51 protein-coding genes, 1 other RNA gene and 1 riboswitch (1 of these 53 running past the window's edge) are annotated in these 57,458 nt (G+C 59.2%); of the genes, 26 read left to right on the forward strand and 26 right to left on the reverse strand.

Annotation, left to right across the window (positions count from 1 at the left end):
• Both CFB10_RS06875 and recQ read left to right on the forward strand, forming a co-directional pair.
• A partial coding sequence (locus tag CFB10_RS06875; RefSeq protein ID WP_020009112.1) for an IS3 family transposase occupies window positions 1-248 on the forward strand: 248 nt, incomplete at its 5' end.
• A gap of 228 nt (window positions 249-476) precedes the next feature.
• Window positions 477-2,285, forward strand: coding sequence for a DNA helicase RecQ (recQ, locus tag CFB10_RS06880; protein WP_020011302.1), 1,809 nt, complete (start codon window positions 477-479; stop codon window positions 2,283-2,285).
• 58 nt (window positions 2,286-2,343) lie between these two features.
• On the opposite strand, the gene CFB10_RS06885 is transcribed toward recQ, so the two are convergent.
• On the reverse strand, window positions 2,344-3,576 hold the full coding sequence (locus CFB10_RS06885) for an ROK family transcriptional regulator (RefSeq protein ID WP_020011301.1): 1,233 nt from the start codon (window positions 3,574-3,576) through the stop codon (window positions 2,344-2,346).
• Between the two features lie 263 nt (window positions 3,577-3,839).
• Here CFB10_RS06885 and CFB10_RS06890 point away from each other — a divergent pair, with 263 nt between their 5' ends.
• The 8 genes from CFB10_RS06890 to nrdF all read left to right on the forward strand — a co-directional run bounded on the left by CFB10_RS06890 (window position 3,840) and on the right by nrdF (window position 12,046).
• Complete coding sequence (locus CFB10_RS06890) at window positions 3,840-4,862, forward strand: sugar ABC transporter substrate-binding protein (RefSeq protein ID WP_003507133.1); 1,023 nt, start codon at window positions 3,840-3,842, stop codon at window positions 4,860-4,862.
• 228 nt (window positions 4,863-5,090) lie between these two features.
• Window positions 5,091-6,173: an ABC transporter permease gene (locus tag CFB10_RS06895; protein WP_020011300.1), complete on the forward strand. Its 1,083-nt coding sequence runs from the start codon at window positions 5,091-5,093 to the stop codon at window positions 6,171-6,173.
• Window positions 6,173-6,955: an ATP-binding cassette domain-containing protein gene (locus CFB10_RS06900; protein WP_003507135.1), complete on the forward strand. Its 783-nt coding sequence runs from the start codon at window positions 6,173-6,175 to the stop codon at window positions 6,953-6,955. Before CFB10_RS06895 ends, CFB10_RS06900 begins: the two co-directional genes overlap by 1 nt.
• Window positions 6,952-7,581 (forward strand): nucleoside triphosphate hydrolase, encoded by a 630-nt coding sequence (locus tag CFB10_RS06905; RefSeq protein WP_020011299.1) that lies wholly within the window; start codon window positions 6,952-6,954, stop codon window positions 7,579-7,581. Before CFB10_RS06900 ends, CFB10_RS06905 begins: the two co-directional genes overlap by 4 nt.
• Before the next feature lie 133 nt (window positions 7,582-7,714).
• A riboswitch (cobalamin riboswitch) is annotated at window positions 7,715-7,939 on the forward strand.
• 309 nt (window positions 7,940-8,248) lie between these two features.
• Window positions 8,249-8,470 carry a glutaredoxin-like protein NrdH gene (gene nrdH, locus CFB10_RS06910; protein ID WP_020011298.1) on the forward strand — a complete coding sequence of 74 codons (222 nt, stop codon included), beginning with the start codon at window positions 8,249-8,251 and terminating at the stop codon, window positions 8,468-8,470.
• A 12-nt stretch (window positions 8,471-8,482) separates the two neighbouring features.
• Entirely contained in the window at window positions 8,483-8,881 is a 399-nt protein-coding gene (gene nrdI, locus CFB10_RS06915) for a class Ib ribonucleoside-diphosphate reductase assembly flavoprotein NrdI (protein WP_020011297.1), read from the forward strand.
• Between the two features lie 11 nt (window positions 8,882-8,892).
• A complete protein-coding gene (gene nrdE / locus CFB10_RS06920; protein ID WP_020011296.1) occupies window positions 8,893-11,055 on the forward strand; it encodes a class 1b ribonucleoside-diphosphate reductase subunit alpha in 2,163 nt (720 codons plus the stop codon).
• 16 nt (window positions 11,056-11,071) lie between these two features.
• A complete protein-coding gene (gene nrdF / locus CFB10_RS06925; protein WP_003492917.1) occupies window positions 11,072-12,046 on the forward strand; it encodes a class 1b ribonucleoside-diphosphate reductase subunit beta in 975 nt (324 codons plus the stop codon).
• A gap of 30 nt (window positions 12,047-12,076) precedes the next feature.
• Here the strand turns inward: nrdF and CFB10_RS06930 are convergent, their stop codons facing one another.
• Window positions 12,077-13,180 (reverse strand): alpha/beta hydrolase, encoded by a 1,104-nt coding sequence (locus CFB10_RS06930; RefSeq protein WP_020011295.1) that lies wholly within the window; start codon window positions 13,178-13,180, stop codon window positions 12,077-12,079.
• A gap of 152 nt (window positions 13,181-13,332) precedes the next feature.
• Between CFB10_RS06930 and recF the strand changes: the two genes are divergently transcribed.
• The 3 genes from recF to CFB10_RS06945 are packed head-to-tail and all read left to right on the forward strand — an operon-like array spanning window position 13,333 to window position 15,723.
• Window positions 13,333-14,460, forward strand: a complete 1,128-nt coding sequence (gene recF, locus CFB10_RS06935; protein WP_020011294.1) for a DNA replication/repair protein RecF — start codon at window positions 13,333-13,335, stop codon at window positions 14,458-14,460.
• A 22-nt stretch (window positions 14,461-14,482) separates the two neighbouring features.
• The gene (locus tag CFB10_RS06940; protein ID WP_020011293.1) at window positions 14,483-15,250 is read left to right on the forward strand and encodes a molybdopterin-synthase adenylyltransferase MoeB; all 768 of its coding nucleotides are present in this window, start codon (window positions 14,483-14,485) and stop codon (window positions 15,248-15,250) included.
• Complete coding sequence (locus CFB10_RS06945) at window positions 15,247-15,723, forward strand: GNAT family N-acetyltransferase (RefSeq protein WP_020011292.1); 477 nt, start codon at window positions 15,247-15,249, stop codon at window positions 15,721-15,723. Before CFB10_RS06940 ends, CFB10_RS06945 begins: the two co-directional genes overlap by 4 nt.
• Window positions 15,724-15,788: 65 nt before the next feature.
• Here CFB10_RS06945 and CFB10_RS06950 read toward each other — a convergent pair whose 3' ends face one another.
• Together CFB10_RS06950 and CFB10_RS06955 are read right to left on the reverse strand one after the other, a co-directional pair.
• Window positions 15,789-16,478, reverse strand: a complete 690-nt coding sequence (locus CFB10_RS06950; protein ID WP_020011291.1) for a hypothetical protein — start codon at window positions 16,476-16,478, stop codon at window positions 15,789-15,791.
• Between the two features lie 45 nt (window positions 16,479-16,523).
• Window positions 16,524-17,528, reverse strand: coding sequence for a D-glycerate dehydrogenase (locus CFB10_RS06955; protein WP_020011290.1), 1,005 nt, complete (start codon window positions 17,526-17,528; stop codon window positions 16,524-16,526).
• 180 nt (window positions 17,529-17,708) lie between these two features.
• On the opposite strand from CFB10_RS06955, the gene CFB10_RS06960 reads away from it, so the two are divergent.
• Entirely contained in the window at window positions 17,709-18,242 is a 534-nt protein-coding gene (locus tag CFB10_RS06960) for an SH3 domain-containing protein (protein ID WP_026363850.1), read from the forward strand.
• Here CFB10_RS06960 and CFB10_RS06965 read toward each other — a convergent pair.
• On the reverse strand, window positions 18,235-19,227 hold the full coding sequence (locus tag CFB10_RS06965; RefSeq protein ID WP_020011289.1) for an adenosine kinase: 993 nt from the start codon (window positions 19,225-19,227) through the stop codon (window positions 18,235-18,237). The genes CFB10_RS06960 and CFB10_RS06965 overlap by 8 nt on opposite strands.
• Before the next feature lie 480 nt (window positions 19,228-19,707).
• Between CFB10_RS06965 and CFB10_RS06970 the strand changes: the two genes are divergently transcribed.
• Complete coding sequence (locus CFB10_RS06970) at window positions 19,708-20,652, forward strand: AEC family transporter (protein ID WP_020011288.1); 945 nt, start codon at window positions 19,708-19,710, stop codon at window positions 20,650-20,652.
• A gap of 17 nt (window positions 20,653-20,669) precedes the next feature.
• Here the strand turns inward: CFB10_RS06970 and CFB10_RS06975 are convergent, their stop codons facing one another.
• The 9 genes from CFB10_RS06975 to rimP form a co-directional block, all read right to left on the reverse strand.
• Window positions 20,670-21,686: a class I SAM-dependent methyltransferase gene (locus CFB10_RS06975; RefSeq protein WP_020011287.1), complete on the reverse strand. Its 1,017-nt coding sequence runs from the start codon at window positions 21,684-21,686 to the stop codon at window positions 20,670-20,672.
• Between the two features lie 75 nt (window positions 21,687-21,761).
• A complete protein-coding gene (gene pnp, locus CFB10_RS06980; protein ID WP_020011286.1) occupies window positions 21,762-23,909 on the reverse strand; it encodes a polyribonucleotide nucleotidyltransferase in 2,148 nt (715 codons plus the stop codon).
• 279 nt (window positions 23,910-24,188) lie between these two features.
• Window positions 24,189-24,458 carry a 30S ribosomal protein S15 gene (gene rpsO, locus CFB10_RS06985; RefSeq protein WP_003492949.1) on the reverse strand — a complete coding sequence of 90 codons (270 nt, stop codon included), beginning with the start codon at window positions 24,456-24,458 and terminating at the stop codon, window positions 24,189-24,191.
• Window positions 24,459-24,621: 163 nt separating this feature from the next.
• On the reverse strand, window positions 24,622-25,569 hold the full coding sequence (truB, locus tag CFB10_RS06990; RefSeq protein ID WP_020011285.1) for a tRNA pseudouridine(55) synthase TruB: 948 nt from the start codon (window positions 25,567-25,569) through the stop codon (window positions 24,622-24,624).
• A gap of 3 nt (window positions 25,570-25,572) precedes the next feature.
• Window positions 25,573-25,989, reverse strand: coding sequence for a 30S ribosome-binding factor RbfA (rbfA, locus tag CFB10_RS06995; RefSeq protein WP_003507167.1), 417 nt, complete (start codon window positions 25,987-25,989; stop codon window positions 25,573-25,575).
• A gap of 75 nt (window positions 25,990-26,064) precedes the next feature.
• On the reverse strand, window positions 26,065-28,809 hold the full coding sequence (gene infB, locus CFB10_RS07000; protein WP_020011284.1) for a translation initiation factor IF-2: 2,745 nt from the start codon (window positions 28,807-28,809) through the stop codon (window positions 26,065-26,067).
• Between the two features lie 102 nt (window positions 28,810-28,911).
• Window positions 28,912-29,613, reverse strand: coding sequence for an RNA-binding protein (locus CFB10_RS07005; RefSeq protein WP_020011283.1), 702 nt, complete (start codon window positions 29,611-29,613; stop codon window positions 28,912-28,914).
• Complete coding sequence (gene nusA / locus CFB10_RS07010) at window positions 29,610-31,226, reverse strand: transcription termination factor NusA (RefSeq protein ID WP_020011282.1); 1,617 nt, start codon at window positions 31,224-31,226, stop codon at window positions 29,610-29,612. Before nusA ends, CFB10_RS07005 begins: the two co-directional genes overlap by 4 nt.
• 64 nt (window positions 31,227-31,290) lie before the next feature.
• Complete coding sequence (gene rimP / locus CFB10_RS07015) at window positions 31,291-31,887, reverse strand: ribosome maturation factor RimP (RefSeq protein WP_026363849.1); 597 nt, start codon at window positions 31,885-31,887, stop codon at window positions 31,291-31,293.
• Between the two features lie 287 nt (window positions 31,888-32,174).
• Here rimP and CFB10_RS07020 point away from each other — a divergent pair, with 287 nt between their 5' ends.
• Window positions 32,175-33,803: an MFS transporter gene (locus CFB10_RS07020; protein ID WP_026372516.1), complete on the forward strand. Its 1,629-nt coding sequence runs from the start codon at window positions 32,175-32,177 to the stop codon at window positions 33,801-33,803.
• A gap of 183 nt (window positions 33,804-33,986) precedes the next feature.
• Here CFB10_RS07020 and CFB10_RS07025 read toward each other — a convergent pair whose 3' ends face one another.
• On the reverse strand, window positions 33,987-35,252 hold the full coding sequence (locus CFB10_RS07025) for a lytic murein transglycosylase (protein WP_020011278.1): 1,266 nt from the start codon (window positions 35,250-35,252) through the stop codon (window positions 33,987-33,989).
• A gap of 35 nt (window positions 35,253-35,287) precedes the next feature.
• Window positions 35,288-35,893, reverse strand: coding sequence for a recombination mediator RecR (gene recR, locus CFB10_RS07030; protein ID WP_003507177.1), 606 nt, complete (start codon window positions 35,891-35,893; stop codon window positions 35,288-35,290).
• A 58-nt stretch (window positions 35,894-35,951) separates the two neighbouring features.
• Here recR and CFB10_RS07035 point away from each other — a divergent pair, with 58 nt between their 5' ends.
• The gene (locus tag CFB10_RS07035; RefSeq protein ID WP_020011277.1) at window positions 35,952-36,566 is read left to right on the forward strand and encodes an MOSC domain-containing protein; all 615 of its coding nucleotides are present in this window, start codon (window positions 35,952-35,954) and stop codon (window positions 36,564-36,566) included.
• 66 nt (window positions 36,567-36,632) lie between these two features.
• Here CFB10_RS07035 and CFB10_RS07040 read toward each other — a convergent pair whose 3' ends face one another.
• The 3 genes from CFB10_RS07040 to ffs form a co-directional block, all read right to left on the reverse strand.
• Complete coding sequence (locus CFB10_RS07040; RefSeq protein WP_003507179.1) at window positions 36,633-36,956, reverse strand: YbaB/EbfC family nucleoid-associated protein; 324 nt, start codon at window positions 36,954-36,956, stop codon at window positions 36,633-36,635.
• Between the two features lie 24 nt (window positions 36,957-36,980).
• Window positions 36,981-38,858: a DNA polymerase III subunit gamma/tau gene (locus tag CFB10_RS07045; protein WP_020011276.1), complete on the reverse strand. Its 1,878-nt coding sequence runs from the start codon at window positions 38,856-38,858 to the stop codon at window positions 36,981-36,983.
• Between the two features lie 79 nt (window positions 38,859-38,937).
• An RNA gene (gene ffs / locus CFB10_RS07050) (signal recognition particle sRNA small type) lies at window positions 38,938-39,034 on the reverse strand.
• 65 nt (window positions 39,035-39,099) lie between these two features.
• Here ffs and CFB10_RS07055 point away from each other — a divergent pair.
• Complete coding sequence (locus CFB10_RS07055; RefSeq protein WP_020011275.1) at window positions 39,100-39,528, forward strand: HIT domain-containing protein; 429 nt, start codon at window positions 39,100-39,102, stop codon at window positions 39,526-39,528.
• A complete protein-coding gene (nudC, locus tag CFB10_RS07060; RefSeq protein WP_020011274.1) occupies window positions 39,528-40,490 on the forward strand; it encodes an NAD(+) diphosphatase in 963 nt (320 codons plus the stop codon). Before CFB10_RS07055 ends, nudC begins: the two co-directional genes overlap by 1 nt.
• Window positions 40,491-40,505: 15 nt before the next feature.
• Here the strand turns inward: nudC and CFB10_RS07065 are convergent, their stop codons facing one another.
• Complete coding sequence (locus CFB10_RS07065; protein WP_020011273.1) at window positions 40,506-41,369, reverse strand: prephenate dehydratase; 864 nt, start codon at window positions 41,367-41,369, stop codon at window positions 40,506-40,508.
• A gap of 11 nt (window positions 41,370-41,380) precedes the next feature.
• Window positions 41,381-42,136: a 3-deoxy-manno-octulosonate cytidylyltransferase gene (locus tag CFB10_RS07070; RefSeq protein WP_020011272.1), complete on the reverse strand. Its 756-nt coding sequence runs from the start codon at window positions 42,134-42,136 to the stop codon at window positions 41,381-41,383.
• Between the two features lie 149 nt (window positions 42,137-42,285).
• Here CFB10_RS07070 and CFB10_RS07075 point away from each other — a divergent pair, with 149 nt between their 5' ends.
• Window positions 42,286-42,861: a cytochrome c family protein gene (locus tag CFB10_RS07075; RefSeq protein ID WP_026363846.1), complete on the forward strand. Its 576-nt coding sequence runs from the start codon at window positions 42,286-42,288 to the stop codon at window positions 42,859-42,861.
• Between the two features lie 96 nt (window positions 42,862-42,957).
• Here CFB10_RS07075 and CFB10_RS07080 read toward each other — a convergent pair whose 3' ends face one another.
• The 3 genes from CFB10_RS07080 to CFB10_RS07090 all read right to left on the reverse strand — a co-directional run bounded on the left by CFB10_RS07080 (window position 42,958) and on the right by CFB10_RS07090 (window position 46,875).
• Entirely contained in the window at window positions 42,958-43,686 is a 729-nt protein-coding gene (locus CFB10_RS07080; RefSeq protein WP_020011270.1) for a sugar transferase, read from the reverse strand.
• Between the two features lie 289 nt (window positions 43,687-43,975).
• On the reverse strand, window positions 43,976-46,270 hold the full coding sequence (locus tag CFB10_RS07085) for a transglycosylase domain-containing protein (protein WP_020011269.1): 2,295 nt from the start codon (window positions 46,268-46,270) through the stop codon (window positions 43,976-43,978).
• A gap of 146 nt (window positions 46,271-46,416) precedes the next feature.
• On the reverse strand, window positions 46,417-46,875 hold the full coding sequence (locus tag CFB10_RS07090) for a YbaK/EbsC family protein (RefSeq protein WP_020011268.1): 459 nt from the start codon (window positions 46,873-46,875) through the stop codon (window positions 46,417-46,419).
• A gap of 477 nt (window positions 46,876-47,352) precedes the next feature.
• Between CFB10_RS07090 and CFB10_RS07100 the strand changes: the two genes are divergently transcribed.
• Complete coding sequence (locus CFB10_RS07100) at window positions 47,353-47,562, forward strand: cold-shock protein (RefSeq protein WP_003492998.1); 210 nt, start codon at window positions 47,353-47,355, stop codon at window positions 47,560-47,562.
• Window positions 47,563-47,962: 400 nt separating this feature from the next.
• On the opposite strand, the gene CFB10_RS07105 is transcribed toward CFB10_RS07100, so the two are convergent.
• Window positions 47,963-49,354: a dipeptidase gene (locus CFB10_RS07105; protein WP_020011266.1), complete on the reverse strand. Its 1,392-nt coding sequence runs from the start codon at window positions 49,352-49,354 to the stop codon at window positions 47,963-47,965.
• Window positions 49,355-49,517: 163 nt separating this feature from the next.
• Window positions 49,518-49,952, reverse strand: a complete 435-nt coding sequence (locus CFB10_RS07110; RefSeq protein ID WP_026363845.1) for a MarR family winged helix-turn-helix transcriptional regulator — start codon at window positions 49,950-49,952, stop codon at window positions 49,518-49,520.
• A 415-nt stretch (window positions 49,953-50,367) separates the two neighbouring features.
• Here CFB10_RS07110 and polA point away from each other — a divergent pair, with 415 nt between their 5' ends.
• The 5 genes from polA to CFB10_RS07140 form a co-directional block, all read left to right on the forward strand.
• A complete protein-coding gene (gene polA / locus CFB10_RS07115) occupies window positions 50,368-53,361 on the forward strand; it encodes a DNA polymerase I (protein ID WP_020011264.1) in 2,994 nt (997 codons plus the stop codon).
• Window positions 53,362-53,627: 266 nt separating this feature from the next.
• The gene (gene rpmF, locus CFB10_RS07120; protein ID WP_003507205.1) at window positions 53,628-53,813 is read left to right on the forward strand and encodes a 50S ribosomal protein L32; all 186 of its coding nucleotides are present in this window, start codon (window positions 53,628-53,630) and stop codon (window positions 53,811-53,813) included.
• 187 nt (window positions 53,814-54,000) lie between these two features.
• A complete protein-coding gene (locus CFB10_RS07125; protein ID WP_020011263.1) occupies window positions 54,001-55,803 on the forward strand; it encodes a sensor histidine kinase in 1,803 nt (600 codons plus the stop codon).
• Window positions 55,800-57,146, forward strand: a complete 1,347-nt coding sequence (locus tag CFB10_RS07130; RefSeq protein WP_026363843.1) for a sigma-54 dependent transcriptional regulator — start codon at window positions 55,800-55,802, stop codon at window positions 57,144-57,146. Before CFB10_RS07125 ends, CFB10_RS07130 begins: the two co-directional genes overlap by 4 nt.
• A gap of 197 nt (window positions 57,147-57,343) precedes the next feature.
• On the forward strand, window positions 57,344-57,458 hold the beginning of the coding sequence (locus tag CFB10_RS07140; RefSeq protein WP_026363842.1) for a tripartite tricarboxylate transporter substrate-binding protein. Its footprint extends 869 nt past the window's final position; only the first 115 of its 984 coding nucleotides appear in the window; it begins with the start codon at window positions 57,344-57,346; its stop codon lies off the right edge, out of view.

The following is a 57,458-nucleotide window of genomic DNA, read 5'->3' on the forward strand; positions in this document are numbered from 1 at the left end:
CGTTCCTCAGGCACCACAATCTGGTTCACTCGATGAGCCGACGCGGCAACTGCCATGACAATGCGGTGGCCGAGAGCTTCTTCAATCTTCTGAAGCGAGAGCGGATACGGCGCAAAGTCTACCGTTCACGCGATGAAGCACGCCAGGACGTGTTCGACTACATCGAAATGTTCTACAACCCGAAACGCAAACACGTCAGGAACGGGATGCTGTCGCCCGTCGAGTTCGAGAAGCAGCAGAAAATCTAACCCGAGGGTGTCTACGAAACTCGGGGCTATTCACTCCGAGATAACGCGGAGCCCTTTTTGCGTCTGAAACATAAAATCGGAACCGCATCCCTGTCAGGTACAAAACGGGATTGCGGGTCATAAAATCAATCCCGCCACTCACTTCCATGACCAATTCCATCTTCGGGATTGCCATAGACCCCAAAACGGTGATGATGCCCCGTCATTCCTGTTCGGATAAAAGCTGCCGTGACCGCTGATCCCTTGCATATACTCAAGACCGTCTATGGCTACGATGCGTTTCGCGGGCGGCAGGCCGAAATCATCCGGCATGTGGTGGCGGGCAATAATGCTTTCGTTCTGATGCCGACAGGTGGCGGGAAGTCGCTTTGTTACCAGATCCCAGCGCTTGCGCGCGAAGGCATGGGGCTGATCGTCTCGCCGCTCATCGCGCTGATGGTAGATCAGGTCGCTGCCCTGCGTCAGGCAGGCGTGCGGGCCGAGGCTCTCAATTCCGATCTTTCTCCGGAAGAGCGGCGTGCGCTTTGGCGGGATATGCGGGCAGGCAAAGTGGATATTCTTTATGCCGCACCGGAAACCCTTCTCAAACCGGATGTCCTGGACGCTCTCCAGCCCATTGCCCTGTCGTTAATCGCTATCGACGAAGCCCATTGTCTGTCTCAATGGGGGCATGATTTCCGGCCACCCTACCGCCAGCTTGATACGTTGATCGAGCGTTTTCCCGACACGCCACGCATGGCGCTGACAGCAACGGCCGATGGGCCTACGCGCACCGAAATTCTCGGTCACCTGGGAATCGAAGAGGATGACGCCTTCATCGCAGGTTTCGATAGGCCCAATATCCGCTATGCGATCATGGAAAAGGATAATCCACGCGCGCAGCTGAAGCGCTTTTTGAAGGACCGCGACAGTGAAAGCGGGATCGTCTATTGCCTTTCAAAACGGAAGGTGGACGAAACGGCCGCGTGGCTGCGGGAGGAGGGGCGCGATGCACTGCCCTATCACGCTGGGATGGACAAGGCTGCCCGCGAGGAGAACCAGACCCGATTCCAGCACGGCGAGGCGGTCATCATTGTCGCGACCGTCGCTTTTGGCATGGGCATAGACAAGCCCGATGTGCGCTTCGTGGTTCATATTGATCTGCCCGGCAGCATCGAGGCCTATTATCAGGAAACGGGCCGAGCAGGCCGCGATGGTCTGACGTCGGACGTACTCATGCTCTACGGTTACGAAGACATCGCCCTGCGCAACCGCTTTATCGAAGAGTCGGATGCCGCGGACCAGCGCAAATATATGGAGCGCCAGAAGCTTGACGCGCTGCTCGGCCTTGCGGAAACCGCGAGCTGCCGCAGGCAGGTTCTGCTGTCCTATTTCGGCGACCGGTGTGAGCCCTGCGGCAATTGCGATACCTGCGCCGAGCCGCCCGACCTGTTTGACGGGGCCATAGCCGCACAGAAGCTTCTGTCCTGCATTTATCGCACGGGTGAACGTTTTGGCCAGGCTTATGTCATCCGCGTGTTGCTGGGTGTCGAGGATGAGCGGATTTCCCGCTTCGGACATGATCGCATCACGACATACGGTATAGGCAAGGAACATGATAATCGCACTTGGCGCGCCATTCTGCGTCAACTGGTTGCGTTACGCATGATTGAAGTGGATCTGTCCGGGCATGGTGGACTGTCCATTTCCCAGGACGGACGGCGTTTCCTGCGCGAAAAACCTGCGTTGATGCTGAGGATACCATCTGCTCCGCGTTCCGCCCGACAACAGACGTCCCGCAACGCGGTATCGGCGATTTTGCCTGAATCCGATCGCGGTCTTTTTGAGGCACTGCGTGCGAAGCGCATGGAAATTGCCCGTGCGCAGAACGTTCCGCCCTACGTGATTTTCCACGATAAGACCCTGATAGAACTTGCCACGGCAAAACCGGTCTCGGCGAAGGAAATGGCTGGGATTCCCGGCGTCGGAGACACCAAGCTGGAGCGCTACGGGCATGCCTTTCTGGCGGCGATCATGCAGCACGCCGCTGGCGAGTGATCACCAGAAACAGAATGAAGAGCCGGGTAAGCAAAAATCGATGGCCCCCGGCAAAGGCTCAGCCGGTCGTGTCCTTGAACAGAACGTTCTGATCGATGAGGTAGCGCGAAAACAGCGGCAGGCTCGCGCCGCCGATTGCCCGCGCCTGGCTACCCACGGCACCTTCGATGATATCAGGCAGCGTCACACCCTGCAGATCGTGGTGTTTAAGGGCAAGGCGGGTGGCGGCGACGATCCTTGTTCTGACCCAATCGGGAAAACCGCCGTCGATGATAACGCTCGAAAAATCGATGATGGAGGCGGCGGCAATGACGGCCTGCGCCAGCGCTGCGGCAGTTTTTCGGATCCAGCTTTCCAGTGGTTCGCCGAAATCGATCCACTCGTCTGGAGAAAACCAGAGGGGACGCGGATCGATGCCCCTGTCCCGCAGCATGTTTTCCAGAACGAAGATCGACGCGATTTTCAGAAGCTGGACGGTATTGCCGTCCTGCCCCTGCACTGGCAGCGGGCCGATCGCGCCGGCCGTTCCCGTCTTTCCGGAAAACAGCGCCGAATTCAGAACGACGCCGCCGCCGATAAAGGAACCGATGAAGACGTAGAGGAAATCCGGATAATGCTGGCCTGTTCCAAAAACCAGTTCAGCGCCACAGGCACTGGTCGCGTCGTTTTGCAGAAAAACGGGATAGCTGACGCTTTCGGCAATTTCCGACCGGATATCCACGCCCCGCCATCGCTCCATTTCAACCTGCGGAGCGCCCACTTCCTGCGCCCAGTTCCACAATTCGAATGGCGCGGCGATGCCGACGCCGGCAATTTTCTCTCGCTCGGCCGGCGAAAGCTTCGATTCAAGCTCCGTTATGCCGTCGATTACAAATGGCAATATCCATTCCGGCATGGGATAGGGATAGGTTCTGCGCAGCTTGAGCCGGATGCGGCCAACAAAATCCATCAGCACAAGATCGACGCTGCGCCGGCCGATCTTCACACCAAAAGAAAAGACGGCGTCAGGATTAAGCCGCATCGGCGTCGAAGGCTGGCCGACTTTGCCGCGCAGTCTTTCACCACGAATGAGAAGTCCGTCCTTCTCTAGCGACCGCATGATGACGGAGACGGTCTGTGCCGAAAGTCCGCAAAGTCTTGATATTTCGGCTTTTGACAGTCCGCCGTGGCGGCGAACGAGGGACAGCACGAGCCGCTCATTATAGGCGCGCACCCCGATCTGGTTGGCGCCGCTGCTTATATCCATGGTGGTGGGCGGCGCCGGCGGCGCCGTCTCGACAGATTGTCTCATATGTCATCCTCCCGCCCGCAATATCCGTCGCGACCGATACAGCAGGCTTTATGGCAATCTTGCTATCGCAACGTTAAACGACGCGGCGATATTCCTCCCTGCCGCCTATTAGAATGCCATAGAGAATTAATAATTCAATCGGATTTATTTATTGACAGCCGTTTCCTTTGGTGGTTCCATCTGGGTCAACGATCATTGTTCTCGGAGGAGACGGGATCGTCGGGTAACCGTCACGGTGCTCAAATATCCATTGGGAGGATCTCATGAAGACCACTGTTTCCGCTCTTCTGGGCGCGCTTGCGCTTGGCGTTTCTTTCGCGTCCGTTGCGTCTGCAGCCGATACTTCGGTTTGCCTCATCACCAAAACCGATACCAATCCCTTTTTCGTCAAGATGAAAGAAGGCGCGACCGCCAAGGCCAAAGAGCTCGGCGTGACGCTGAAATCCTATGCCGGCAAGATCGACGGCGATTCCGAAAGCCAGGTCGCCGCCATCGAGACCTGCATTGCCGATGGCGCCAAGGGTATCCTGATCACCGCATCGGACACCAAGGGTATCGTTCCGGCCGTGCAGAAGGCGCGTGATGCCGGTCTTCTGGTCATCGCCCTCGATACACCGCTCGAACCCGTTGATGCCGCCGATTCCACCTTCGCCACCGACAATCTTCTCGCTGGTGAACTGATCGGCAAATGGGCCGCCGGCAGCCTCGGCGACAAGGCCAAGGATGCGAAAATCGCCTTCCTCAACCTCACCCCCTCCCAGCCGACGGTTGATGTGCTGCGCAACCAGGGCTTCATGAAGGGCTTTGGCATCGACGTGAAGGACATCAACAAGATCGGCGACGAGAGCGATCCGCGTATCGTCGGTCACGATGTCACCAATGGTAACGAAGAAGGCGGCCGTGCAGCGATGGAAAATCTGCTGCAGAAGGACCCCACCATCAACGTCGTCCACACCATCAACGAGCCCGCAGCTGCCGGCGCTTATGAGGCGCTGAAGGCGGTCGGCCGCGAAAAGGATGTTCTGATCGTATCCGTCGACGGTGGTTGCCCGGGCGTCAAGAACGTGGCGGAAGGCGTGATCGGCGCGACCTCGCAGCAATATCCGCTGCTGATGGCGGCGCTCGGCGTCGAAGCCGTCAAGAAGTTTGCCGATACGGGCGAAAAGCCGAAGCCGACCGAAGGCAAGAACTTCGTCGATACCGGCGTGACGCTGGTAACCGACAAGCCGGTCAAGGGCCTCGACTCGATCGATACGAAGGAAGGTCTCAACAAGTGCTGGGGATGATGCCTCAATGTTGAAACCCGCGGGGGCATTCGTGCCCCCGCCCTTGGACCAGAATGAATATCAGGCACGATCCGGGGGATCGGACAAAGGAATAAACGAGCGCGTTGCGCGCCCCTGCGGGGATGACACAGGCCGCTTCACAACACTTTGAAATCTACGCATCATTCTCTTTGGAGATAGACCCAGGTGTCAGGGCTGATGCGATAGAGCGATCGGGAGGAAAATCCAATGAGCGATCAGCCGGTGCGGGCTCAGCCGCATAATGAATTTGAAAAGGTGCTTTCGGGAAGTTCGACGCAGGTCGCCGCTTTCGATACGCACGACAAGAGTGTGCTGGAAAAATTCCAGCATTTTCTCCATTCCAGCCCGGCGGCCGTACCGCTTATCGTCCTGGTGCTGTCGCTGATTATTTTCGGCCTGCTCCTAGGCGGCAAGTTTTTCTCCGCCTTCTCGCTGACCCTCATCCTGCAGCAGGTTGCGATCGTCGGCATCGTTGGCGCCGCGCAATCGCTTGTCATCCTGACGGCGGGCATCGACCTTTCGGTCGGCGCGATCATGGTTCTGTCCTCCGTCGTCATGGGGCAGTTTACCTTCCGTTACGGTCTTCCGGCAGAGCTTTCCATTCTCTGTGGTCTCGCCGTCGGCGCATTTTGTGGCTTCATCAACGGCGTGCTGGTTTCGCGCATGCGCCTGCCGCCTTTCATCGTCACGCTTGGCATGTGGCAGATTGTGCTTGCGACCAACTTCCTCTATTCCGCGAATGAGACGATCCGCGCCCAGGACATTGCCCAGCAGGCGCCGATCCTGCAGTTCTTCGGTGCCAATATCCGTTTCGGCAACGCGGTCTTCACCTATGGCGTCATTGCCATGGTTCTGCTCGTTGCCCTGCTCTGGTATGTGCTGAACCGCACCGCCTGGGGCCGCCATCTTTATGCCGTGGGTGACGATCCGGATGCCGCAGAACTCGCCGGCGTCAACGTCAAGCGTATGCTGACCACCGTTTATACCCTGTCCGGCCTCATCTGCGCCTTTGCCGGCTGGGCCCTCATTGGCCGTATCGGCTCGGTTTCGCCGACCGCCGGCCAGTTCGCCAATATCGAATCCATCACCGCGGTGGTTATCGGCGGCCTGTCATTGTTCGGCGGACGCGGCTCCATCATGGGCATGATTTTCGGTGCGCTGATCGTCGGCGTCTTTTCACTCGGTCTCCGGCTTATCGGCACAGACCCGCAATGGACCTATCTGTTGATCGGCGTCCTCATCATCTTGGCTGTCGCAATCGACCAGTGGATCAGAAAGGTAGCAGGCTGATGGCAAAAGAACCCATTCTCACAGCACGCAATCTCGTCAAACGCTACGGTCGTGTGACTGCACTCGACAATGCCGATTTCGATCTTTATCCGGGCGAAATCCTTGCCGTCATCGGTGATAACGGCGCCGGCAAATCCTCTCTCATCAAGGCGATTTCCGGTGCGGTGACACCCGATGAAGGCGAGATCAGGCTGGAAGGCAAGCCGGTGCAGTTCCGCTCGCCGATCGAGGCGCGCAAGGCGGGCATCGAAACCGTCTATCAGAACCTTGCGCTGTCTCCGGCATTGTCCATAGCTGACAATATGTTTCTCGGCCGTGAAATCCGCAAGCCCGGCATTCAGGGCAGCCTGTTCCGGGCGCTCGACCGCCCGGCCATGGAAAAATTCGCCCGCGAAAAACTGTCGGAACTCGGCTTGATGACGATCCAGAACATCAATCAGGCGGTGGAAACCCTCTCCGGCGGTCAGCGCCAGGGCGTGGCGGTGGCGCGTGCGGCAGCCTTTGGCTCCAAGGTCGTCATCCTCGACGAACCGACGGCGGCACTCGGCGTCAAGGAAAGCCGTCGCGTTCTCGAGCTTATTCTGGATGTGCGCTCCCGCGGTCTGCCGATTGTCCTGATCTCGCATAACATGCCGCATGTTTTCGAGGTTGCGGATCGCATCCATATCCACCGGCTCGGCAAGCGCCTGTGCGTCATCAATCCGAAGGACTATTCCATGTCGGATGCCGTCGCCTTCATGACCGGCGCCAAGGAAGCGCCGAAGGAAACGCTTGCCGCATGACGCTGAAGCTTGAGACGATCGTCGAAGACGTTCTTCGGCGGGCAGAGGGTCAATCCCGTTTCATCATAGCGATTGCCGGTCCCCCTGGGGCCGGCAAATCCACGCTTGCGGATGCTCTTTTTGAGGCCTTGCGGGCGCGAGGCGAAACGGCCGCCGTCCTGCCCATGGATGGCTTCCATATGGATAACGGCATTCTTGAGGAACGGGGATTGCTGCCGCGAAAAGGCGCACCTGAAACTTTCGATGTGCGCGGCTTCCTGGATATCGTCTCCGCCGTCCGCAAGGGCGGGCAGGAGGTGCTTGTTCCGGTTTTCGACCGCTCCCGGGAAATTGCCATTGCGTCCGCCCGGGCGATTGCGCCGGAAACGCGCTTTGTCCTTGCCGAAGGCAATTATCTGCTGCTGAACGAAGCGCCCTGGACAAGCCTTTCCGAGAGCTTTGACCTCACCATCTTCGTGGGTCCGTCCTTCGCCGTGCTGGAAGAGAGGCTGCGGAACAGATGGCAGGGTTATGGTCTCGATGCGGCCGAGATCCATGCCAAGCTTTTCGAAAACGATCTTCCCAACGGAAAAAGGGTGATCGAAAACGCGCGTCCAGCCGATATTCATATCGATATCTGGGAATAGATTAACGCTTTCCAGTTCTTTACCGGCAAAGCGCGTTTGCCGTTAAGCCTTTGTTGACCATGTGTTGAATCTTTTTGATCCACAGGGCGGGGCTTTTGTGTGTCTATTCATTGACGCGAAAATTTCCTCATATACTATATGTGGTGTTCAAGGTTCTTCCGATTCGCAAGGGTTGGGAGCTAAGACGGGAATTCGGTGCGTAACGCCATCATGGCGGAACAAGGCCGAAACTGCCCCCGCAACTGTAAGCGGCGAGCATCGTTCCGATTTGGGTCACTGGAGCCAAAAGCTCCGGGAAGGCCGGAATAGATGTTGTGACCCGCAAGTCAGGAGACCTGCCTTGAGCGCAAACGTCCACGGGCGGGGTGTCCGGAGGAAGGTGTTGACGCAAATGATTTGCGTGCGCCCTTTTCTGCCCCCTCCAGAACAAGCTTCGGGGTGAAGTCATGCCAGTGCATTTCTTTAAGTTGCTGCGCTCGTCGGCGTAGAGAGTGATTTTGTGCGGCTTGCAACATTTTGGGAAAACCGGTCCCCGGTTTCCATCCGAAAATGCGAAGAGTTGCCTGGGCTACGCGCCTCACCTGAATGACAGATCCACCGCCACCCGATTGCGGTTGCAATCGGCAATGTTGAGCCGTGTCCGAAATCGGCTTCGAGAGAGGAAATTATGACCGTCACCGTTTACAGCAAGCCCGCCTGCGTCCAGTGCACCGCCACCTATCGTGCGCTCGACCGCATCGGTGTCCCCTATGAGATCATCGATATCTCCGAAGATGCGGATGCGCTCGATCACGTCCGGGGTCTCGGTTACATGCAGGTTCCCGTGGTCGTCGCCGGCGAACGCCATTGGGCGGGTTTCCGGCCGGATATGATCGGCGCGATCAGCTGAGGCGGTAAGGCGATGGGCCTGATCGTCTATTATTCCAGCCGCTCTGAAAACACCCATCGTTTCCTTCTGAAACTGGGACGGCGTCTGTTGCGCCTGCCGCTCGGCGTTGAGGAAGATGTTCCCCATGTGTCCGAGCCCTATGTGCTGGTCACCCCCACCTATGGGGGCGGCGGCACCAAAGGGGCCGTGCCTAAGCCGGTCATACGGTTTTTGAACGAGCCCTCCAACCGAAATCTCATTCGCGGCGTCATCGCGGCGGGAAACACGAATTTTGGCGCCGCTTTCGCATCCGCCGGAGATATCGTCTCGCGCAAATGCGCGGTGCCGTTTCTCTATCGCTTCGAGCTTCTCGGCACGGAAGAAGATGTCGCCAACGTCAAACATGGATTGGAACGATTTTGGACACGCTGACCTCGAGCGCCATGCGCAAGGACGCCAAACAGCCGGCAGCCGCATCCCAGAAACCGCTCGATGCGGCTCTCGACTACCACGCGCTGAACGCGATGCTGAACCTTTACGACGAGAACGGGAAGATCCAGCTCGACAAGGATCGGCTGGCCGCCCGGCAATATTTCCTCCAGCACGTCAACCAGAACACGGTGTTTTTCCATAACCTCAGGGAAAAGCTCGATTATCTGGTGACAGAGGGATATTACGAGCAGGAGGTGCTGGACCAGTATTCCTTCAATTTCGTGCGTGACCTCTATGACGAGGCCTATGCCCGGAAGTTCCGCTTCCCGACCTTTCTCGGCGCTTTCAAATATTACACCTCCTATACGCTGAAGACCTTCGATGGAAAACGTTATCTGGAGCGTTACGAGGACCGCGTCTGCATGGTGGCGCTGGCTCTGGCCCGCGGTGACGAGCAGCTTGCCCGCAATCTGGTCGATGAGATCATTTCAGGCCGCTTCCAGCCGGCAACCCCGACATTCCTCAATGCCGGCAAGAAGAGCCGCGGTGAACTGGTCTCGTGTTTTCTGCTGCGTGTGGAAGACAATATGGAGAGCATTGGCCGCTCCATCAATTCGGCGCTGCAGCTTTCCAAGCGCGGCGGCGGCGTGGCGCTGTCCTTGACCAATATTCGCGAATTCGGAGCGCCGATCAAGCAGATCGAAAACCAGTCTTCCGGCGTCATTCCTGTCATGAAGCTGCTGGAAGACAGTTTTTCCTATGCCAACCAGCTTGGCGCGCGTCAGGGTGCCGGCGCGGTCTATCTGCATGCCCACCACCCGGATATCATGCGTTTCCTTGATACGAAGCGCGAAAACGCCGACGAAAAAATTCGCATCAAGACCCTGTCGCTCGGCGTGGTCATCCCCGACATCACCTTCGAACTCGCCCGCAACAACGAGGATATGTACCTATTCTCGCCCTATGATGTGGAGCGGGTCTATGGCGTGCCGTTGACCGAGATTTCGGTCACCGAAAAATATCATGAAATGGTCGCCGACAGCCGCATTCGCAAGAAGAAGATCAAGGCGCGTGAGTTCTTCCAGGTCATTGCCGAAATCCAGTTCGAGAGCGGTTATCCCTACATCATGTTCGAGGATACGGTGAACCGCGCCAATCCGATCGCCGGCCGTATCAGCATGAGCAATCTCTGCTCGGAAATCCTGCAGGTCAGCGAGGCGAGCGAGTTCAATGCCGATCTTTCCTATAGCCATATGGGCAAGGATATTTCCTGCAATCTCGGTTCGCTCAATATCGCCGCCGCGATGGATTCAGCCGATTTCGGCAAGACGATCGAAACCTCCATCCGGGCGCTGACGGCAGTGTCTGACATGAGCCACATTTCCTCCGTTCCCTCGGTGGAAAAGGGTAATGACGCCAGCCACGCCATCGGGCTCGGCCAGATGAACCTGCACGGCTATCTGGCGCGCGAACGCATCTTCTACGGTTCCGAAGAGGGCGTTGATTTCACCAATATCTATTTCTACACGGTGACCTATCACGCCATCCGCGCCAGCAACCGCCTTGCCGTGGAAAGGGGCCAGAGCTTCAAGGGTTTTGAAAACTCCAAATATGCCTCGGGCAACTATTTCGACAAATATACCGAGCAGGAATGGCTGCCCGCGACCGAAAAGGTGAAGGAGCTGTTCGAAAAGGCCGGCATTTCCATTCCGACGCAGGAGGACTGGAAGGCGCTGAAGCAGGATGTCATGGCATCCGGCCTCTATAACCAGAACCTTCAGGCCGTGCCGCCGACAGGCTCGATCTCCTATATCAACCACTCGACCTCTTCCATTCATCCTATCGTCTCCAAAATCGAAATCCGGAAAGAGGGCAAGATCGGTCGCGTTTATTACCCGGCTTCCTATCTGTCGAACGATAATCTCGAATATTATCAGGATGCCTACGAAATTGGCCCCGAAAAGATCATCGATACCTATGCGGCGGCCACCCAGCATGTCGATCAGGGCCTGTCGATGACGTTGTTCTTCCGCGATACGGCAACGACGCGCGACATCAACCGGGCGCAGATCTACGCCTGGAAGAAGGGCATCAAGACGATCTATTACATCCGTTTGCGCCAGATGGCGCTGGAAGGCACGCAGGTTCAGGGCTGCGTTTCCTGCACGCTCTGAATTGAGGGACAAGACAATGAACATCGCCGTAAAACCCGTGTCCCGCATTCGCGCGGTCAACTGGAACCGTATCGAGGACGACAAGGATCTCGAAGTCTGGAACCGCCTGACCTCGAATTTCTGGCTGCCGGAAAAGGTGCCGCTCTCCAACGACATCCCCTCCTGGGGAACGCTGAAGCCGGAAGAGCAGAAACTGACGATCCGGGTCTTCACCGGGCTGACATTGCTCGACACCATCCAGAACGGCGTCGGCGCCGTGCGCCTTATGGCGGATTCGGCAACGCCACATGAGGAGGCGGTTCTTTCCAACATCTCCTTCATGGAGGCCGTGCACGCCCGCTCCTATTCCTCGATCTTTTCGACGCTGTGCTCCACGCCTGACGTCGATGACGCCTATCGCTGGTCGGAGGAAAACGAGTTCCTGCAGCGCAAATCCGCACTTATCATGCGCGAATATGACAGCGGCAATCCTTTGAAAATGAAGGTCGCCAGCGTGTTTCTGGAGAGCTTCCTGTTCTATTCCGGCTTCTACCTGCCGATGTTCTGGTCAAGCCGCGCGAAGCTCACCAACACCGCGGATCTGATCCGTCTCATCATCCGTGACGAGGCGGTGCACGGCTATTATATCGGCTACAAGTTCCAGCGGGCGCTGGAGCGTCTGGGCGAGAGCGAAAAACAGGAGATCAAGGATTTCGCATTCGATCTTCTGCTCGAGCTTTACGACAATGAGGCGAAATACACCGAAGACCTCTATGACGGCGTCGGCCTGACGGAGGACGTCAAGCAGTTCCTGCATTACAACGCCAACAAGGCCCTGATGAATCTGGGTTACGAGGCGCTTTTTCCCGCCGAGGCCTGCCGGGTCAATCCGGCGATCCTGTCGGCGCTCTCTCCCAATGCCGATGAGAACCACGACTTCTTTTCCGGCTCCGGCTCGTCCTATGTCATAGGCAAGGCGGTCGCGACCGAAGATGAAGACTGGGATTTCTGAAACCCCGGTGTCAGCAGGAACCCGCAAAAGCTATTGCGGGTTCACCACCTGGCTCGCAAGGCGGAAGGGGCTGGAGACCGTTGCGCCGATCGCATCGAATACGAAGGCTCCTGCACTATTGATATCACCGCCGCGCCTGCTTGCCTCCAGCTGCGGAACCATGGAGGCAAGCGCGGCATAACGGTCGTGATTGAGTGGGTCCGACGCCTCCAGATTGGAGATATCAACGAATTGCACGCCCTCTTTCAGGGCGGCTTCCTGAACCTGCGGATCGGTGACATCAAGCGCGCCGATGCGGGTAACGTCGGCGCCCAGTATGGAGGATGCTTTTAAGGCCCGGTCGTCCTTGGACACCAGCACGGTGAGTGGCGGATTGAGCCGGCCGACAACCTCGATCTGCTTGCGGAAGACGTCGGCGTCGATATCGGGCGCAGCCAGCACCACCTGCAGCTTGGCGATGACATCGTTCCTGCCTTCGAAGCGCAATTGCCGCAACGCTTCCATCACCAGCCAGCCACCCATGCTGTGACCGAACACGACGACGCTTTTCTTTGGAGTCTGCCGGGTGAGATCGGTCAACAACGCGGCCAGCGCATCGCGCGAATAGGTCGCCGATTCCTTGTCAGCCACGTAGCCGGTGACATTGGCCTGCGAAGGCCAGGAAAAGACCAATGGCACGCCATTCATATTGGCATCGGCAGCCATTTGCGCCGCGCGGAAAAGGGCTTCCTGATAGCTGTAATTATAGCCATGCACAAAAAGTGCGATCTGCTTGCCAGAGCGGGCAATATCTCCAAGGTCGGCGTTGAAGGCCGGCTTCGTCAACATGTCGGCCTTGGTAACAACGAAGTCCTTCTTCGGGTCCGGCTTGCCGCTGGACCACTCGATTTTTCCACTTTTATGGGTAGGTGGGATGGAAATATCGAAGCGCGCATAATTCGGCTCGGCCGCCCGTTCCGTGCCGAAGCCCTTTTTTGCGTCCTTGTTTCTCTCGCGTGTACTCGCCACATAGGCGGTTACGATTTTGGTGCCTTTGGCCCTGGTGTCCACGGCCTGCAGCACATCCGCCCCCGGTCTGCCAGCGCAGGATGAAAGAACGCCGAGGGTGAAAAGGAGCGAAAAAATCAGGCGCATGAATGGGCTACCGGTGATGAGGTCCGGCTCATAAATAACCGGCCGTCAATAAAGTTGCTACTGGAGAATGAATTGTGCTGCTGCGGTGGTCTTCGATGTGGAGAGGCATTCCCCACCTTGCTATCCGGACATGTTCGTTTTAGGCCGTAAAGATGACGAACAAGGTGTCGCTTTTACGACTGAAACTCACGGACTTCCGCAATTACGCGGCGGCTGCGCTCACGCTCGATGACCGCCATGTGGTGCTGACGGGCGACAATGGTTCCGGCAAAACGAATCTGCTTGAGGCTGTCTCCTTTCTCTCACCCGGAAGAGGCCTGCGCCGGGCCACTTTATCCGACGTAACACGGGTAGGGGAGGAGGCCGCCGGTTTCTCGATTTTTGCCGATGTCCAAGGCATGGATGGCGAAGTCGCCATCGGTACAGGGATCGAAGGTGATGGCGAGGTGGTGTCGCGTCGTCTGAGACTGAATGGCACGCCCGTCAAATCCGTCGACGAATTGACCGATCATCTGCGGGTTCTGTGGCTGACGCCCGCCATGGATGGCCTTTTTACCGGCTCATCATCGGATCGCCGGCGTTTCCTCGACCGGCTCGTGCTGTCGCTCGACCCTGCCCATGGACGGCGGGCAGGCGATTTTGAAAAGGCCATGCGCGGCCGCAACCGCCTGCTTTCGGAAGGCCGCTTTGATCCGGTCTGGCTGGACGGTATCGAAAAGCAGATGGCCGAACTCGGCATATCCATGGCCGTTGCCCGTTACGAGATGCTCGGTCTTCTGAAGAGCCTGATCGAAGGACGGGCGGGCAACGCCGCTTTCCCGTCGGCAGCGCTCTCGCTCTCCGGTTTCATGGATGATGGGCTCAATCGCCCCGCCGTCGATCTGGAGGATGAATATAGGCTTATGTTGCGCGATGGCCGGTATCGCGACGCCGCTGCCGGCCGTACGCTGGATGGGCCGCACCGTGTTGATCTCTTCGTACGCCATGCCGAAAAGGACATGGAGGCCGAACGCTGTTCAACCGGGGAACAGAAGGCGTTGCTGGTGGGGCTGGTGCTTGCCCATGCGCAGCTCACCGCCAATATGACCGGCCATGCGCCGGTTCTGCTGCTGGACGAGATCGCTGCCCATCTGGATGAGGGCAGGCGGGCTGCCCTGTTCGATCTCATTCACGCGCTTGGCGGCCAGAGCTTCATGACGGGAACGGATGCGGCCATGTTCTCGGCTCTTGGTGAGAGGGCGCAGTTCTTCAACGTATCCCACGGGAGCATCACGGCATGACGGCAAAGAGATGGAGTGCGACATGGATCCGCTGAGCCCGGAAGAAATCGAACGCTACAAGCGTCATATCCTGCTGCCGGAAATCGGCGGAGCCGGACAGCAGCGGCTGAAGGCGGCGCGCGTACTGGTGATCGGAGCGGGCGGTCTTGGTGCGCCCGTGCTTCATTATCTTGCCGCCGCCGGCGTCGGCACGCTCGGCATGATCGATGATGATGTGGTTTCCCTCTCCAATCTCCAGCGACAGGTGATCCACGATACCGGCACGATTGGGGAGCTGAAAACGGAAAGCGCCCGCAAGGCCATCGCCCGCCTCAACCCGCATGTCCGTACCCTCGTTTATGAGGAACGCTTTTCGCAGGTGTGGGCGCATGACCATCTGCAATCCTTCGATCTCCTTATCGACGGCTCGGACAATTTCGACACGCGTTATACCGCGGCCGATGCCGCGGAGGCTGCCAGGAGACCGCTGGTAACGGGTGCTGTCGGCCGTTTTGACGGCTCGGTGACGGTCTTGAAACCCTACGAGACAAATGCCGAGGGCATTCTGCTGCCGGGCTATCGCGACCTGTTTCCGGAGCCGCCGCCGCAGGGGCTTATTCCCAATTGCGCGGAAACAGGCATTGTCGGTGCGCTGACGGGCGTTATCGGCACGCTTATGGCCATGGAGGCGATTAAGGTGATCACCGGTGCCGGTGAACCACTGATTGGCCGCCTGCTCCTTTATGATGCCCTGTCGGCCCGTTTCGAAACCGTGCGATACAGGCGACGGGCAACGGGAGGGAAATCATGACCGAGATTATCGGGATCGGAGAGGACTTCGATCGCTGGCAGGAATTGCTGACGCTCATCATGTCGTCCTTTGCCTATATGGACGGCGTCATCGATCCACCGTCCTCGGCCCATCGCCTGACGCTGGATAATCTCTCCGAAAAGGCGAGGGCGGAAATTGCTTTCGTTGCGGTGGACGAAGGCGAACTGTTGGGTTGTCTGTTCTGCCGGCCGGAGCCACCCGCCTGCCTTTACGTCGGCAAGCTGTGCGTCTCACCCCAGGCGCAGGGGAAGGGCATAGGCAAGATGCTGCTGCAGAGGTCCGAAGCGTTGGCGCGCGAATTGGCGCTGCCGGCGCTGCGGCTGGAAACCCGCATCGAGCTGATCGGCAATCACGCCAGATTTGCCGCCTGGGGTTTCGTCAAGACCGCCGAAAACGCCCATGCCGGTTACGATCGCACGACTTCGATCGAGATGACCAAGGCCATCGGCTGAAATCGCCTTCACCCGACCCGGCTGCGTAAAGTCCGGAGTTCATCTTCCTCGTACGATCGCAGAGCCTACTGTAAAAGGCCGGATTGCACCATCTGGGAGAGAAAAACGGAGGAGACGCGGTCAATGCCGGTCTGTGATTGGATTTCTGCCGATCCGACCCGCCAAACAGCTTTCTCCGGCCCCCTGAAGAGCTGGATTTCCGTGCTGACCTTGTGGGTGAGGGGAGCCGCCTTTGTCGCTTCCACCATCTGCTTCATCAGCCTTAAGGACGGCATGCGCGTTCTGTCGCCGATCTCGTCCGCATTTGCACCAGCCTTCAGCCGCTGGAAGGCAGTCGCGACATCCGGCAGAGAGCAGTTCATCTTGATTTGCGCCACAACAACACCCGTGGGCGTTTTTGCACCGATACGTGCGGGCTCCGCCTTGCAACGCACCCGCTCCGTGCTCGCCACCCATAGCTTTGCGAATTGCTCCGCTTGTTCGTTCGTTGTCCCCTTGGGTGAATGCATGCCCCTGTTTCTGCGCTGCCAGGCGACCGGGTCTGCAACCAGTTCCATATCGGTGTAGCGCGGGCTGTTACCCGAAGATCCCCATTCCTTGTTCAAACGAGACATGCTGGCGCGATCAAAATTCAGCCAGGCGCGATAATAGAGTTCCGCAGTCTCTTCAGGGGAGGGCGAAGCGGCTCGGGCCGAACCGCCGACCAGCATGAGCAGGATGAAGATCGATGTTAAGAACTTCGCCTGGATACCCATTGAACTTTCCCTCCCAATGATCGAATGACGGCGACCTGAACCAGCTCAGTTCCGCCCCGGCAGCACCCGGTTCGGCGGACGGTGGCCGTCGAACAGCGTGCGGATGTTGATGATGACCTTGTCGCCCATCTCGATACGGCCTTCGATGGTCGCAGAACCCATATGCGGAAGCAGCACGACCTTGCCTTCCTTGGCGAGCTTGATGAGCTTGGGGTTCACCGCAGGCTCGTTCTCATAGACATCGAGACCGGCGCCGGCGATCTTGCCTTCGCGCAGGCAGTGGATCATTGCTGCCTCGTCGATGATATCCCCGCGCGCGGTATTGACGATGTAGCTGGTCGGCTGCATCAGCGCGAGCCGCCGCGCCGAAATCAGGTGATAAGTTGCAGGCGTCGAAGGGCAATTGACGGAGACGATGTCCACCCGCGCCAGCATCTGGTCGAGGCTGTCCCAATAGGTCGCCTCCAGCTCCGCCTCTGTGGCCGGATTGACGCGCTTGCGGTTGTGATAATGGATGGAAAGGCCGAAGGCCTTGGCGCGGCGTGCAACCGCCGTTCCGATGCGTCCCATGCCGACAATGCCGATGCGCTTGCCGGAAATACGCCGCCCCAGCATCCATGTCGGTGACCAGCCGAGCCATTCGTCCGCGCCGTTGGCAAGCACGCGCGTGCCTTCGATCATGCGGCGCGGCACGGCAAGCACCAGCGCCATGGTGATATCGGCGCTGTCTTCGGTCAGCACATTGGGCGTATTGGTGACGGTGATGCCTTTTCGGGCGGCCGCGTCGACATCCACATGGTCGATGCCGTTGGAAAAGCTGGCGATCAGCTTCAGCTGCGGCCCCGCCTGCTCGATCATCGCGGCGGTGATGCGGTCGGTGACGGTCGGCACCAGCACGTCCACCCGTTGCATGGCGGCGACAAGCTCTTCCTGGCTGCGCGGCGTATCGTCGATATTCAGTTCGGCATCGAAGAGTTCCCGCATTCTGGTCTCGACGACATCAGGCAATTTGCGGGTGATATAGACTGTCGGTCTCTTCTTGTGGGTCATCGTTTGCCGCTGCCTTGTTCAGAAGTCATTAACCAGAAAGAGCGATAATTTCTTTCAATCAGGGCGTTTCTACCAGACCCACCGGCGAAGACAAATAAAACTCGCCGAAGCTTGAGGCATGTGGAAACGCGCCTCCTTAAATATCATCCGGTTTGCAGAAGGCGGGAAACGGAAATGGGCATGCGCAGTGTGGTTTCTATCGTTTGCATTGCATTGTCTTTGGGCCTCCTCGGTGCGGCGACCGACGCCATGGCGCAGGGTGCCGCCAAGGGCGCAAGCGGCCTGCCTTTGCCGCGTTTTGTCAGCCTGAAATCCAAGCGCGTCAACATGCGCATCGGCCCCAGCACGGATTATGCCGTATCCTGGATGTATCTGAAATCGGGAATGCCGGTCGAAATAATCCAGGAATATGAAAACTGGCGGCGCATCCGCGATGCCGACGGTACGGAAGGCTGGGTCAACCAGGCGCTACTCTCCGGTGAGCGCACGGCCGTTGCGGCTCCGTGGATGCGTGGCAAGGGCAAGGAAGTCTATGTGAACATGCGCCGCGAAGCGCAGTCGGGCGCTTCCGTTGTTGCACGGCTTGAGCCGGGCGTCGTCTTCAGGATTGGCGAATGCAATGGCGACTGGTGCCGCGCCGAGGCCGGTCAGGCCTCGGGCTGGGTTTCGCAGGGCGAAATCTGGGGCGCTTACCCGGGCGAAGCCTTTAAATAAGGCCGTGCTTTTCGCCAAGCGCCTTCAACGATGACATGGGGCGCGGGCCGACCTGCTGAATGACGGCGGCAGCCGCAAGGCAGCCGAGCTTGCCGCAATCTTCGAGCGACCGGTCCTGCGTATAACCGAACAGGAAACCGGCGGCGAAAAGATCGCCGGCACCCGTCGTGTCGACCACGTCATGCACCGGATAGGCTTCTACCTTCACACGCTCCGTGCCGCGCAGGATGACGGCGCCTTCTTCACTCATCGTCACCGCCGCGATCTTGCAGTCGGCTGCGATTTTGGTCAGTGCCGCCTCGAAATCATCGGTTTCGTAGAGCGACAGCGCTTCCTGCTTGTTGGCGAAAACGATGTCCACCGTGCCGGAGCGCATCAGGTCGAGAAACTCTTCGCGATAGCGGCCGACGCAGAAGCTGTCGGAAAGCGTCATGGAGACTTCGCGGCCGTTTTCATGGGCAATGCGGGCGCATTCACGGATGGCGTCCTTGGCGCGCGGCGGGTCCCACAGGTAACCCTCGAAGTAGGTGACCTTGGTCTGCGCCACCACATCATCTTCCACATCTTCCGGGCCGAGATCGACACAGGCGCCGAGATAGGTGTTCATCGAGCGCTCGCCGTCTTCGGTCACGAAGATCATTGAGCGGGCGGTCGGCGGAAAGGTGCCTTCCGGTTTCGTTTCGAAATAAACGCCCTGGGCGCGGATATCGTGCTGGAAGATTTCGCCGAGCTGGTCTTCCGCCACCTTGCCGAAATAGGCGGCCCTGCCGCCGAAATTCGCCACGCCTGCCGCCGTATTGCCAGCGCTGCCGCCGGAGGCTTCGAGAGCCGGCCCCATCAGCGAATAAAGCAACTCGGCGCGTTCCGCGTCGATGAGGTTCATCGCACCTTTGGTAATGGCATTGTCGTTGAGGAAGCGATCATCGCAGCGGGAGATAATGTCGACGATGGCATTGCCGACAGTCAGTACGTCGAATTTCGTCATAGGCCCTATCCGTTTCGCACGGGTGTGCGTGTTTTTCGAAAGGTCTTAAACATTTCTCGCGGCAAGAAAAGCCCAAAGAGAAAATATGCGGTTCTCTGGACGGGGGCGAAAAACGCGTCATCTGCCTGTAATGTGGTTAAGCTATTCCTTCGGCCAGAGCAAAAGGTGTGTGAATGCGTACCGGAATGGAAGACATGATGGTCTTCTGGCTCAGCCGTTATCTCCGCCACGGATGTACTGGCGGCATATAACGGACATAAAAGGCGGGGGTGACCCCGCTTTTTCTTTTTGGGCAACCGCTAGTCCACGGCAACGCGTGTCACTAAGGGCGTTTTCGCCTAAGCTCATCACGTTCTTCCCCTTTACGGCATGCCTCATCGGGCAAAAACACGGAGCGAAAGCGTATTCGCGATTCCATTCCCGCTGAAAAGGCTCTAAAGCGGAGTATCTCCCCGCAAAAGTCGCGAAAGCTTTCCCTCCATGTCTGCCGTTGCCGCGAATGTCGCCCCGATTTTCATTCTGATCCTGATCGGCTGGCTCACCGTCAAGGCCGGTCTGTTCAGGGCCGATGCCGGCGATATTCTCAGCGACTTCGTGTTCAAGATCGCGGTGCCGACCTTGATCTTTCGCACGCTTGCGGAAGCGAATTTTCACGGCGCATCGCCGTTCCGATTGTGGATCACCTATTTCGCCGGCGTAGCCGTCACCTGGACGATTGGGCATATCGTCACCCGTTATGTCTTCAAGCAGGATGTCCGCATTGCAGTCATTGCCGGTATTTCCTCGGCTTTTGCGAACAATATCTTCATCGGCCTGCCGCTGGTCGGGCGGTCCGTGGGGGATGAGGGGCTGGTTGCCCTCTCCATCCTGCTCGCCATCCATCTGCCCGTGATGATGATCGCCGGCACGATCCTGATGGAAAACGCCACCCATAAGGCGGTAGGCGGTGAAAAGCGCAGCATGGCTGCGGTGTTCAAGCAGGTGGGCCGCAATCTCATCACCAATCCGCTGGTGATCGGGCTTGTCATCGGGCTTTCGACCAATGTTTCCGGTGTAGCGCTGACGCCCATTCTGAAAACCGTGGTTGATCAGATCGCGTCCATGGCGGGGCCGGCGGCGCTTATTTCACTCGGCATGGCGCTGACGAAATATACCATTCGGGGCAATATGGGCATTGCCGTCACCATGACGGTGTTCAAGCTGCTGCTGCTGCCCGCCTGCGTTTGGGCAATGGGCCATGCGCTCGGTCTCGGCCGGGAATGGACGGCGGCGCTCGTGCTCACCTCGTCGGTGCCGACGGGGGTGAATGCCTGGCTTATCGCCAACCGCTTCGGCATCGGCCACAGCGTTGCCGCCTCCACCATCAGCATTTCCACAGCGACCGGCGTTCTCTCCGTGTCGCTATGGGCATGGCTGTTGAGCTGATTATTCCGCTGCGTTGATTACTTCTGGGCGCTCAGAATCTTGAAGCGGGCGTTGCGGCACACTTCAGTGCTGGTGCGGAATTCAGCCGCGAGCACCGGCTCATAGGGCATGCCGCGATTGGCGACCATCAGCAGCTTGCCGCCGCTGCGTAGTGCGCCGGCGGCAGCCTTGATGAAGGCCTGACCGAGGGCAGGTTCTGCTGCCTGTCCCGCCGCATGGAAAGGCGGGTTCATGATGATGAGGTCGTATTTTTCCTTCGGCGGCTCGTTTGCCAGATCCTGCCAGAAGAAGCGCGCCGTCAGCCGCGGATTGTTTTCGAGAAGATTGGTCTTTGCAAATTCCAGCGCGTTCCAGTCTGCTTCGAACAGATCGATACGGGCAGTGCGCGGCGATTTCTCGGCCAGCATGACGGAGAGATAACCCCAGCCCGCGCCGAAATCGGCGGCGTTGCCGTCAAAATCGGTCGGCAGGCGCGATGCGAGCAGTTCTGAGCCGTCATCCACGCGGTCATGCGAGAACATGCCGGGCAGGGCGGTGAAACGGCCTTCAACCGTCACCGGCTTCTGCGCGAGTTTAGACACGGCAGATGCGATATCGTCCGGACGTTTGAACCAGAGGGCGACGCCGTGATATTTCGGTGTCGATTCCGCCTCGATGCCAAGCTTCGCCAGCGTCTTGCGCAGCGTCACGATACCGTCTTCCTTCGATCCTGCCGCGACGATCAGGCCGCCGGCCTTCACGCGCGAAAGTGCTTCGGCGACGCGGTTTTCGTTTTCGCCACGGTGCTTGCCGCACAGCAAAAGCGCCGCATCGTAGTCCTCGCACGAAACATCCGGGGTGACTTCTGCGCCCTGAGCCTGCAAGGCCCGGTAGAGCGGCCGGAGATGTTGAACCGCGACGATCTCGGCGTCGAAACCATCAAGGCGCGGACCGGCCTCTGCTCCCAGAAACAGAACGCGCTCGCCCTCTTTCGGCATAGGAAGCATTTCCGAGGCAAAGGGGTGGAAAAGGGTTTTCACAGCGTCACGGCTCATGGGAGCATCCTCAAGGTAGAATAGAAAAAAGGCGCGGGCAAAACCCGCGCCTCGATAGGGTCTGGCGGCGCGGCCTTATTCGGCAGCGGCTTCGCCGTCTTCCTTCTTCTTGTCGGCAGCGATTTCCTGGCCGGTGGCCTGGTCGACAACCTTCATGGACAGGCGAACCTTGCCACGCTCGTCGAAGCCCATCAGCTTGACCCAGACCTTGTCGCCTTCCTTGACGACGTCGGAGGTCTTGGCGACACGCTCGGAAGCGAGCTGCGAGATGTGGACGAGGCCGTCACGCGCGCCGAAGAAGTTGACGAAAGCGCCGAAGTCAGCGGTCTTCACGACCGTACCTTCGTAGATCTGGCCGACTTCCGGTTCTGCAACGATCGAGTGGATCCACTTGCGGGCCGCTTCGATTTCCTTGCCGGAAGAAGAGGCGATCTTGACGGTGCCGTCGTCTTCGATGTTGATCTTGGCGCCGGTCTTTTCGACGATTTCGCGAATAACCTTGCCGCCGGAGCCGATGACTTCACGGATCTTGTCGACCGGAATGTTCATCACTTCGATGCGCGGTGCGAATTCGCCGAGCTGGCCACGGCTTTCGGTGATGGCGTTGGCCATTTCGCCGAGGATGTGCTTGCGGCCACCCTGTGCCTGCTCCAGAGCGATCTTCATAATCTCTTCGGTGATACCGGCGATCTTGATATCCATCTGCAGCGAGGTGATGCCGTCAGCAGTACCCGCAACCTTGAAGTCCATGTCGCCGAGGTGGTCTTCGTCGCCGAGGATATCGGAGAGAACCGCAAAGCGCTCGCCTTCAAGGATCAGGCCCATGGCGATACCGGCAACCGGCTTTGCCAGCGGAACGCCGGCGTCCATCAGTGCGAGGGAGGTGCCGCAGACCGTTGCCATCGACGAGGAGCCGTTGGACTCGGTGATTTCGGAAACGACGCGCAGCGTGTAGGGAAACTGTTCCGCGGTCGGCAGCATCGGACGGATCGCGCGCCATGCGAGCTTGCCGTGACCGATTTCGCGACGGCCCGGGGAGCCCATGCGACCTGTTTCACCGACCGAGTAGGGCGGGAAGTTGTAGTGCAGCAGGAAGCGTTCCTTGTACATGCCGGTGAGGCTGTCGACATACTGCTCGTCTTCGCCGGTGCCGAGGGTCGCAACAACGATCGCCTGGGTTTCACCGCGGGTAAACAGCGCCGAACCGTGGGTGCGCGGCAGAAGGCCGACTTCCGAGATGATCGGACGAACGGTCGACAGGTCGCGGCCGTCGATACGGCTCTTGGTGTCGAGAACGTTCCAGCGAACGATCTTGGCCTGAAGGTGCTTGAAGACAGCGCCGATTTCTTCCGGCGTATACTTGGCTTCGCCTTCTTCCGGCAGGAAGTGCGCCTTGACCTTCGCCTTCACGGCGTCGACGGCGGCGTAACGCGCAGCCTTTTCAGTGATCTTGTAGGCGTCGCGCAGTTCGGCTTCGGCGAGGGCCAGCATTTCGTTTTCGAGCGCGGAGAAGTCTTCCGGTTCGAATTCGCGGGGTTCCTTGGCGGCAACTTCGGCGAGCTTGATGATCGCGTCGATGACCGGCTGGAAGCCGCGATGACCGAACATGACGGCGCCGAGCATGATTTCTTCGTTGAGTTCCTTAGCCTCGGACTCAACCATCAAAACGGCGTCCTGCGTACCGGCAACGACGAGGTCGAGAACAGACTCGTCCATTTCGTCCAGATGCGGGTTAAGGACATATTCACCGTTGATGTAGCCAACGCGCGCGCCGCCAACCGGGCCCATGAAGGGAACGCCAGAGAGCGTAAGCGCTGCGGAAGCCGCAACCATCGACAGAACGTCCGGGTTGTTTTCCAGATCGTGCTGGATAACCGTGACGACAACCTGCGTGTCGTTCTTGTAGCCTTCCGGGAAGAGCGGGCGGATCGGACGGTCGATCAGGCGGGAAACGAGAGTTTCGTTTTCGCTCGGACGGCCTTCGCGCTTGAAGTAACCGCCGGGGATCTTGCCGGCCGCGTAGGTCTTTTCCTGGTAGTTGACGGTCAGCGGGAAGAAGTCCTGGCCGGGCTTCGGAGACTTTGCGGAAACCACGGTCGCGAGAACCATCGTCTCGCCGTAGGTTGCGATGACGGCGCCGTCAGCCTGACGGGCAACCTTGCCGGTCTCGAGCTTCAGCGGGCGGCCTGCCCATTCGATTTCCACGGAGTGTTGATTGAACATATCTTGTCCTTGGTTGTGGCTGACGCTCCGGCATCGTGCCGGCGGTGGCAGCGCGGTGACTCAATCACGGGCAAGACAGCGGGAGGCTTTCGACAAGCAAGCATCCGGCAATCCTGCCCCATGACAGGTCTGCGGTTGAAAAGGCGACACCGGCCCATCCGGGGCTACCTTATCGTCCGGGGGCCACATCTGCGGCAAACGCCCGGAAATTCATATAGCCTTTGAAAGGCCGGATATAAAAACCGGCGGGCATCGTTGCGAAACCCGCCGGAGAAGTTATTAGCGGCGAATGCCGAGAGCACCGATCAGCTTGCTGTAACGGGCTTCGTCCTTCTTCTTCAGATAGTCGAGAAGCGAACGACGGCTCGAAACCAGCGTCAGAAGGCCACGACGGGAGTGGTTGTCCTTCTTGTGGTCCTTGAAGTGACCGGTGAGGTTGTTGATCCGCTCGGTCAGGATAGCGACCTGAACTTCCGGAGAACCGGTGTCGCCTTCCTTCGTTGCATATTCCTTGATGAGGGCGGCTTTGCGCTCTGCAGTAATCGACATCGGACGATCCTTTCTATTTTAAGGAAAAATGGGACGCCTTGAGCCGGGATGTCGTCCAGCTCAGGCCATTCGGCAGCAAAGGCAAAGCCCAAGCTGGCGCTGCCTATAAACTATTCCGGATACAATGGAAAGAGGCGATTGATTCCCGGCCGCGCTGCCCGGCTCAGCCGAAAACCCGCTTCGGCCGGAACTCGCCTTCACCGATCTCGCCAATGGCGACGAGCTTGCCATGCGCGGTGGCATAGGCTTCCGGATGGTTGGCCGGTGCATCACGCCCGCGCAGCAGGATGGGGTTGCCCATCTTCAGCCTGTGCGCCTGGTCGTCGTTGATGATGAGGCGGGGAAGGGCGGAAAGCGCCTCGGCCGTATCGATCAGGAAGGCGTCCAGCGCTTCCAGCCGTTCGTCGCGGTCCTCCATGGCCTCCAGTGCCGTCAGGGTTTCGAGCGGCACCATCATGTCTTCGCCAAACGGGGCGACCATGGTGCGGCGCAGTTCCGAAATATGGCCGAAACAACCGAGATCACGGCCCATATCGCGCGCCAGCGCGCGCACATAGGTGCCCTTACCGCATTCCACTTCGAAATGGGCCGTATCGGCATCCGGGCAGGCAAGCAGCGTCAGGCGATGGATTTCGACCTCGCGTGCGGGAATTTCCACCGTCTCGCCTTCGCGCGCCAGATCATAAGCGCGCTCGCCGGCGATCTTGATGGCGGAAAACTGCGGCGGCGTCTGCATGATCACGCCAGTGTAATTGGGCAGAATATCGCGGATTGCCTGTTCGTCAGGACGCTCTTCGGAGGAATCGACCACCTCACCTTCCAGATCGTCGGTCGTGCGCTGCTCACCCCAGGTCACAGTAAATTCGTAGATTTTCCGGCCGTCCATGACGTAAGGCACGGTTTTGGTGGCGTCGCCGAGCGCGATCGGCAGCATGCCGGAAGCGAGCGGATCGAGCGTGCCGGCATGGCCCGCCTTCTGGGCATTGAACAGCCACTTGATCTTGGAAACGGCCTCGGTGGAGCCGAAATCGAGCGGTTTGTCGAGGATGAGCCAACCGGAAATCGGGCGGCCCTTGGGTTTGCGGTTCTGCTGTTTGCGTGGTTTGGACATGCTTCAGTTCTGTTCGTCGTCTTTTTCGTTTGAAGGTCCAAGATCGCGCTGCACTTCGGGCGAGCGCAGGAGTGCGTCGATCTTCTGATAATTGTCGAAACTCGTATCGTCGCGGAAACGCAGTTCCGGCATGTATTTCATCTGCCGCAGCTGCGGGCCGAGGCGGCCGCGCATGAACTTGGCATGGCGGTTGAGCGCCGTGATGATGTCGGTGTGATCGGCGACGCCAAGCGGCGTCACATAGGCTGTCGCGATTTTCAGATCGGGAGACATGCGCACTTCCGAAATGGAAATGACGGTGCCTTCGATCAGATCGTCGCGGACTTCACCGCGCTGGAGAATCTGGGTCAGGGCGGCGCGCACCTGTTCGCCAACACGCAGCATGCGTTGCGAAGGGGCCGATGATGTAGCTTTTGCCATTGGTTATGCCTCAAACGGAGCGAGCGCCGGTAAGCCGGCGCCCGACAGTAAATTCCTGTTTTGCGGCGAGAACGCTTAGAGCGTTCTCGTGATGTGTTCGACGCGGAAGCACTCGATGGTGTCGCCGGCGCGGATGTCTTCGTAGTTTTCGAAGGCCATACCGCATTCCTGACCAACAGGCACTTCGTTGACTTCGTCCTTGAAGCGCTTGAGGGTCTTGAGCTTGCCTTCGTGGATAACGACGTTGTCGCGCACCAGACGCACACCCGCACCACGTTCCACCTTGCCCTCGACGACGCGGCAACCCGCGACCTTGCCGACCTTGGTGATGTTGAACACCTCAAGGATTTCGGCATTGCCGAGGAAGGTCTCGCGACGTTCCGGCGAAAGCAGACCCGACATCGCCGCCTTAACGTCATCCACCAGATCGTAGATGATGTTGTAGTAGCGGATTTCGATACCGGCGCGTTCGGACGCCGTACGTGCCTGTGCGTTGGCGCGAACGTTGAAGCCGATGATCGCGGCGTTCGATGCCTCGGCAAGCGAGATATCCGATTCCGTGATGGCACCAGCACCGGAGTGAACGACACGAGCGCGGACTTCGTCTGTGCCGAGCTTGTCGAGAGAAGCGATAATGGCTTCGACCGAACCCTGCACGTCCGCCTTGATGACCAGCGGGAATTCCTTCAATCCCGAAGTCTGCAACTGGCTCATCATCTGTTCCAGCGAGCCGCGCTGACCGGTCTGGCGGGCGACAGCCTTGTCGCGTGCCAGACGCTGGCGGTATTCGGAAATCTCGCGGGCGCGGCTTTCGTTTTCGACAACCGCAAAACGGTCACCGGCCGAAGGCGTGCCGGAAAGGCCGAGAATCTCGACCGGCATGGCCGGACCGGCTTCCTTGACGTGTTCGCCCTTGTCGTTGACGAGCGCGCGCACACGGCCCCACTGGTCACCGGCAACGATGATCTGGCCGGGCTTCAGCGTACCCTTCTGCACGAGAACGGTGGCGACGGCGCCGCGTCCACGGTCCAGCTCGGCTTCGATGACCGTGCCTTCTGCGGTGCGGCTTGGATCTGCCTTGAGATCGAGGATTTCCGCCTGAAGCAGGATCGCTTCGAGCAGCTTGTCGAGATTGAGCTTGTTCTTGGCCGACACTTCGACGTCAAGAACTTCACCACCCATGGATTCCACGAAAACTTCGTGCTGCAGCAGCTGCTGGCGCACCTTTTCCGGATTTGCCTCGTGCTTGTCGATCTTGTTGATCGCAACGACGATCGGAACACCGGCAGCCTTGGCATGGTTGATCGACTCGATCGTCTGCGGCATCACGCTGTCATCAGCGGCGACAACCAGAACGGCGATGTCGGTTGCCTGCGCGCCACGGGCACGCATGGCCGTAAAGGCGGCGTGGCCGGGGGTATCGATGAAGGTGATCTTCTGACCGTTCTTTTCGACCTGATAGGCGCCGATATGCTGGGTGATGCCACCGGCTTCGCCAGCGACCACATTTGCCTGACGGATGGCGTCGAGCAGCGAGGTCTTGCCGTGGTCGACGTGACCCATGATGGTCACGACCGGCGGACGGGAAACCATCTCGCCTGCGTCGTCAGCCTGATTGAAGATGCCTTCTTCAACGTCGGATTCAGATACGCGCTTGACGGTGTGGCCGAATTCGACCGCGATCAGTTCGGCCAGATCGGCGTCGATAACGTCGCCCGGCTTCATCATCTGGCCTTCCTTCATCAGGAACTTGATGACGTCGACAGCGCGTTCGGACATGCGCTGCGACAGTTCCTGAATGGTGATGGTCTCAGGCAGGATCACTTCGCGCATGACCTTTTCGCGGGTTTCCTGCATCTGGCTGCGGCGGAATTTTTCCTGGCGGCGGCGCATGGATGCCATGGAGCGGCCACGTGGCGTGCCGTCTTCGTCCAGATTGGACGAGGTGACGGTGAGTTTGCCACGACGGCGTTCTTCTTCCGTCTTCAGGCGGGCAGCGGGCTTGGCCGGAACCGGAGCCGCGACCTTGCCGCGAGCCGGAAGGCTGCTGCCGCGACGCGCACCACGATCGTCCTCGTCGTCACCACCGGCACGCCGTCCGCGCGGAGCGACAGCGTCAGGCGTGGCGGGAGCCGAACGGGGAGCGGCGGCAGGCTGAGGACGGGCATCGGCGCGTGGCGCCGGTGCTGCGGCCTGTGCCGGCTTTTCATCGGCCGGTTCGGATTTTGCTTCAGCGGCCGGCTGGCTTGCCGCCACCTTTGCGGCTGCAGCTTCCTCAATGGCGCGGCGTGCTGCCTCTTCCTTTTCGGCGGCAATGCGCTGTTCTTCCTCGACCTTGCGGCGTGCTTCATCTTCAGCGCGCTGCTTGGCTTCCACGACATCGCGGGCCTGCGCTTCCATCAGCGCGCGGCGACGGGCTTCCATCTCGCCTGCGGACAGGTCGTGCAGAACGTTGCCGCGCGGGCGGTCAGGCTGACGCTGCTGAGGTGCTGACGAGCCTGGACGCTGCTGCGACTGGGAAGAACCCGGACGCTGCTGCTGGCCGCCTGGCTGGTGAATACGCTGCTGGGGAGCCTGCGGACGCGGTGCCGAAGGCGCAGGGGCTGCTACCACCGGCCTTGGTGCTGCCGCAACAGGCTGAACCGGCTTCTCGTCTTCAGGACGCAGGGGGCGGCGCTTGCGTGTTTCCACGACAACCGCGTTTGTGCGACCTCGACCCATGTCCTGCCGCACGGTGCCCTGATTCATCCCGCCCGGTTTCAGGGTAAGAGTCTTCTTGGCCGGCGCATTGAGTGTCTTGTCGTCGTTGTTGTCGGTCATTCCGTTCCCGTTCCTTCGGACGAAAACCGGATGACGTCCATCAGGCCTCGTCGTTCAATTGCTGCATCGGAACGCGGCGACCGTTCATGTTCGGTAACCGCGTCATTGTTCTGTCCGGGCAGCGTCGCGTTCCGCCTGAGATCGACCGCCAAGACGGTACTGCTCAAGCATCTTTGCGCGCTTCACTACACCCTCACCCGCCTGCCCCGCAAGCGCGCAAGCATGGATAAAAGCATTCTGGCCCATCAACTCGTCCATTTCGGCTCCGCTGAAGAGCCGGAAGGACGGAATTTCATTGCCGGCATCACTGCCGAGCGTCCAAGCCTTGCGGGCCTGGTCCAGTTTTCTCACGCCGTCGGCCGCGGCATCGGTCGCATGGAACACGGCAATCGCGTTCCCGGACCGGACAGCGGTATCGACCTTCGTCGCGCCGCTGATGAACTGGCCCGCCTTGCGCGCCATGTTCATCATTCCGGCAAGCTGCTGCGCCATCAGCCGGTCGAGAAGAGCGAGAAGCTCGGGCCCGGCCTTGACGTCGCGTTTGAGCGCCCGTGCGAAGAGCTTCTTCGCGATGGCTTTCTCGATCAGGGCGCGCTCGGGTGTTACCCAGCAACCGCGCCCCGGCAATTGGCGTTTCAGATCCGGCACGACGCTGCCGTCCGGGCCTGCGACGAAGCGGATCAGCTCATCCGGCGATCCGCTTTGCCGTGTCACAATGCACATACGTCCATTGACGTCGCCCTTGAGCCGCCCGTCGTCATCCGTCTCGGGCAGCTCGTCCGGCTCATGCGCCTGCGATATCATTCCTGTTCGGCGGTATCCGCCTCCTCGGCAGCTTCCACCTCGGCTTCCTCTTCAGAAGCGAGTTCTTCGGCGGTGATCCAGCCTGCCAGAAGGCGGGCCTGCACGACCATGTTTTCGGCTTCGACGCGGGAAACGTCGAGCTTGGAGAAGATGCCTTCGAACTTCTTCGTCTCGCCGTCCTTGCGCTCGCTCCAGCCGACCAGGTCGTCTGCGGCACAGCCGGCAAAGTCCTCGATGGTCTTGATGCCGTCTTCACCCAGCGCAACCATCATCTGCGAGGTCAGGCCGTCGATCTGGCGCAACTCGTCGGAAACGCCGAGTTCCTTGCGCTTGGCGTCCATTTCGGCTTCCAGGCGCTCCAGATATTCGCGGGCGCGGGTCTGGATTTCATCGGCGGTGTCTTCGTCGAAGCCATCGATCGACGAAATTTCGTCGAGATCGACATAAGCCAGTTCTTCAACCTGCGCGAAGCCTTCCGAAGCCAGAACCTGACCGACCATTTCGTCGACATCCAGCGCTTCCATGAAGAGGGCCGTACGCTCGTTGAATTCCTTCTGACGGCGCTCGGATTCTTCCTGCTCGGTCATGATGTCGATATCCCAGCCGGTCAGCTGCGATGCCAGACGCACGTTCTGGCCACGGCGGCCGATGGCGAGCGACAGCTGCTCATCCGGAACAACCACTTCGATGCGCTCGGACTCTTCATCCAGAACGACCTTGGCGACTTCTGCCGGCTGCAGGGCGTTGACGATGAAGGATGCCGGCTCCTGGCTCCACGGAATGATGTCGATCTTTTCGCCCTGGAGTTCGCCGACGACGGCCTGAACGCGCGAACCGCGCATACCGACGCAGGCGCCGACCGGATCGATAGACGAGTCGTTCGAGATAACCGCGATCTTGGCGCGCGAACCCGGGTCACGGGCAACCGACTTGATCTGGATGATGCCGTCGTAGATCTCAGGAACTTCCATGGTGAACAGCTTCACCATGAACTGCGGATGGGTACGCGACAGGAAAATCTGCGGGCCGCGCTGTTCGCGGCGAACGTCGTAGACGTAAGCGCGCACGCGATCGCCGTAACGCATGTTTTCACGCGGGATCATCTCGTCACGACGGATGATACCTTCACCACGGCCGAGATCGACGATGACATTGCCATATTCGACGCGCTTGACGGTGCCGTTGACGATTTCGCCGATACGGTCCTTGAATTCGTCATACTGGCGGTCACGCTCGGCTTCGCGCACCTTCTGCACAATCACCTGCTTGGCGGACTGGGCGGCGATACGGCCAAAATCCATCGGCGGCAGCGGGTCGGCGATGAAGTCGCCGAGCTTGGCGTCCGGGTTGCGGTCGCGGGCCAACTCAAGCGGGATCTGGGTCGAATAGTCCTCGGCCGCTTCGACAACTTCGAGAAGACGCTGCAGGCGGATTTCGCCGGTCTTGGAGTTGATGTCGGCGCGAATGTTGGTTTCCGAACCATAGCGCGAGCGGGCGGCTTTCTGGATAGCGTCGGCCATTGCGGCAAGCACGATTTCGCGGTCGATGACCTTTTCGCGCGCCACAGCATCGGCGATCTGCAGAAGCTCAAGCCGGTTAGCACTCACTGCCATTTTTCTATCTCCGTAAGTCGCATAATTGCGTTGATCGCCCTTATTTCCGGGCTTTACGTTGGAATTAGTCTTCGTCTGCTTCGTTTTCGTCGTTCTGGTTTGCGGCGGCGGCCTTGGCCGCCTTGTCTGCCCGCAGCGCATCACGAATAAGGTCGTCCGTCAGAATGAGCTTCGCATCGGAAAGCGCGCTGAACGGAATGATGACTGTCGGCTCTTCGCCATAGGCGATCTGGTCGCGTTCCAGCTTGAAGCCGTCAGCATTAACCTCGACGATCTTGCCGCGAAACCGCTTGCGGTTCTCGACCAGAATGGAGGTTTCGACCTTCACCAGATGGCCCTGCCAGCGGGTGAAATCCGATTTGCGAACCATCGGCCGGTCGATGCCGGGCGAGGAAACTTCGAGATGATACGCTTTATCGACCGGATCTTCCACATCAAGAACCGGTGAAATCGCCATCGAAATGACTTCGCAGTCCTGAACGGTCATGGTTCCGTCTTCGCGCTCGGCCATCACCTGCAGCGTCATGCCGTTCTGGTTGGAGAGCCGCACGCGCACCAGAAGATAGCCCATGCCCGTCAGAACAGGTTCGATGATCTCGGCAATGCGCTGGTCGATGCCTGTTTCGGTAATCAGTCGCGGTTCTTGTGCGGTCTCTGCCATCTGGCCTTCCGGTCTTTGATTTTCACCGGGCTTTCTGCCCGTGGTTTCCGGTTCGCCTAACGAAAAAGAGCGGAGCCTTGCGGCCCCACTCTTCATCAAGCGATCAAGAATTTCAGGGGTCATATAGACCCATCGGGGCAGGATTGCAAGGTTTTAGCGGGCTCCTCCGCTTCGGTCGCCGCCTTCGCCACATTTTCACCCTTACCTTGTCGGAAAGGCTGGCATGATTACCGGCACTGTCTATAGTTGCCGTTTGACAAATCGCAGTTGCATCAAGTGGACAGAGCGTGCCTGACCGTAAATCGCCACTCGCGCCTTTAAGGCATTTGACTTACAGACGAATCTGGATCGCGAGCCTTGCCTCGAATTTCGGCGGACTGATCCAGGCGGTGGGCGCCGCATGGATGATGACATCGCTGTCGAGTTCCGAAAACATGATCGCTCTGGTGCAGGCCTCCACCTCGCTGCCTATCATGATGTTCTCGCTGATTTCAGGCGCGCTGGCCGATAGTTTTGATCGTCGTCGCATCATGATTTCGGCGCAGCTGCTGATGCTGACGGCCTCCGTGCTGCTGACGGTTTTTGCCTGGTCCGGCTGGCTCACGCCCTGGCTTCTGCTCTTCTTCACCTTCATGATCGGCTGCGGCACGGCGCTCAACAATCCGTCCTGGCAGGCATCGGTCGGCGAAATGGTGCCGCGCGAGGATTTGCCCGCCGCCGTGACGCTGAACAGCGTCGGTTTCAACATCACCCGCAGCGTCGGCCCGGCCATAGGTGGTATCATCGTCGCCGCCGCCGGTGCGGCCGCGGCGTTTTTCGTGAATGCGTTGAGCTATTTCACCCTTATTTACGCCCTGTTTCGCTGGCAGCCGCCCAAATATGCCTCGACATTGCCGCGAGAGCAGCTTCTCGCCGCCATCTCGGCCGGCATGCGTTACGTTGCGATGTCGCCCAATATCGGCAAGGTGCTGGTGCGTGGTTTTCTCTTCGGCCTTTCCGCCAGCGCCATCCTCGCCCTGATGCCCATCGTCGCCCGCGATCTCGTCGAGGGCGGTCCGCTGACCTACGGCGTCATGCTCGGCGCATTTGGCGTCGGCGCGATAGCCGGCGCGCTGGTCAGTGCGAGACTGCGTGAGGTCCTGTCCAGCGAATGGATCGTGCGCGTCGCCTTTTTAGGCTTCGCTTTCAGCTCCGGCGTGACGGCCGTGAGCACGAGCGCGATCATCACCTCGCTTGTCCTGACGGTTGCCGGCGCCTGCTGGGTTCTGGCGCTGTCGCTCTTCAACACCATCGTCCAGCTTTCCACGCCGCGCTGGGTGGTGGGTCGGGCGCTGTCGCTTTACCAGACGCTCACCTTTGGCGGCATTGCGGTCGGCAGCTGGTTGTGGGGCGAGCTGGCGGAAGATTACGGCATTTCCTATTCGCTGCTCTGTTCATGTGCGCTGATGCTGCTCGGCGTCGTCGTCGGCCTCAAGCTCGCCATGCCGGCCTTCGCTTCGCTTAATCTCGATCCGCTCAACCGTTTCGTGGAACCGCCGCTGAGACTGGACATCAAGCCGCGCAGCGGCCCCATCGCCATTCTCATCGATTATGAAATCCATGACGAGGACCTCGGCGAATTCCTGCCGCTGATGGCCGAGCGCCGCCGAATCCGTCTGCGTGATGGCGCGCGCAACTGGAACCTGATGCGCGACCTGGAAAACCCCGACATCTGGACCGAAAGCTACCATGTGCCGACATGGGTGGAATATGTCCGCCATAACCACCGCCGCACCCAGGCGGATGCGGAGGCCTGGGACCGGCTGCTCGAGCTTCACCGGGGCAAGACGCGGCCGCGGGTGCACCGGATGATCGAGCGGCAGACCATCCCGCCGACCGACGATATCTTTCACAAGCCCCATACCGACCAGCATTGAGAGGCTGGGAGATGCAGAAACGGGCCCGGTAAAAGGCTATTGGGTCCTTGCCAGAACCCTCGACGTCATCCTCGGGCTTGTCCCGAGGATCCAACCACGTATCGTTAAATCAATCGGTTGCAGATGCTCGGGACAAGCCCGAGCATGACGACGGAGAGGTTTTCCGACGTCGCCCGTAACGTGCTATTTCAGCTTAGCCTTCAGGCTTGCATCTGGAAAACACGTCGGTGAGAGCCCGTTCTTGGCCTGCCAGTCGCCGAGCGAACGGCGCGTCTTGAAACCGGCCAGCCCATCTGCCTTGCCGACATCATAACCCTTGGCCGCCAGCGCCTTCTGCATGGTGAGAACATCGGAGCGCAACATCGACCCGACATTGCCCCATTCACCCTTGAACGGGCCTGCCCCATGGGCGATGCGGTCGGCGAGATTGCCGATGAACAGCGCGTAGAGATCGGAATTGTTATATTCCTTGATGACGTAAAAATTCGGCGTCACCACGAATTCCGGCCCGTGCCGCCCGGCCGGCACCAGCATCATGCCGTCGGCGGATAGGTCATTGGCCGGAAAGGCTTTTCCGGAAATGCGGGTAATGCCCATCTTCGCCCAGTCGGCCACCGGGCGGGCAAGATCAGGTCCCTCCTGCGCGCAGGAGACATTGGCAGGGATCGAGACTTCAAAACCCCAGTCGCGATTGCGCTGCCAGCCGCGCTGGGAAAGATAGTTCGCTATGGATGCCAGCGCATCCGGCACGGAGTTCCAGATATCCCGGTGGCCGTCGCCATCGAAATCCACGGCATATTTGAGATAGCTCGACGGCATGAATTGCGGCTGGCCGAGTGCGCCGGCCCAGGAACCCATCATGCGCGAGGCCGCGATATCGCCGCTTTCGACGATCTTCAGCGCATCGATCAGCTCGGCGCGGAACATCTCCTTGCGGGTCGACATATAGGCTTTTGTGGCCAGCACATCGACCACGGAATGCGGCAGTTTTGCCCGGCCGAAACCGGATTCGCGGCCCCAGATCGCAACGACGATATCACCCGGCACACCGTATTTCGCCTCGATCCTGCGCAGCGTCGCCGCATGGGTGGCTGCTAGCGAACGGCCGGTGCTGGCGAGCCCCTGCAGCCGCTTTTCGGAGAAATAGGCGCCGGGTGATGAAAATTCCGCCTGGCTCTGGCTCTGCTCCTTCGGTGGCTTCTGGCCGGGAATGACGAGATCGGGCAGGTTCCAGCTGATGGAGAGACCGCTGAGCGTGGCTTCAAGCGTCTTTTGCGAAATGCCGGCCTTGCGGGCCTCCGGCCAGATTTCCTTTTTCAGCCAGGCATTAAATTCAGCGTCATATCGGGCTGCCGCTGCTCCCGTCGGTGCCGACTGCGCTAGAGCTGTCGTTGCTGAAAAAACGGAAAGAAGTGCAGCCAGTGCCTTCGGGGCAAAATGGTTTCGCATTCGGTCTCCTCTTTGAATGACGGGGAGGGATGGCTTCAGATCGTCGTGCGCGCCCGAAGCGCCGCCGTCAATGTGCCCTCATCGAGATAATCGAGCTCACCGCCCACCGGCACGCCATGCGCAAGCCGGGTGATCTTGATGTCGAGACCGGAAAGGCGGTCGGTGATGTAGTGGGCGGTTGCCTGCCCCTCCACCGTCGCATTCACGGCGATGATAAGCTCGCGGATACCACCGGCGCTGACACGGTCGATCAGCCCCTTGATGTTCAAATCCTCTGGCCCGACGCCGTCGAGCGGCGAAAGCGTGCCGCCCAGCACGTGATAGGCGGTGTTCATCGCGCCCGTCCGCTCCAGCGCCCAGAGATCCGACACGTCTTCCACCACGATGATGACCGACTGGTCGCGCCGGTCGTCGGCGCAGACGGTGCAGGGATCGATCGTATCGACATTGCCGCAGCAGGAGCAGATCTTCACCTTGTCATAGGCCTCGCCCATGGCATGACCCAGCGGTCCGAGAAGTTGCTCCTTCTTCTTGATGAGATGCAACGCTGCCCGCCGCGCCGAGCGGGGCCCAAGCCCCGGCACTTTTGCCAGAAGCTGGATCAGTTTTTCAATTTCGGGGCCGGTGACTCGTTTTGCCATGAGCGCTTTCTACTGCATAAATCGGGAAACGGGAATCATGAAGCTTGAAGGATAGTCCATGAAAATACGGGCGGTGTGCCGGGGCGAGGCAAAGAACCTGCCGGGAAAGACGACGAAGACGGGCATCTTCAAGCATCCCGTGAACGGGCCGGTCATGGTGGATGCAGAGGGTATCGTGAGCGATGCCGTCTGCAATCGCAAACATCACGGCGGGCCGGATCAGGCAATTTACGTGATGGGCTCCGTCGATCTCGACTTCTGGTCCCGCACCTTCGGTTTTGTGGTCGAACCCGGATTTTTCGGCGAAAACCTCGTGCTTGATGGTGTCGACAGCGCGAAACTCCATGTGGGTGACAGGTTCTCGGCCAGCGGAGTTCTGTTGGAGGTGACCGCCGCCCGCATCCCCTGCGCCACCCTGTCGGCCCGGATCGGCGATCCCGATTTCGCACCGCGCTTCCGGCAGGCAGGCCATCCGGGTTTTTATTGCCGGGTGTTGAAGGGTGGAATGCTCGCTGCCGGGGAGGAGGTCGCCTTTGAAGCCTATCAGGGAACGAAGCTGCCGATACCGACTATTCTGCAGCGCTTCCGCCCGATGCAGCTCGGCGCAGCCGAACGCACGGCCTATCTCGAAACGCCGCTCGCAAGCCGGTTCCGCGCGATGCTGGAAGCCTGAATTCTGCCTTGAGACAGGGAGGGCGACCACTCCATGTGTGCCGCCATCCTCTTCAGGCTGATTATATCAGAATGGGAATTTCATGCCGGGCGGCAGCGGCAGACCCGCGGTCAGGCCTGCCATCTTTTCCTGCGCCTGCGCTTCGCCCTTTTCCTTGGCGTCCTTGTGGGCAGCCACGATCAGGTCTTCGAGGATTTCCACCTCGTCTTCCTTGAAGAGCGAAGGATCGATTTTCAGGCCGCGCATTTCGCCCTTGCCGTTGAGAATGACGGTCACCAGACCGCCGCCGGCCCTGCCTTCGACTTCAAGGGCGGCGATTTCTTCCTGCACCTTTTCCATCTTGGACTGCATTTCCTTGACCTTGCCCATCATGCCCATGATGTCACGCATGTGCCAATCTCCTGTTCTTTTTGTTTAAAACTCGATGTCGTCGCCGGGAAGGATGTCGCCTTCGCTCGATTCGGCAACCGATGGCGGTGCGATATCCTCCGCCTCATCCTGTGCGGCGGCGCGGATGCGCACGTCGGTGATTTTTGCACCGGGAAACTGCGCCAGAATGGCGGCAACGTCAGGATCCTGACGCGCATCGACAAGGCGGGCATCCCGGGCATTGCCTTCAGCTTCGACGAGGGTCGGTTCCCCCTGTTCCTTGCTGAGGCTTATGATCCAGTGGATACCGGTCCATTCCTTGAGCTTGACGCCAAGCTCGCCGGGCAAAGAGCCGGGCGCGCCTTCGCCGAGGCGCATATCAAGCCGGCCGGGCTCCAGCCGCACCAGCCGCACAAAGTTACGCACCTTCGCCCGCATGACGGGATCGCGGTTCTTCTGGCAGAGATCGGCAATATCCTGCACCGAATTGACGGGAACCTTCGGCTCCGGCCGCTCTTCGGTCTTGGGCGCCACGACCTGCATCTCCTGCGGGCGGCTGTCTGGAACGGCGCGCAGCACGGCGGAGGTCTGCGGCGTCGTCTGGCGCTGGGCGGGAAGATCGACAGGCCTTCCTGCGGCCACGGCCTGTGCTGACGAATAGGCGCGCGCACCGCCGCCATTGCCCCCGCCCGAAGGTCCGCCATTGGCGTAACCGCCGCCTTCGCCGCTCGAGAGCTCGAGCAGGCGCCGCGCGGCATCTTCCGGAGCGGGCAGATTGGCGGCGTGCGAAAGCCGGATCAGCACCATTTCGGCAGCACCGGCAGGCCGCGAGGCGTTTTCCGTTTCCGGAATGCCCTTCAGCAGCATCTGCCAGATGCGCGACAGCGCGGTTACCGCAATCGTCTCGGCAAATTCCGCACCACGCACGCGTTCTATTTCCGAAAGCGAGGGGTCTTCCGCCGCGTCAGGTACATATTTCATGCGGGTGACGAGATGGGTGAAATCGGCAAGGTCGTTCAGCACCACGACAGGGTTCGCGCCCGCCTCATATTGCCCGTTGAATTCCGAAAGAGCGGCCGCGACATCGCCTTTGACGACGTGCTGGAAGAGATCGACGATGCGTGCAAGGTCGGCAAGGCCGAGCATGCCGCGCACCGCTTCGGCCTCCACCCGGCCGCCGCCATGGGCAATCGCCTGGTCGAGCAGGGAAAGGCCGTCACGGGCGGAACCCTCTGCCGCGCGGGCGATCATCGACAGCGCCTGCGGATCGGCCTCGAAACCTTCCTTGCCGGCAATGGCGGTGAACAGGCCGACGAGATCAGCGGCGCTGATGCGGCGCAGGTCGAAGCGCTGGCAGCGCGAGAGAACGGTGATCGGAACCTTGCGGATTTCGGTCGTCGCGAAGATGAATTTCACATGTTCCGGCGGCTCTTCCAACGTCTTCAGAAGACCGTTGAAAGCCTGTGTCGACAGCATGTGCACTTCGTCGATGATATAGACTTTATAGCGCGCCGAGACCGGGCGATAGCGCACCTGCTCGATGATCTCGCGAATATCGTCGATGCCGGTATGGGAGGCGGCGTCCATCTCGATCACGTCGACGTGCCGGCCTTCCATGATCGCCTGGCAATGTTCGCCGGGAATGCGAAGGTCGATGGTCGGCTTGTCGATGGTGTCGGTCTTGTAATTCAGCGCGCGGGCGAGAATGCGGGCCGTGGTCGTTTTGCCCACGCCGCGAACGCCGGTCAGCATATAGGCCTGCGCGATACGTCCGGTCTCAAACGCGTTTGTCAGCGTACGGACCATCGGCTCCTGGCCGACCATCAGATCGGAAAAATCCTTCGGGCGATATTTGCGTGCCAGTACCCGGTAGCCGGTCCCGACCTGGGATTCGCTTGTTGTGGTGGGTACGGTATCGCTCATTGCCTCGCCAGTTTGTTTTGCCAGTTGTCTTGGGGCGCTGAACTGGCCCGGCGAAAGCTGAGCACGTCTTTTAAAAAAGGTGGGAGGCTGGCACGGCGACCCGTGCCTGGCTCGTTAGGGCTGCTTCCTTCCGGACCTGACCCGGTTGGCGAGTGGCTCGTCCACCACCAACCTCCCGGGGCCACATATCGGCAATATCGGCAGCAAATGCAAGCCAAGCCTTCAAAAAACTGCTATCACGATGAAAACAAACATGGAGGACACCTTGGAGACATTCCGGCTGGACGAGAGACTGGCGCGCGACAGCGTGCTTGTGACGCGTTTGGGACTATGTGAACTGCGTTTGCAAAACGACAGTCGCTGGCCCTGGCTGGTGCTGGTGCCGCAGCGAGATGGCGTCAGCGAATTGTTCGATCTCACCCCGCTTGATCAGGCTGTGCTGACATTCGAGACCAATCTCGTCGCCTCTGCCTTGAAAGAAATCACCGGAGCCACCAAGATCAATGTCGGTGCTTTGGGCAATATCGTCCGGCAGCTTCATGTCCATATAATCGCCCGCAATGAAGGCGACACGTGCTGGCCCGGTCCCATCTGGGGGCACGGAACGGCGGTGCCCTATGCCGCAGGCGAAAAGGAAACTTTGATGAAAAAAATCTCCGGCGCGCTCTGATGATTTCCATGAAAATTTTTGAAACCACTGCCCCCCATCCTGAAGCAAGCCTGCTGACGGCCTTTTCCAAAAATGCTCTCGACCGTTTCGCCGAAAAGCGGACGGAGGAGTGCGTGGCCGATGCGTTGAAAGTCGATGGCACCCATATTTTTGCCTTCTCGGGCAACCGGCTGATCCTGAAACATGACGAGCAGGTCATCGATCCCCTGTTTTCCGCCTATGAACTGGCCGAGTTACGGCCGGATTTCGACAATGCCGTGCTGCTCGGATATCGCGAGACCGGCGAGCCGAGAATTGCGGTGCCGGTCGCGGTTGCCGAGGATCAGCTCGCGAGCCACTACAAGTTGGCCGATGCCCGCACGCTTTATCGCGATCATCTTCTCGACGAGGAACTGCTGAGCGAGGTTGCGCAGGCCGTCAGCCTGACGCACTGGAATGGTGACAATCGCTTTTGTGGGAAGTGCGGCGGAACCATGGAGCTGCGAATCGGCGGCTACAAGCGCATCTGCGCCGCCTGCAACCACACTATTTTCCCGCGCACCGATCCTGTGGTCATCATGATGACCATCGATATCGAGCGTGATCTCTGCCTGCTTGGCCGCGGCGCGCATTTTGCACCGGGCATGTATTCCTGCCTTGCCGGCTTCGTGGAGCCGGGTGAGACCATCGAACAGGCCGTCCGCCGCGAAACGCATGAGGAATCCGGCGTCGAAATCGGTCGTGTGCGCTATCACGCTTCCCAGCCCTGGCCGATGCCGCATACGCTGATGATAGGTTGTTATGCCGAGGCGCTCTCTTTTGAGATCGCGCGTGACGAGATCGAGCTTGAGGATTGCCGCTGGTTCACGCGGGAAGAGGTAGCAAAGATGCTGGAGGCCCCGACGGGTGAAAGTTTTTCCGCCCCGCCAAGGGGAGCCATCGCGCATCGGCTGATGCGCGACTGGGTGGAATGGCTAAAGTAATAAGCTGCGGCAGGCTCAGCTCTGGTTGAGCTTGCCGCGCATCGCATGGCCCTTGTAGACGCCGAGGATGCGGACTTTTTCCGAGAAGAAACGCAGTTCGTCCAGCGCATGCCGCACCGGCTCGTCATCGGGGTGGCCTTCAATATCGGCATAAAACTGCGTCGCCACGAATTTGCCGCCGAGCTGGTAGCTTTCGAGCTTCGTCATATTGATGCCGTTGGTCGCAAAACCGCCCATGGCCTTGTAAAGTGCTGCCGGAATGTTGCGGACGTTGAAAACGAAGGTCGTGACGACGATTTCATCGCTCGACTGGCGCCTGGCCCAGTTTTCATCTCGAGAAAGCACCACGAAGCGTGTGACGTTGTTTTCCGAATCCTCGACATTTTCAGCGAGAATATCGAGACCGTAGAGGTTGGCGGCAAGACGTGGCGCAAGGGCCGCCATGCTGCGGTCGCCCTTTTCGGAAACGAGCCTTGCGGAGCCTGCCGTATCGCCGGCGATGACGGGCTTCCAGCCGTTGGAACGGATGATCTTGCGGCATTGGCCAAGCGCGTGGATGTGGCTGTGGACGGTGCGAATCTCATCCTTCTTCACGCCGGGCATCACCATCAGCTGGAAGCGGATCGGCATGAAATATTCGCCGATGATGTGCAGGCGCGATTCCGGCAGCAGGTGATGAATATCCGCAACGCGGCCGGCCAGTGTGTTTTCAATAGGGATCATGCCGAGATCAGCTTCGCCGTTTTCAATGGCGTTGAAGGCATCCTCGAAGGTCGGGCAGGGCAAAGGCTCCATATCCGGGAACATGTCGCGGCAGGCCATGTCGGAATTCGCGCCGAATTCGCCCTGGAAGGCAATACGATTTGTGCTCAAGGTCATGGGACTGTCCGTTAGAGGGTTCTGCTTGCGAGAATTTTGCGGGCTTTTTCCAGATCGTGCGGCGTGTCGACGCCGAGCGGCACGGAACGGACGATTTCAGCGTCGATGCGCATCCCCGCTTCCAGGGCGCGCAGCTGTTCCAGCCGTTCACGTTTTTCAAGCGGCGAGGGCGGCAGGCTCACAAATGTCTCGAGCGCAGAGCGGCGATAGGTATAAAGCCCGATGTGATGATAAAGCGGGCCATCGCCATAAGGGGCGGTGGTACGGGTAAAATAAAGCGCGCGCAATCGCGTCTCGGAAAGCGGGCTGCCCACCACTTTCACCACGTTCGGATTGGTTTTTTCTTCCTCGTCGGTGATTTCCACCGTCAGCGTCGCGATATCGACGGCGGCATTTTCCAGCGGGCGCAGCGAAGCGCGGATCGTCTCCGCTTCAATGGTGGGAAGGTCGCCCTGGACGTTGATGACATATTCCGCCTTGCCATAGGGGTCGGCCTTCTGCAGCGCCTCGAAAATGCGGTCCGAGCCGGACTGGTGGTCGTCGCGGGTCATCATCACGTCGAAACCGGCATTTTTGACGGCCGAAAACACCTGTTCGTCATCAACGGCAACAACGATTCGTTCCGCACCGGCCTCGCGTGCCCGCAGCGCAACCTGCACGATCATCGGCTTGCCGCCGATGTCGGCGAGCGGCTTGCCTGGCAGGCGTGTGGATGCCATCCGCGCCGGTATGAGGACGACAGCTTTCTCGAATTCCCGATTCTTCATCCGACACCCTTCAAATCCCGCCCGAAAAGTGTCAAAACGTCACGGTGTGGGGAGCATTATTCAAGTTGCGCAGGCTGTGCAAAAGCCATAGCTTTCGAGCAATTTCAAGATGCCCGTTATATCAAGCGGATGCGAGGGAGCGCATATAGATGAATTCTTATGTAAATATGGGCGTTGGGGCGTTGCTTGGCACGGTTTTCGTCCTGATGTCGGTGTCGATTGCGTCTGAGGGCATTTTCCATGCGCCTGCGCCCGAAAAGGAAGGTTTCGCCATTGCCGCGGCAGAGAGCGGCGGCGAAGCGGGTGGCGGAGAAGCCGCTGCCGCGGCGACGCCGATCGCGCAATTGCTTGCGAATGCCGATGCCGCCAAGGGCGAAACAGTCTTCAAGAAGTGTACGAGCTGTCATACCGGAGAGAGTGGTGGTGCAAACAAGGTCGGCCCCAATCTCTTCGATGTCGTCAACCGGCCGATCGCCAGCCACGAAGGTTTCAGCTATTCCGCAGGGATGAAGGATTTCTCCAAGGGCGGTTCCGTGCATTGGGATTACGATCATCTCAGCTACTTCCTCGAATCCCCCAAGAAACACGTTCCCGGCACGGCCATGGGCTTTGCGGGCGTGAAGAAGGAAACGGAACGCGCCGATCTTATCGCTTATCTGCGCACGCTTTCGGCAAACCCGGCACCGCTTCCGGATCCGGCAGCGGCTCCCGCGCCGACAAACTGATTGTCATGATGATTTTATGATAAAAGCCCGGCATCGCTGCCGGGCTTTTAATTTTTGCAGCGGCCGATTGTGGCCGCGGGAATGGCGTCTGAAAAATCAGAAACCCTTGCCGCCGCGCAATTCGGAAATCACCGTTCCGACCATGATCCTGATATCCAGCCAGATCGAAAAATTGTCGACATAATAAAGATCGGAGACGATTCGGGCGCGCGCCTTGTCGCTACGGTCAGTCGGGCCGCGCAATCCCCGCATCTGGGCAAGGCCGGTAATGCCGGGCCGCACCCGGTGCCGCATATGATAGTGCGGCACCAGCTCCTCATAAAGACGGCCGGCCGCCAGCATGCCGATGGCATGGCAGCGGGGCCCGACCAGCGACATATCGCCTTTCAGCACATTCAGAAGCTGCGGCAGTTCATCGATATTCGTACGGCGAAGGATTGCGCCGATCCGGGTTATTCTGGGATCGTTCTTCACCGTCTGCGCCACACCGGTGGCATCACAAAGGTCGGTCCTCATGGAGCGGAATTTATAGACACGGATTTTCCGTCCATTCATACCCCAGCGGACCTGCGAAAACAGGACCGGCCCTTTGCTGTCGAGTTTGACCATCACTGCTACGGTGAGCAATACCGGCGCGAGCGCGACAAGGGCGATGGACGCCCCTGCAATATCCATCGTTCTTTTGAGCGCGAACTGGCCGCGCAAAAATGCGGAGACGGTTTTTTCCGAAGAGGAAGGTTGCGTTTCCGGCGATTCGAAAGTTGTGGCTGCGGAATAGGAGGCACCGTAAAAAACGGCATGCGATGAGCCTTTAGTACCCAGCATAATATAAAGCCCTGAAAAGTTATTTTGATAGAAGAAAATTAATTTATATGAACGATTAATAATTCATTTACCGTAAAAAGTCATGCGAAATGTAACCGCTCTGGCGCAAATGGCAATCTACGGTTAATGCGACTGCACGCGGATGTTGCAGGGCGAGCATCCTCCCCGCTCGGAGGTGCCGAAACGGCCTGTTTCCATGAAGCCAAATCCTGCGAAATCGGGAATTTAGCGTGACGATGACGTCATCGTCACCAGCCCTGCGACCAACGTCTGCCGGCCAGCTATGCCGTCAATTTCCCATCAGTATATCGAGCAGGGTCGTCTGCTTCGGTCCGGATGGCGCCTGACTGCCGATATCGGCGGGTGGTACAGGCCCGTTGCCGGCTGAATAGCCGGGCTCGATATCGCGGGAAGGGATATTTGCCGGCGGCATCGGCACACCCGGCTGATTCGGGTTCGGCGCAACGGGGGCCTGGGGATAGGCACGGGTATCCGCAGTACCGCCTCCAAGCGCATTGGAAATGATATCGCCGATGGAAGAGGGTGCGTTTTCCGGTGCCGGCTGCTGCATTTCCCCAAGCGGCGGCACGCCGCCTGCGCCAAGCCCGAAGAGCGGCGAGGGCGAAAGCCCCGAATGGGCGGCGGTCATGAAATCTTTCCAGGCCTTTGCGGGAAGCCCGCCGCCGGTGACCTTTTTCATCGATGTGCCGTCGTCATTGCCGAACCATACGCCGGTAGTCAGGTTGCTTGTATAGCCGACAAAAAGTGCATCGCGGAAGGACTGCGTCGTGCCGGATTTTCCTGCCGCCTGCCAGCCCTGCAGCCTTGCCGCCTTGCCGGTGCCTTCGGTGATGACGCGCGACAGCATGCTGTTCATGGTCGCGGCGATCTCTTCGCTCAGGACGCGCGGCGGATTGTCGTATTTGTTTTCGTAAAGCACCTTGCCGTCGGCGTCGGTGATGCGTTTGACGATATGCGGCGTCGCTTTGTAGCCGCCATTCATGAAAGGGGCGTAGGAGGCCGTCAGCTCCATCAGCGACACTTCCGAGGTGCCGAGCGCGATGGAGGCATTGTTCTGCAGCTCGGATTCGATACCCATGCGATGCGCCACCTGGGTCACACGATCGGGACCCACTTCCATCACCAGCTGCGCGGCAATTGTGTTCAGCGAATTGGCGAGCGCGGTGGCGAGTGTGACTTCACCGCGATATTTCTTCTCGTAATTTTCCGGGGTCCAGTTGCCGATACGAACAGGCCCGTCATTACGGATGGTGTAAGGCGTAAGCCCGGATTCGAGCGCGGCGACGTAAACGAAGGGCTTGAATGCGGAGCCGGGTTGCCGTTTTGCCTTTGCGGCGCGGTTGAACTGGCTTTCGGCATAATCAGCCCCGCCAACCACGGCGCGGATTGCACCCGTGCCATCAATGGAAACAAGGGCTGCCTGCGAAGCGCCCTGTTTCTTGCCGTCGCCCTGCAGCACGTGGGTCAGCGCCTTTTCGGCATCACGCTCGAGATTGGGATCGATCGTCGTGTCGACGACGATGTCCTGCTTCACCTCGCCAACCAGGTTGCGCACTTCCTCCAGCACCATGTCGGCGGCGTAATGTTCGGCACCCGACCAGAAACGTTTCGCCTTGGTTGGCGGCTGCGACATGGCGGTCTTGATTTCGTCGTCGGTAATGAAGCCGACATCGCGCATGGATTGCAGCACGACCTGCGCCCGCTCTTCCGCCGCCTGCGGATCGCGCGCCGGCGAAAGGCGCGAGGGCGCTTTGAGAAGCCCGGCCAGCATTGCCGCTTCGCCCAGATTGACGTCGCGCGCGGATTTGTTGAAGTAGCGCCGCGACGCCGCCTCGACGCCATAGGCGTTGGAGCCGAAATAGACGCGATTGAGATACATCGCGAGGATCTGGTCCTTGGTGAATTCATGCTCAAGCCAGAAGGACAACAGCACTTCCTGAACCTTGCGTTCCAGCGTGCGATCCGGCGAGAGGAAGAGGTTCTTCGCGAGCTGCTGCGTCAGCGTCGAGCCGCCCTGCACTGTTCGCCCCGTCAGGACATTCGTTAGGATAGCACGTCCGAGACCCAGCGGGTCGACGCCGAAATGCGAATAGAACCGCCGGTCCTCGATCGCCATCACAGCCTGCGGAATATAGGGCGACATATCTTCCAGCGCGAGCGCCTCGCCGCCGGTGGTGCCACGATTGGCAAGCACGCTGCCATTCACCGAAACGATCTTCACATTCGGTGGGCGTTCGGGAATGGACCAGCTGCTGGCACTTGGCATGCGCGCGCCATAATAAAGGACAAGACCGGCAACGCCGATGCCGCCCCAGATGCCGAGTACGATACACCAATAGACAAGGGAACGGAGGAAGCCTGTCGCGCCACGGCCTGAACTGCGGGTGCGCTTTTCTTTTTTGCCGGATTTGGTGCGGCTGGATGCCGGCTTCGGTTTTCTGGCTTGCTGCTTTGTGGTTCCGCTGATGCGCTCGCTGACGTCAAGGCGCAGGTCATCACCGGACTCGTGGAAATCCCCGAAGGAGGGTTCTACCCGTTCGCGTGATTTACCCTTGCCTGCCATCCAGCCGAAGTCACTCCTATTCACGAAACCGCGCGCATCCCGTTCGGATTTCAGGCTTCTATGCCTGCGCGATCCTTAATCCAGGATGAAGAGTTTAAATGCGGCAATTTAAGGCGGGGTTAAGTCCCGGCCGGATCAAATCGGCGTCATTGGCAGACGTCGACCCATTCCGCTCCCGTCAATTTGGCCATCACCTCCGGCGAAATCTTCACCGCCGCATTGGTGGCGCCCGCCGCGGGAACCACCTCATGGTAGTTTTTCAGCGATACGTCGCAAAACACCGGAAGCGGGGAGGGCAGGCCGAAAGGGCAAACGCCGCCGATGGGATGGCTTGTCACCGCAACCACCTCCTCCGGTCCGAGCATGCGCGGCTTTGCACCGAAATGATCGCGGAATTTGCGGTTGTCGAGCCGTTTCGTGCCGGCGGCGACGACGAGAAGAATGGTTTCACCCGCCTTCAGGCAAATGGTTTTCGCAATCTGGTCGGGGTCGACGCCATGCGCTTCGGCGGCCAGCGCAACCGTCGCCGAACTCGTTTCCGTTTCGATCACGGCAACCTCGGGCGACTTTTCGGTGAAAAAGGCTCTGACGGATTCGATAGACATGCGTATTTATTAGGCGTTACGCGGAGAAGCTTCAAGTCACCCTGAAACAGCTATGCATTTTGCGCAATGCTGCGCTGCGATGAAACGTCTGTTTTTTGAGCTGATATCCTGTATCTTCAAATCATCGAAGCGACGCACTCCTCCTCCCAGCGTCGCCCGATTGGACTGACAATACTCCTCCTCCCAATTGTCAGTCAGTTTCAAGAACCCGGCGCACCTCCTCCCGCGCCGGGTTTTTGCCGTTTAAGGCTGTGTTTCCAGCGGGTTTGGCTGACCGGCGGCTGACAAAGATCGCCGCATTTTTCAAAGAAACTTGACTTTTCGCCCCTGCCAACCTAGGTGTTCGCCCATCGATATTTGTTTGACGACCAGAGCTTCGGCGCCTTTTTTGGTGCACACGACGATCTTTCCTTCAAATTCGACCCAAGTCCGCACTGCTTGCAGTGCAAATACAATTGCCAACGGAAGGAAATCGTTATGGCGACTGGTACAGTAAAGTGGTTCAACGCAACCAAGGGCTACGGCTTCATTCAGCCTGACGACGGTTCGCAGGACGTATTCGTTCACATCTCTGCTGTTGAGCGCGCTGGTCTGACCGCCCTCAATGACGGCCAGAAGCTCTCCTACGAGCTGATGCAGGATCGTCGCTCGGGCAAGATGTCTGCAGGCAACCTCGTTGCTGCCTGATAAGCGCTTTGACCCGAAAGGGTCGTTCGTATGAATGGAAAGGCCGGATTTTTCCGGCCTTTTTCTTTTGCGGGAAGGGGCTGGACCGGCCGCCCTTGAAAAAGCCGGACCGCATACCAATATAGGGTTCAACAGTGCTCCGGACCGGAACTGCCGGGAATGGCGCTTTTACATGTGCCGCTGCTGTTGTGTTAACCAAAGATTAACCAAAGCAGCCGATCCTGAGCCGGAAAGCAGCGTCGATATCTTTGACGCGCTCTGGAGTATCAGACCGTTTGAACGCTTTGACCACGGATGTACTGGCATTGACGAAAAACGGATGGAAAGGTCGGGCTCGCCCGGCCTTTTTGTTTTATGTACCGAGGAGGTGCCGCGTATTCGGCGCCTCCTCTTTTTTGGGTTATTTCGTCGCGAGTGCGTCGAGAATGCGGACCCAGGAGCGGATGCCCTTGTGGAAGGACTGCAGGTCGTATTTTTCATTCGGCGAATGAATGCGGTCATCGGTAAGTCCGAAGCCCACAAGCAGCGAATCCATTCCCAGCATCTTCTGGAAATCGCCGACGATCGGGATCGAGCCTCCCATGCCGATGACGACGGCGGGTTTCGGCCACTCTTCCGAAAGCGCGTTTTTGGCTTTGGTCAGCACGGGTGAATCGTAGGACAGCTGGATGGCGGGTGAACCGCCATGTTCGTGGAACTCCACGGAGCAGTCGGTAGGAATCTTAGAGCGCACATAGGCTCGGAAGCTTTCGCGAATGGCCGCAGGGTCCTGCTCGCCGACGAGGCGGAAAGACACCTTGGCGGAAGCTTTCGCGGCGATCACGGTCTTGAAACCATCGCCGGTATAGCCGCCGATAATGCCGTTGACTTCCGCCGTCGGCCGCGCCCAGGTCTGCTCCAGCACGGAGCGTCCCTTTTCTCCCGAGGGAACCGAAAGGCCGACTTCGCCGAGAAAGGCTTCGGCCGTGCGGCCGAGCGTTTCCCAGGAGGCCTTGATGTTGGCTGGGGTTTCTTCCACGCCGTCATAAAAACCTGAAAGAGTTACCCGGCCGGTCTCGTCATGCAGGCCGGCGAGAATATCGGTGAGGATGTGGATGGGGTTTGCCGCCGCACCACCGAACAGACCGGAGTGCAGATCGCGGTCGGCTGCCGTGATGACGATCTCTTCGCCGACCAGACCGCGAAGGGCTGCCGCAATGGCGGGCGTATCCTGGTCCCACATGCCGGTATCGCAGACCAGCGCATAATCGGCCTTCAGTTCTTCCGCATTGGCTTCGAGGAATGGCTTCAGCGACGGCGAGCCGGATTCCTCTTCGCCTTCAAAAAGAATGGTGACGCGCACCGGCAGGCCGCCATTCACTGCCTTATAGGCGCGGCAGGCTTCGACGAAGGTCATCAGCTGGCCCTTGTCGTCTGCCGTACCACGTCCCGTGATCACCTGGCGGCCGGCGCCGATATCCTTGACGGCGGGTTCGAACGGATCGTTTTCCCACAGCTCGAGCGGATCGACCGGCTGTACGTCATAGTGACCGTAGAAAAGCACATGCGGCGCGTCCTTGGCGGCAGCATCATGATGCGCCACCACCATGGGATGGCCGGCCGTATCGCGCACGGAGGCCGTAAAGCCGAGCTCTGAAAGCGTTCTGACCAGCCACTCCGCCGCCTTTCGGCATTCCGCCTTATAGGCGGGGTCCGTCGAAATCGACGGAATACGTACGAGCTCGAACAGTCGCCCGAGGCTGGAGGTGAGATTGTCGTCGGCGGTGGAAAGAATGGGGGATACGTCTGTCATCGCTGATCCTGTCATGTCTGTCGTAACCCGGTGATAAGACGAAACATCCGGGCGTCGCGCATCGCGGGAAACAAGGGGCCGGCGCGTCGTGAATCGGCAGACGTGCGGCCGCCGGAACATAGAGCAGTTCAGGGAAAGTGCGAAGCGGTTTCGGCTGTAAATGCTATTTCGCTTTTTTGGCGCTTTCGATCGCCCGGCGCATATATTCCAGCAGAAGCTGTCTCTCGAAACGCCGGAAATCCTTGAGCAGCGCATCTTCGGTCGTTTCGGAAGCTGCAATGGCATTGGCTTCCAGATCCCTGCCGCGCTGGGTCAGCTCGATGATCTGGGCACGGCGGTCGCTTGGATGGGATTTGCGAATGATCAGCCCGTCGCGTTCCATGCGCGAGAGCGTATTGGCGAGCGTCGCCTGTTCGACATCGATTCTATCGAGCAATTGTCGCTGCGTCAGGCCGTCCTCATGCCAGAGTTCGATAAGGATGGGGAATTGTCCGGGCGAGAACCCCAGGGCTGCGGCTCTTTTCTGCAGCGCCATGGTGAATTCCCGCGCCATTTTTGAGGCGAGATAGATCGCCGATTCATCCCGGGAAAAAACCATTTCTCCGCCCATAAAGCATCACGGCCGGCTCAGCCCGGCAATTCGATAGCGCGATATATATCGCATGATATGTTTAGGCCAGCCCGAAACAGCGCATAAAATAAAACCGCCATGGCCGGGAGGGGTCGGCCATGGCGGTCATATTGGAGGACAAAGGCCCGGAGAGGGGGAAAGGCCTTTGTCCGGTCTGACGCGGCGGGGGACGAGCCAGCTATCAGACTACGGCGTGATCAGGCGCCGTCCCTTATGAAATGTGTCTGCAAATGCGGCTTTTCAAGGGAAGGGCGGATTACAAATCGGTAACGTTCAGGTGAATTTTGCAGGCCTGTGCTGGAGCCCCATTCCCCGCTCTTTACGGTGCGTTGTGCGAAGTTTCGGTAGACGTCAAAACGGCCCCGCGCTATCCATGCTACCCATGAAAAAAGGCGATCATCTCTTCCTCGTTGACGGTTCCGGTTTCATTTTCCGGGCCTTCCATGCAATCCCGCCGCTGAACCGCAAGTCGGACGGGCTGCCGGTCAACGCCGTTTCCGGCTTCTGCAACATGTTGTGGAAGCTCTTGAGGGATGCGCGCAATACCGATGTCGGCGTGACGCCTACTCATTTCGCGGTGATTTTCGACTATTCATCGAAGACCTTCCGCAACGAGCTTTATGATCTCTACAAGGCCAACCGTACCGCTCCGCCCGAAGATTTGGTGCCGCAATTCGGCCTGATCCGTGAAGCGACGCGGGCCTTCAACCTTCCCTGCATCGAGACGGAAGGCTTCGAGGCGGATGACATCATCGCCACCTATGCCCGGCAGGCCGAGGCGATCGGCGCTGACGTTACCATCATCTCCTCCGATAAGGATCTGATGCAGCTCGTCACGGCCAATGTACATATGTACGACGCCATGAAGGACAAGCAGATCGGCATTCCTGATGTCATCGAGAAGTGGGGCGTAGGTCCCGAAAAGATGATCGACCTGCAGGCGATGACCGGCGATTCCACCGACAATGTGCCCGGCATTCCCGGCATCGGCCCGAAGACGGCGGCGCAATTACTGGAAGAATATGGCGATCTCGATACCCTCCTGACCCGTGCTGGCGAAATCAAGCAGCAGAAGCGCCGGGAAAACATCATCGCCAATGCGGAACTTGCCCGCCTTTCCAGGCAGCTTGTGGCGCTCAGGACCGATGTGCCGCTGGATCAGTCTCTCGAAGCGCTTGTGCTTGAACCGCAGAATGGCCCGAAACTGATCGCTTTCCTGAAGGCGATGGAGTTCACGACGCTGACACGCCGGGTTGCCGAGGCGACCGAAACCGACGCTTCTGCCATCGACCCGGCCAATGTGCCGGTGCAATGGGGTGCCGATGCCCACGGTCCCGATCTTGATGCGCCTGCCGTTGAGGCTGGGGAAGTGGTCACCAATACCGCTGGCGCCGCGGCTTCGCCCGCCGCTCCGGCAAGAAAAGTAACGGGGGAGGGCAGCGCGCCCGCCGATCTGGCCACGGCGCGACAGGCGCTTTTTTCCGCCGCCAAGATCGATACGACCGCCTATCTGACGATCAGGGATCTTCCGACGCTTGATCGCTGGATCGCGGCGGCCCGGGAGACGGGCGTCGTCGCCTTCGATACGGAAACGACCTCGCTCGATCCGATGCAGGCCGAGCTTGTCGGTTTTTCGCTGGCCATTGCCGATAATGGCAAGGACGCCACGGGCGCCGATATCCGCGCCGCTTATGTTCCTTTGACGCACAAGACCGGCTCCGGCGGCGATCTCTTCAGCGATGGTATCAGAATGGCGGAGGGGCAGGTGCCCTTTGCCGAGGCGCTGGAGCGTCTGAAGGACCTGCTCGAAGATGAAGCTGTCCTGAAAGTCGCCCAGAACCTCAAATATGATTATCTGCTGATGAAACGCCACGGCGTCGTCATGCAGAGCTTCGACGACACGATGCTGATTTCCTATGTTCTCGAGGCCGGCAAGGCCACGCATGGCATGGATTCGCTGTCCGAACGCTGGCTTGGCCACACGCCGATCGCCTATAAGGACGTGGCGGGATCGGGCAAGTCGAGCGTCACCTTCGATTTTGTCGATATCGACAAGGCGACAGCCTACGCGGCGGAAGACGCGGATGTCACCTTAAGGCTATGGATGGCGCTGAAGCCGAGGCTTGTGTCGGAACGGCTGACCAAGGTCTATGAGCGGCTGGAGCGCCCCCTCGTGCCGGTTCTGGCGCATATGGAAGAGCGCGGCATCACCATCGACCGGCAGATTCTCTCGCGCCTTTCCGGCGAGCTCGCGCAGAAGGCTGCGTCCTTCGAAGAGGAAATCTACGAGCTGGCAGGCGAGCGTTTCAATATCGGATCGCCAAAGCAGCTCGGCGATATCCTTTTTGGCAAGATGGGCCTGCCGGGTGGTTCCAAGACCAAGACCGGTCAATGGTCGACATCGGCGCAGGTTCTGGAAGATCTCGCGGCGGAAGGTATCGAGCTGCCGCGCAAGATCGTCGACTGGCGGCAGCTGACGAAGCTGAAATCGACCTATACGGACGCACTTCCGGGATATATCCATCCCGAGACAAAGCGGGTGCATACGTCCTATGCGCTCGCCTCCACCACCACGGGACGCCTGTCCTCCTCGGAACCGAACCTTCAGAACATTCCGGTCCGCACGGCGGAAGGGCGCAAGATCCGCACGGCCTTCATCTCCACGCCGGGTCGCAAGCTTCTGTCGGCCGACTACAGCCAGATCGAACTGCGCGTGCTGGCGCATGTCGCCGACATTCCGCAGCTTCGCAACGCTTTCGAAAACGGCATCGACATTCATGCGATGACGGCATCGGAAATGTTCGGCGTTCCTGTCGAAGGCATGCCGTCGGAAGTGCGCCGCCGCGCCAAGGCCATCAACTTCGGCATCATCTACGGCATTTCCGCTTTTGGCCTCGCCAACCAACTCAGCATCGCCCGCTCCGAAGCAGGCGACTATATCAAGAAATATTTCGAGCGTTTTCCCGGCATTCGCGACTACATGGAGGCGACCAAGGCCTTCGCCCGCGAAAACGGTTATGTCGAAACGATTTTCGGCCGCCGCGCGCATTATCCGGAAATTCGCTCATCCAACCCTTCGGTAAAAGCATTCAACGAGCGCGCGGCCATCAACGCGCCGATCCAGGGCTCGGCTGCCGATATCATCCGCCGTGCCATGGTCCGCATCGAGCCGGCGCTGGAGGCGGAAAAACTCTCCGCCCGCATGCTGTTGCAGGTGCATGACGAACTCATCTTCGAAGTCGAGGAAGCGGAAATCGAAAAGACCTTGCCGGTCGTCGTCTCTGTCATGGAAAACGCGGCCATGCCGGCGATTTCCATGAAGGTGCCGCTAAAAGTGGATGCACGCGCGGCCGACAATTGGGATGAGGCGCACTGACCCGCGAACTGGCTTTCTGTGAATTCATGGACATGAACCACTTCAAGGAGCGCGTCGTTTTCGATAAGATATGAGCCATGATTTGCGATGCATGACGATCGCTTGTTGCGCTTATTCCGCTGAATCGGAAAAAATGCGCGTCAGGGCTGGTCAAAGCCCGTTTGGGCATGTATAAGCGCGCCAAATTTCCGATATCGAGACATCCGACATTCGGCCTTTGGTTCTGGCCGGTTCCGTTGTTTCGCCGCTTAAGTGGAGTAACAAAAATGGCTGTACCAAAAAGAAAAACAAGCCCGTCCAAGCGTGGCATGCGCCGCTCGGCTGACGGTCTCAAGTCTGCGACCTACGTTGAAGACAAGAACTCCGGCGAACTGCGCCGTCCGCACCATATCGATCTGAAGACCGGTATGTATCGCGGTCGTCAGGTTCTGACGCCGAAGGAAAGCGCATAAGCTTTTCTGAAATCATCTTTGCGAAAAACCGGTCCTTTGTGGCCGGTTTTTTGTTTTTGGAACTGTCTGGCTGCCTTTTCCGCTCACTTGGAAAATTCGGCCGCTCCCCCTACACTCTTTCAGGGAGAGCAGGTTTGATGCCTGCAACAGGAGGGGAGCTTCGGTGAAATATCGCTGGATTTTATTGATGCTTCTCAGCCTCGGTCTCGGTTATGGCGCCGTAACGAGAGGCGGCGCCATCATTGCGGAAAGCTATTTCGGCGAAATGTCCGAGCAGGGCCGCACGACCCTCCGGTTGGCCGTCTCCGCTCTCGGCGGGCTTTTGAACCGTTACGAACCGCTGCCCGCTTTGATCGCCGATCACGACGACATTGAGGAACTGGTCGCACATCCCAAGGATGCCGAGCTGCGCCAGCGCGCCAATGTTTACCTCAAGTCCATCAACACCCTGCTGGAATCCTCCGATATCTACATCATCACGCTGGACGGCGAGACCATCGCCGCCAGCAACTATGATGGTCCGACGAGTTTCGTTGGCGAGAATTTCAGCTACCGTCCCTATTTTCAGGATGCCGCCAAGGGCTTGCAGTCGCGGTTCTTCGCGCTTGGCACCACCTCCCACAAGCGTGGCTATTATTTTTCCGCGCCCATCCTCTTCAATGAGGAAATCAAGGGCGTCATTGTCTTCAAGGTCGATATTGAAGGCATCGAGGCCTCATTCGGCGATGGTGAGAACCGAATTCTTGTCTCGGACCCTGAGGGCATCATCTTCATGACCGGAACGCCGCAATGGCTTTATTCCGGTCTGATGCCGCTGACGCCAGAACGGCTGGCGCGAACGGAGACTTCCCGGCGGTACGCCAATGCCACCCTCAAGGAACTGCCGCTGAAAAACGGCAATTTCGGTTCGCATCAGCTGATGACGATCGCCCAGGACGACGGTGAGAGGGAATATATGGTCCTGTCACAGCCCATGCCCGATGCCGGCTGGACGGTCAGCGTGCTGATGGATACAGGTTCGCTCAGGACACAGGTCAAGACCGCGATGATCGCGATAATCCTGTGCCTGTGTCTGGCCGCCGCCGTGATTGCGGCCATGCTGCAAAGAAGGCGGCGTCTGCGCGAACGGCTGATCCATCAGGCCGAGGCGCAGGCGGAACTGGAACGCCGGGTGGAGGAGCGCACGGCTGATCTGGCGCGGGTGAACCAGGAGATCGAGCACGAAATCGCCGAGCGCCGCCAGACGGAAAAACAGCTGCGCAGGATGCAGAACGATCTGGTGCAGGCGGGCAAGCTTGCAGCCCTCGGGCAGATGTCGGCGGCGCTGTCGCATGAGTTTAACCAGCCGCTCGCCGCAGCCAAGAATTATGCCGAAAATGCTTCGCTTCTCGTGGAACGCGGGCGGCTGGAGGAGGTGACGGAAAACCTCAGGCGTATTTCGGGTCTTATCGACCGCATGGCGTCGATCAGCAAGCATCTCAGGAATTTCGCGCGCAAGCCCAACGAAAAAATGGCGGCGGTGGGTCTGGAAGCGGTGCTTCGGGATACGCTCGAAATTGTCGGTGCGCGGTTGAAGGCCGCCGATGCGGTGCTGGATGTTGATCTCGGGCCGGTACAGCTTGCGGTGAAAGCCGGCCCGGTGCGATTGCAGCAGGTGCTCGTCAACATCATCTCCAACGCGGCTGATGCCGTGGAAGGGCGCGAGGATCGCCATATTGCGCTGCAAGCCGTCCAGCATGGCCAGATGGTATCGATTTTTATCCGCGACCGTGGTCCCGGCGTGCCGGCGGCGATTTCGGAGCGCATTTTTGATCCCTTCTTCACCACCAAGGGCGTGGGACGCGGCCTCGGCCTCGGCCTGTCCATCTCCTACAACATCATCAAGGATTTTGGCGGCCAGCTGCGGGTGAGAAACCATGAAGAGGGTGGGGCGGAGTTCGAGATCGAATTGCCAGCCGCCGTCTGGCGCGTGGAGGCGGCTGCGGAATGACCATGTCGCGGGTATTGTTGATTGATGACGAGGAGGAGCTGCGCTTTTCCACCGCGCAGGCGCTGGAGCTTTCCGGCTTTGCCGTCACCATGCTGGCGAGTGCCGAGCATGCGCTCGAACTCATCGGTTACAGCTTTGATGGCGTCGTGGTCAGCGATATCAGGATGCCCGGCATGGATGGTATGACGCTGCTGCAGAAGGTGCGCGAGCTCGATCCGGAAATACCTGTCATCCTGATGACGGGCCATGGTGATGTGCAGCTTGCGGTCAACGCCATGCGCAACGGCGCCTATGATTTCATCGAAAAGCCGTTCACGCCGCAGTATCTCGCCGGCATCATCAAAAGGGCGAATGACCGGCGGGCGCTGGTGCTGGAAAACCGCCGCCTGAAGGCGGTGGCGGGCAAGCACGACGATCTCGAAACACGTCTGCCCGGCAGAACCCAGATCATGGTCGATCTGCGATACCGCATCCGCGCGATTGGCGCGACGGACGCCGATACGCTGATCGTCGGCGATACGGGCGCGGGCAAGGAGGTCGTGGCGCGCGCGCTTCATGATATCAGTGCCAGAAGCAACCGGCCCTTCGTTGCGATCAATTGCGCCGCCCTTCCGCAGACGTTGATCGAAAGCGAATTGTTCGGTCATGAGGCGGGTGCGTTTCCCGGCGCGCTTCGCCCGCGCTACGGCAAGTTCGAACATGCCCGCGGCGGCACGATCCTGCTTGACGAGATCGGCTCCATGCCCTTCGAATTGCAGGGCCGGTTTCTGCGTGTCCTGCAGGAACGGGTGATTACCCGTCTGGGCTCGAATGAAACGGTCGAACTCGATGTTCGCTTCATCGCCACAAGCAAGGTGGATCTGGAACAGGAAGTCGCGGCTGGCCGGTTCCGTGCCGATCTTCTTTATCGGCTCAACGTGGCTACACTTCTCGTGCCATCTCTTTCGCAGCGCAGTGCCGATATACCGCTCCTCTTCCTGCATCTCGTGCGGGAAGCTGCTGCGCGCTACGGGCGGGAAGACATGGAGGTGCCGCAAAATCTGCTCTCGTCCATCTCCCTTCGTGAGTGGCCGGGCAACGTGCGTGAATTGCGCAATGCCGCGGACCGTTTCGTTCTCGGCCTGGAAAGCGATGTTTCCGAAGGGTCGTTGCCGTTTCAGGCTGACGGAAAAGCGGCTCTTGCTGCAAGGGTCGCGGCTTATGAAAAAAGCCTGATCGCACATGCAATTGCCGCTCACGGCGGAAATCTGAAATCCGTCTATGAGGCGCTCGGCATTTCGCGCAAAACGCTCTATGAAAAAATGCAGAAATACGGGCTGCATCGCCATATGACCGAGGTGTGATGGGTGGATTTCCACCCATGAATAGGTGCCTATGGGTCGAAATCCACCCATTGCCTCCCGCGATAGCGATAAAAGCGCATCCCGCTGCAAGACCGCCATTGCTGAACGGCAATGCCGGATCGCAAATATGCCACCCCGGTCGCCATGGAGGAGCATGCGCGGCTGAAGTGGCGAACATTTTCATCCGGGAGGAATCGATGAAAATACTGAAGACAGTTACCGGCTTTGCTGCCGCCGCTGCCGTTTCCCTTTTTGCGCTGTCCGCATCCGCTCAGAACTATCCAGAGCGCAACATCACAATGGTCGTGCCCT

This window comes from Agrobacterium sp. 719_389 (assembly GCF_900188475.1).
GTDB classification, from domain to species: domain Bacteria; phylum Pseudomonadota; class Alphaproteobacteria; order Rhizobiales; family Rhizobiaceae; genus Agrobacterium; species Agrobacterium radiobacter.

Coding starts and splice junctions, on each gene's coding strand:
- CFB10_RS06885 (WP_020011301.1), bottom strand. CDS start 3,576: ATGAGACAATCTGTCGAGACGGCGCCGCCGGCGCCGCCCACCACCATG.
- CFB10_RS06890 (WP_003507133.1), top strand. CDS start 3,840: ATGAAGACCACTGTTTCCGCTCTTCTGGGCGCGCTTGCGCTTGGCGTT.
- CFB10_RS06895 (WP_020011300.1), top strand. CDS start 5,091: ATGAGCGATCAGCCGGTGCGGGCTCAGCCGCATAATGAATTTGAAAAG.
- CFB10_RS06900 (WP_003507135.1), top strand. CDS start 6,173: ATGGCAAAAGAACCCATTCTCACAGCACGCAATCTCGTCAAACGCTAC.
- CFB10_RS06905 (WP_020011299.1), top strand. CDS start 6,952: ATGACGCTGAAGCTTGAGACGATCGTCGAAGACGTTCTTCGGCGGGCA.
- nrdH (WP_020011298.1), top strand. CDS start 8,249: ATGACCGTCACCGTTTACAGCAAGCCCGCCTGCGTCCAGTGCACCGCC.
- nrdI (WP_020011297.1), top strand. CDS start 8,483: ATGGGCCTGATCGTCTATTATTCCAGCCGCTCTGAAAACACCCATCGT.
- nrdE (WP_020011296.1), top strand. CDS start 8,893: ATGCGCAAGGACGCCAAACAGCCGGCAGCCGCATCCCAGAAACCGCTC.
- nrdF (WP_003492917.1), top strand. CDS start 11,072: ATGAACATCGCCGTAAAACCCGTGTCCCGCATTCGCGCGGTCAACTGG.
- CFB10_RS06930 (WP_020011295.1), bottom strand. CDS start 13,180: ATGCGCCTGATTTTTTCGCTCCTTTTCACCCTCGGCGTTCTTTCATCC.
- recF (WP_020011294.1), top strand. CDS start 13,333: ATGACGAACAAGGTGTCGCTTTTACGACTGAAACTCACGGACTTCCGC.
- CFB10_RS06940 (WP_020011293.1), top strand. CDS start 14,483: ATGGATCCGCTGAGCCCGGAAGAAATCGAACGCTACAAGCGTCATATC.
- CFB10_RS06945 (WP_020011292.1), top strand. CDS start 15,247: ATGACCGAGATTATCGGGATCGGAGAGGACTTCGATCGCTGGCAGGAA.
- CFB10_RS06950 (WP_020011291.1), bottom strand. CDS start 16,478: ATGGGTATCCAGGCGAAGTTCTTAACATCGATCTTCATCCTGCTCATG.
- CFB10_RS06955 (WP_020011290.1), bottom strand. CDS start 17,528: ATGACCCACAAGAAGAGACCGACAGTCTATATCACCCGCAAATTGCCT.
- CFB10_RS06960 (WP_026363850.1), top strand. CDS start 17,709: ATGCGCAGTGTGGTTTCTATCGTTTGCATTGCATTGTCTTTGGGCCTC.
- CFB10_RS06965 (WP_020011289.1), bottom strand. CDS start 19,227: ATGACGAAATTCGACGTACTGACTGTCGGCAATGCCATCGTCGACATT.
- CFB10_RS06970 (WP_020011288.1), top strand. CDS start 19,708: ATGTCTGCCGTTGCCGCGAATGTCGCCCCGATTTTCATTCTGATCCTG.
- CFB10_RS06975 (WP_020011287.1), bottom strand. CDS start 21,686: ATGAGCCGTGACGCTGTGAAAACCCTTTTCCACCCCTTTGCCTCGGAA.
- pnp (WP_020011286.1), bottom strand. CDS start 23,909: ATGTTCAATCAACACTCCGTGGAAATCGAATGGGCAGGCCGCCCGCTG.
- rpsO (WP_003492949.1), bottom strand. CDS start 24,458: ATGTCGATTACTGCAGAGCGCAAAGCCGCCCTCATCAAGGAATATGCA.
- truB (WP_020011285.1), bottom strand. CDS start 25,569: ATGTCCAAACCACGCAAACAGCAGAACCGCAAACCCAAGGGCCGCCCG.
- rbfA (WP_003507167.1), bottom strand. CDS start 25,989: ATGGCAAAAGCTACATCATCGGCCCCTTCGCAACGCATGCTGCGTGTT.
- infB (WP_020011284.1), bottom strand. CDS start 28,809: ATGACCGACAACAACGACGACAAGACACTCAATGCGCCGGCCAAGAAG.
- CFB10_RS07005 (WP_020011283.1), bottom strand. CDS start 29,613: ATGATATCGCAGGCGCATGAGCCGGACGAGCTGCCCGAGACGGATGAC.
- nusA (WP_020011282.1), bottom strand. CDS start 31,226: ATGGCAGTGAGTGCTAACCGGCTTGAGCTTCTGCAGATCGCCGATGCT.
- rimP (WP_026363849.1), bottom strand. CDS start 31,887: ATGGCAGAGACCGCACAAGAACCGCGACTGATTACCGAAACAGGCATC.
- CFB10_RS07025 (WP_020011278.1), bottom strand. CDS start 35,252: ATGCGAAACCATTTTGCCCCGAAGGCACTGGCTGCACTTCTTTCCGTT.
- recR (WP_003507177.1), bottom strand. CDS start 35,893: ATGGCAAAACGAGTCACCGGCCCCGAAATTGAAAAACTGATCCAGCTT.
- CFB10_RS07035 (WP_020011277.1), top strand. CDS start 35,952: ATGAAAATACGGGCGGTGTGCCGGGGCGAGGCAAAGAACCTGCCGGGA.
- CFB10_RS07040 (WP_003507179.1), bottom strand. CDS start 36,956: ATGCGTGACATCATGGGCATGATGGGCAAGGTCAAGGAAATGCAGTCC.
- CFB10_RS07045 (WP_020011276.1), bottom strand. CDS start 38,858: ATGAGCGATACCGTACCCACCACAACAAGCGAATCCCAGGTCGGGACC.
- CFB10_RS07055 (WP_020011275.1), top strand. CDS start 39,100: ATGAAAACAAACATGGAGGACACCTTGGAGACATTCCGGCTGGACGAG.
- nudC (WP_020011274.1), top strand. CDS start 39,528: ATGATTTCCATGAAAATTTTTGAAACCACTGCCCCCCATCCTGAAGCA.
- CFB10_RS07065 (WP_020011273.1), bottom strand. CDS start 41,369: ATGACCTTGAGCACAAATCGTATTGCCTTCCAGGGCGAATTCGGCGCG.
- CFB10_RS07070 (WP_020011272.1), bottom strand. CDS start 42,136: ATGAAGAATCGGGAATTCGAGAAAGCTGTCGTCCTCATACCGGCGCGG.
- CFB10_RS07075 (WP_026363846.1), top strand. CDS start 42,286: ATGAATTCTTATGTAAATATGGGCGTTGGGGCGTTGCTTGGCACGGTT.
- CFB10_RS07080 (WP_020011270.1), bottom strand. CDS start 43,686: ATGCTGGGTACTAAAGGCTCATCGCATGCCGTTTTTTACGGTGCCTCC.
- CFB10_RS07085 (WP_020011269.1), bottom strand. CDS start 46,270: ATGGCAGGCAAGGGTAAATCACGCGAACGGGTAGAACCCTCCTTCGGG.
- CFB10_RS07090 (WP_020011268.1), bottom strand. CDS start 46,875: ATGTCTATCGAATCCGTCAGAGCCTTTTTCACCGAAAAGTCGCCCGAG.
- CFB10_RS07100 (WP_003492998.1), top strand. CDS start 47,353: ATGGCGACTGGTACAGTAAAGTGGTTCAACGCAACCAAGGGCTACGGC.
- CFB10_RS07105 (WP_020011266.1), bottom strand. CDS start 49,354: ATGACAGACGTATCCCCCATTCTTTCCACCGCCGACGACAATCTCACC.
- CFB10_RS07110 (WP_026363845.1), bottom strand. CDS start 49,952: ATGGTTTTTTCCCGGGATGAATCGGCGATCTATCTCGCCTCAAAAATG.
- polA (WP_020011264.1), top strand. CDS start 50,368: ATGAAAAAAGGCGATCATCTCTTCCTCGTTGACGGTTCCGGTTTCATT.
- rpmF (WP_003507205.1), top strand. CDS start 53,628: ATGGCTGTACCAAAAAGAAAAACAAGCCCGTCCAAGCGTGGCATGCGC.
- CFB10_RS07125 (WP_020011263.1), top strand. CDS start 54,001: ATGCTTCTCAGCCTCGGTCTCGGTTATGGCGCCGTAACGAGAGGCGGC.
- CFB10_RS07130 (WP_026363843.1), top strand. CDS start 55,800: ATGACCATGTCGCGGGTATTGTTGATTGATGACGAGGAGGAGCTGCGC.